The 57,671-nt window shown below is 58.8% G+C and carries 45 protein-coding genes and 1 tRNA gene (2 of these 46 cut by a window edge); 23 read left to right on the forward strand and 23 right to left on the reverse strand.

Annotated features, from left to right (window positions below; translation table 11 throughout):
- A protein-coding gene (locus ETAA8_RS03810; RefSeq protein WP_145085135.1) for a hypothetical protein crosses the window boundary here: on the forward strand, window positions 1-1,575 show its 3' portion. 126 nt of this gene lie to the left of the window's left edge; 1,575 of the gene's 1,701 nt are visible here — the last part of the coding sequence; the start codon falls outside the window, past its left edge; the stop codon is at window positions 1,573-1,575.
- A 48-nt stretch (window positions 1,576-1,623) separates the two neighbouring features.
- Complete coding sequence (locus ETAA8_RS03815; RefSeq protein WP_145085140.1) at window positions 1,624-2,718, forward strand: NHL repeat-containing protein; 1,095 nt, start codon at window positions 1,624-1,626, stop codon at window positions 2,716-2,718.
- 59 nt (window positions 2,719-2,777) lie between these two features.
- Here ETAA8_RS03815 and ETAA8_RS03820 read toward each other — a convergent pair whose 3' ends face one another.
- Entirely contained in the window at window positions 2,778-3,071 is a 294-nt protein-coding gene (locus ETAA8_RS03820) for a hypothetical protein (protein WP_145085143.1), read from the reverse strand.
- Between the two features lie 616 nt (window positions 3,072-3,687).
- On the opposite strand from ETAA8_RS03820, the gene ETAA8_RS03825 reads away from it, so the two are divergent.
- The gene (locus ETAA8_RS03825; protein WP_145085146.1) at window positions 3,688-4,290 is read left to right on the forward strand and encodes an HYExAFE family protein; all 603 of its coding nucleotides are present in this window, start codon (window positions 3,688-3,690) and stop codon (window positions 4,288-4,290) included.
- Between the two features lie 953 nt (window positions 4,291-5,243).
- Window positions 5,244-5,726, forward strand: a complete 483-nt coding sequence (locus ETAA8_RS03830) for an NUDIX domain-containing protein (RefSeq protein ID WP_238397673.1) — start codon at window positions 5,244-5,246, stop codon at window positions 5,724-5,726.
- Window positions 5,727-5,833: 107 nt separating this feature from the next.
- Here ETAA8_RS03830 and ETAA8_RS03835 read toward each other — a convergent pair whose 3' ends face one another.
- A complete protein-coding gene (locus tag ETAA8_RS03835; protein WP_145085151.1) occupies window positions 5,834-6,460 on the reverse strand; it encodes a hypothetical protein in 627 nt (208 codons plus the stop codon).
- Window positions 6,461-6,561: 101 nt separating this feature from the next.
- Between ETAA8_RS03835 and ETAA8_RS03840 the strand changes: the two genes are divergently transcribed.
- The 4 genes from ETAA8_RS03840 (at window position 6,562) to ETAA8_RS03855 (ending at window position 12,635) form a co-directional block, all read left to right on the forward strand.
- Window positions 6,562-7,092 (forward strand): hypothetical protein, encoded by a 531-nt coding sequence (locus tag ETAA8_RS03840; RefSeq protein ID WP_145085154.1) that lies wholly within the window; start codon window positions 6,562-6,564, stop codon window positions 7,090-7,092.
- Window positions 7,093-7,129: 37 nt separating this feature from the next.
- A complete protein-coding gene (locus ETAA8_RS03845; RefSeq protein ID WP_145085157.1) occupies window positions 7,130-8,209 on the forward strand; it encodes a carboxylesterase family protein in 1,080 nt (359 codons plus the stop codon).
- Window positions 8,210-8,259: 50 nt separating this feature from the next.
- Window positions 8,260-8,808 (forward strand): RNA polymerase sigma factor, encoded by a 549-nt coding sequence (locus tag ETAA8_RS03850; protein ID WP_145085160.1) that lies wholly within the window; start codon window positions 8,260-8,262, stop codon window positions 8,806-8,808.
- A gap of 101 nt (window positions 8,809-8,909) precedes the next feature.
- Window positions 8,910-12,635, forward strand: a complete 3,726-nt coding sequence (locus ETAA8_RS03855) for a serine/threonine-protein kinase (RefSeq protein ID WP_145085162.1) — start codon at window positions 8,910-8,912, stop codon at window positions 12,633-12,635.
- Between the two features lie 44 nt (window positions 12,636-12,679).
- On the opposite strand, the gene ETAA8_RS03860 is transcribed toward ETAA8_RS03855, so the two are convergent.
- Together ETAA8_RS03860 and kdsB are read right to left on the reverse strand one after the other, a co-directional pair.
- On the reverse strand, window positions 12,680-13,042 hold the full coding sequence (locus ETAA8_RS03860) for a hypothetical protein (protein ID WP_145085164.1): 363 nt from the start codon (window positions 13,040-13,042) through the stop codon (window positions 12,680-12,682).
- A gap of 85 nt (window positions 13,043-13,127) precedes the next feature.
- Complete coding sequence (gene kdsB / locus ETAA8_RS03865; RefSeq protein WP_145085166.1) at window positions 13,128-13,883, reverse strand: 3-deoxy-manno-octulosonate cytidylyltransferase; 756 nt, start codon at window positions 13,881-13,883, stop codon at window positions 13,128-13,130.
- A gap of 74 nt (window positions 13,884-13,957) precedes the next feature.
- Here kdsB and ETAA8_RS03870 point away from each other — a divergent pair, with 74 nt between their 5' ends.
- Window positions 13,958-14,791, forward strand: a complete 834-nt coding sequence (locus tag ETAA8_RS03870) for a hypothetical protein (protein WP_145085168.1) — start codon at window positions 13,958-13,960, stop codon at window positions 14,789-14,791.
- Between the two features lie 15 nt (window positions 14,792-14,806).
- Here ETAA8_RS03870 and ETAA8_RS35790 read toward each other — a convergent pair whose 3' ends face one another.
- The 4 genes from ETAA8_RS35790 to ETAA8_RS03890 all read right to left on the reverse strand — a co-directional run bounded on the left by ETAA8_RS35790 (window position 14,807) and on the right by ETAA8_RS03890 (window position 22,306).
- A complete protein-coding gene (locus ETAA8_RS35790) occupies window positions 14,807-14,977 on the reverse strand; it encodes an addiction module protein (protein WP_145085170.1) in 171 nt (56 codons plus the stop codon).
- A 34-nt stretch (window positions 14,978-15,011) separates the two neighbouring features.
- On the reverse strand, window positions 15,012-17,852 hold the full coding sequence (locus ETAA8_RS03880) for a hypothetical protein (RefSeq protein ID WP_145085172.1): 2,841 nt from the start codon (window positions 17,850-17,852) through the stop codon (window positions 15,012-15,014).
- Between the two features lie 191 nt (window positions 17,853-18,043).
- Window positions 18,044-20,587, reverse strand: a complete 2,544-nt coding sequence (gene hrpB / locus ETAA8_RS03885) for an ATP-dependent helicase HrpB (RefSeq protein ID WP_145085174.1) — start codon at window positions 20,585-20,587, stop codon at window positions 18,044-18,046.
- Between the two features lie 6 nt (window positions 20,588-20,593).
- Window positions 20,594-22,306, reverse strand: a complete 1,713-nt coding sequence (locus ETAA8_RS03890) for an ATP-binding protein (protein WP_145085176.1) — start codon at window positions 22,304-22,306, stop codon at window positions 20,594-20,596.
- Window positions 22,307-22,463: 157 nt separating this feature from the next.
- Between ETAA8_RS03890 and thiO the strand changes: the two genes are divergently transcribed.
- Window positions 22,464-23,582, forward strand: a complete 1,119-nt coding sequence (gene thiO, locus ETAA8_RS03895) for a glycine oxidase ThiO (RefSeq protein WP_145085178.1) — start codon at window positions 22,464-22,466, stop codon at window positions 23,580-23,582.
- Window positions 23,583-23,676: 94 nt separating this feature from the next.
- On the opposite strand, the gene ETAA8_RS03900 is transcribed toward thiO, so the two are convergent.
- A complete protein-coding gene (locus ETAA8_RS03900; protein WP_145085180.1) occupies window positions 23,677-24,420 on the reverse strand; it encodes a 3-keto-disaccharide hydrolase in 744 nt (247 codons plus the stop codon).
- Window positions 24,421-24,540: 120 nt separating this feature from the next.
- Between ETAA8_RS03900 and ETAA8_RS03905 the strand changes: the two genes are divergently transcribed.
- The 4 genes from ETAA8_RS03905 (at window position 24,541) to ETAA8_RS03920 (ending at window position 27,362) form a co-directional block, all read left to right on the forward strand.
- A complete protein-coding gene (locus ETAA8_RS03905) occupies window positions 24,541-25,281 on the forward strand; it encodes a hypothetical protein (protein ID WP_145085182.1) in 741 nt (246 codons plus the stop codon).
- Between the two features lie 165 nt (window positions 25,282-25,446).
- Complete coding sequence (locus tag ETAA8_RS03910) at window positions 25,447-26,007, forward strand: hypothetical protein (RefSeq protein ID WP_145085184.1); 561 nt, start codon at window positions 25,447-25,449, stop codon at window positions 26,005-26,007.
- Window positions 26,008-26,165: 158 nt separating this feature from the next.
- A complete protein-coding gene (locus tag ETAA8_RS03915) occupies window positions 26,166-26,723 on the forward strand; it encodes a putative signal transducing protein (protein ID WP_202921541.1) in 558 nt (185 codons plus the stop codon).
- Between the two features lie 36 nt (window positions 26,724-26,759).
- Window positions 26,760-27,362 (forward strand): DUF6940 family protein, encoded by a 603-nt coding sequence (locus ETAA8_RS03920; protein WP_145085188.1) that lies wholly within the window; start codon window positions 26,760-26,762, stop codon window positions 27,360-27,362.
- 32 nt (window positions 27,363-27,394) lie between these two features.
- Here ETAA8_RS03920 and ETAA8_RS03925 read toward each other — a convergent pair whose 3' ends face one another.
- From ETAA8_RS03925 to ETAA8_RS03960, 8 genes are all read right to left on the reverse strand, one after another.
- Complete coding sequence (locus ETAA8_RS03925) at window positions 27,395-28,990, reverse strand: sulfite reductase subunit alpha (protein ID WP_145085190.1); 1,596 nt, start codon at window positions 28,988-28,990, stop codon at window positions 27,395-27,397.
- Window positions 28,987-30,816, reverse strand: a complete 1,830-nt coding sequence (locus ETAA8_RS03930; protein WP_145085192.1) for a NirA family protein — start codon at window positions 30,814-30,816, stop codon at window positions 28,987-28,989. The genes ETAA8_RS03925 and ETAA8_RS03930 overlap by 4 nt, the downstream gene beginning before the upstream one ends.
- The gene (locus tag ETAA8_RS03935; protein WP_145085195.1) at window positions 30,813-33,023 is read right to left on the reverse strand and encodes a molybdopterin oxidoreductase family protein; all 2,211 of its coding nucleotides are present in this window, start codon (window positions 33,021-33,023) and stop codon (window positions 30,813-30,815) included. Before ETAA8_RS03935 ends, ETAA8_RS03930 begins: the two co-directional genes overlap by 4 nt.
- Complete coding sequence (locus ETAA8_RS03940) at window positions 33,020-34,687, reverse strand: DmsC/YnfH family molybdoenzyme membrane anchor subunit (protein WP_145085200.1); 1,668 nt, start codon at window positions 34,685-34,687, stop codon at window positions 33,020-33,022. The genes ETAA8_RS03935 and ETAA8_RS03940 overlap by 4 nt, the downstream gene beginning before the upstream one ends.
- Before the next feature lie 2 nt (window positions 34,688-34,689).
- Complete coding sequence (locus ETAA8_RS03945) at window positions 34,690-35,595, reverse strand: ABC transporter ATP-binding protein (protein WP_145085203.1); 906 nt, start codon at window positions 35,593-35,595, stop codon at window positions 34,690-34,692.
- Window positions 35,596-35,716: 121 nt separating this feature from the next.
- Window positions 35,717-36,619, reverse strand: a complete 903-nt coding sequence (locus ETAA8_RS03950) for an ABC transporter ATP-binding protein (RefSeq protein ID WP_145085206.1) — start codon at window positions 36,617-36,619, stop codon at window positions 35,717-35,719.
- A 57-nt stretch (window positions 36,620-36,676) separates the two neighbouring features.
- Complete coding sequence (gene ntrB, locus ETAA8_RS03955; protein ID WP_145085209.1) at window positions 36,677-37,459, reverse strand: nitrate ABC transporter permease; 783 nt, start codon at window positions 37,457-37,459, stop codon at window positions 36,677-36,679.
- 27 nt (window positions 37,460-37,486) lie between these two features.
- On the reverse strand, window positions 37,487-38,818 hold the full coding sequence (locus ETAA8_RS03960; RefSeq protein ID WP_145085212.1) for an ABC transporter substrate-binding protein: 1,332 nt from the start codon (window positions 38,816-38,818) through the stop codon (window positions 37,487-37,489).
- A gap of 540 nt (window positions 38,819-39,358) precedes the next feature.
- Here ETAA8_RS03960 and ETAA8_RS03965 point away from each other — a divergent pair.
- From ETAA8_RS03965 to ETAA8_RS03980, 4 genes are all read left to right on the forward strand, one after another.
- Window positions 39,359-40,945: an alginate export family protein gene (locus tag ETAA8_RS03965; RefSeq protein WP_238397674.1), complete on the forward strand. Its 1,587-nt coding sequence runs from the start codon at window positions 39,359-39,361 to the stop codon at window positions 40,943-40,945.
- Between the two features lie 257 nt (window positions 40,946-41,202).
- Window positions 41,203-42,708, forward strand: a complete 1,506-nt coding sequence (locus tag ETAA8_RS03970; protein ID WP_145085215.1) for a sigma-54-dependent transcriptional regulator — start codon at window positions 41,203-41,205, stop codon at window positions 42,706-42,708.
- Entirely contained in the window at window positions 42,705-44,912 is a 2,208-nt protein-coding gene (locus ETAA8_RS03975; RefSeq protein ID WP_145085217.1) for an ATP-binding protein, read from the forward strand. Before ETAA8_RS03970 ends, ETAA8_RS03975 begins: the two co-directional genes overlap by 4 nt.
- Before the next feature lie 127 nt (window positions 44,913-45,039).
- Window positions 45,040-45,121: transfer RNA gene (locus tag ETAA8_RS03980), tRNA-Leu, on the forward strand.
- 65 nt (window positions 45,122-45,186) lie between these two features.
- Here the strand turns inward: ETAA8_RS03980 and ETAA8_RS03985 are convergent.
- Window positions 45,187-46,275, reverse strand: coding sequence for a sialate O-acetylesterase (locus ETAA8_RS03985; RefSeq protein ID WP_202921542.1), 1,089 nt, complete (start codon window positions 46,273-46,275; stop codon window positions 45,187-45,189).
- A 187-nt stretch (window positions 46,276-46,462) separates the two neighbouring features.
- Here ETAA8_RS03985 and ETAA8_RS03990 point away from each other — a divergent pair, with 187 nt between their 5' ends.
- A complete protein-coding gene (locus tag ETAA8_RS03990) occupies window positions 46,463-47,668 on the forward strand; it encodes a substrate-binding domain-containing protein (RefSeq protein WP_145085220.1) in 1,206 nt (401 codons plus the stop codon).
- Window positions 47,669-47,683: 15 nt separating this feature from the next.
- Here ETAA8_RS03990 and ETAA8_RS03995 read toward each other — a convergent pair whose 3' ends face one another.
- A complete protein-coding gene (locus ETAA8_RS03995) occupies window positions 47,684-48,805 on the reverse strand; it encodes a hypothetical protein (protein WP_145085223.1) in 1,122 nt (373 codons plus the stop codon).
- Window positions 48,806-49,041: 236 nt separating this feature from the next.
- Here ETAA8_RS03995 and ETAA8_RS04000 point away from each other — a divergent pair, with 236 nt between their 5' ends.
- From ETAA8_RS04000 to ETAA8_RS04010, 3 genes are all read left to right on the forward strand, one after another.
- The gene (locus tag ETAA8_RS04000; RefSeq protein ID WP_145085226.1) at window positions 49,042-50,124 is read left to right on the forward strand and encodes a hypothetical protein; all 1,083 of its coding nucleotides are present in this window, start codon (window positions 49,042-49,044) and stop codon (window positions 50,122-50,124) included.
- 128 nt (window positions 50,125-50,252) lie between these two features.
- Window positions 50,253-51,257 carry an alpha/beta hydrolase gene (locus ETAA8_RS04005; RefSeq protein WP_145085229.1) on the forward strand — a complete coding sequence of 335 codons (1,005 nt, stop codon included), beginning with the start codon at window positions 50,253-50,255 and terminating at the stop codon, window positions 51,255-51,257.
- A gap of 85 nt (window positions 51,258-51,342) precedes the next feature.
- On the forward strand, window positions 51,343-51,915 hold the full coding sequence (locus ETAA8_RS04010) for a methylated-DNA--[protein]-cysteine S-methyltransferase (RefSeq protein WP_315851583.1): 573 nt from the start codon (window positions 51,343-51,345) through the stop codon (window positions 51,913-51,915).
- Here ETAA8_RS04010 and ETAA8_RS04015 read toward each other — a convergent pair.
- The 4 genes from ETAA8_RS04015 to ETAA8_RS04030 form a co-directional block, all read right to left on the reverse strand.
- Window positions 51,899-53,437: a hypothetical protein gene (locus ETAA8_RS04015; protein ID WP_145085231.1), complete on the reverse strand. Its 1,539-nt coding sequence runs from the start codon at window positions 53,435-53,437 to the stop codon at window positions 51,899-51,901. The genes ETAA8_RS04010 and ETAA8_RS04015 overlap by 17 nt on opposite strands.
- A gap of 103 nt (window positions 53,438-53,540) precedes the next feature.
- Entirely contained in the window at window positions 53,541-55,379 is a 1,839-nt protein-coding gene (locus tag ETAA8_RS04020; protein ID WP_145085233.1) for a prenyltransferase/squalene oxidase repeat-containing protein, read from the reverse strand.
- Between the two features lie 3 nt (window positions 55,380-55,382).
- Complete coding sequence (locus tag ETAA8_RS04025) at window positions 55,383-55,802, reverse strand: ExbD/TolR family protein (RefSeq protein ID WP_145085236.1); 420 nt, start codon at window positions 55,800-55,802, stop codon at window positions 55,383-55,385.
- Window positions 55,803-55,875: 73 nt separating this feature from the next.
- On the reverse strand, window positions 55,876-56,685 hold the full coding sequence (locus ETAA8_RS04030; RefSeq protein ID WP_145085238.1) for a MotA/TolQ/ExbB proton channel family protein: 810 nt from the start codon (window positions 56,683-56,685) through the stop codon (window positions 55,876-55,878).
- Window positions 56,686-57,524: 839 nt separating this feature from the next.
- Between ETAA8_RS04030 and ETAA8_RS34330 the strand changes: the two genes are divergently transcribed.
- On the forward strand, window positions 57,525-57,671 hold the start of the coding sequence (locus tag ETAA8_RS34330) for a hypothetical protein (protein WP_202921543.1). The gene runs 1,095 nt beyond the window's last position; the window shows 147 of its 1,242 coding nt (coding positions 1-147); its start codon is at window positions 57,525-57,527; the stop codon falls past the right edge of the window.

A 57,671-nucleotide genomic window follows, 5' to 3' on the forward strand; every position in this document is an offset into this window, starting at 1 on the left:
ATCAGCGAGCGGTTGAATCCGATTCTGGTGAAAGAAGCGCGCCAGGCGATGAAGAGCAAGCAGTTCTCCGTCACCTTCACGCTGCTGCTGGTCTTCGGTTGGATCTACACCATTCTGTTCGTGATGGTCAATCTGCCTGGCGTCTTCTATTCTCCCTTCGGCTCCGTAATGCTGGTGGGCTATTACTTGATTCTGGCGGTGCCGCTGTTGATCGTGGTCCCTTATGCCTCGTTTCGTTCGCTGGCTGCGGAACTCGAAGACGGCACGTTCGACCTGCTCTCCATCACGGCGCTCAGTGCTCGGCAGATCGTCACCGGCAAACTCGGCAGCAGTGTGCTGCAGATGCTCGTCTACTACTCGGCCCTCGCCCCCTGCATTGCTTTCACGTATCTGCTCCGCGGCATCGACGTCGTGACGATCGCCCTGATGCTGACCTATACGTTTCTGGCCTCGCTCCTGCTCAGCATTCTGGCCCTTACCTTGTCGACGGTCACGCGGGCGCGACATTGGCAAGTCTTGCTCTCGGTCTTGCTGGTCATCGCACTTTTGAACTTTGCGTTCTTCTGGTGCTGGCTGATGTTTGCCATGCTCGCCACCGCGCAAATGATGCCCTACGACCAGCCCGAATGGTGGATGTTCAATGTCGGCGTCATCACGTTCTATGTGCCGGTGGCGCTCCTATTCGTGCTGATTGCGGCCGGGCAAGTGACGTTTGCCAGCGAGAACCGGAGCACGGGCGTGCGCGTGGTGCTGATGGTGTTGCAAATGCTGATTGTGGGCTGGACCATCTACGGCTTTTTGCTGGTCGGCGAAGAGGAAATCATGATGGTCGGCTCGTCGTGGATTGGGGGCCTATGGGCGGTAGCGGGGGCATTCTTGATTGGCGAGACAGCTGAACTTTCGCCCCGCGCGCGGCGCGAATTGCCCCAGAGTCTGCTCGGACGGATGGCCTTTACCTGGTTCAATCCGGGCTCGGGAACGGGCTATGTATTTGCCGTCCTTAATGCGCTGGGCGGAATGCTCACACTGGCCTTCGTCTGCACGCTGGCCACGATCGCGACAACCGGCAGTTGGAGCGATTTCGACGTCTGGATGAGGTGGTGGATGGCGCAGGCCAGTTACCTCACCATTTATCTGGGGCTGGCCCGGTTGTGCGGTGTGCTCCTCAAGCGTTTTCGCCTGGGAGGGATGCTCCCCACGTTCATTTGTTATTTGCTGCTGCTGGTGATGGGTGTTCTTGGCCCGCTGGCCGGTCAGGCCGTCATTCGCTGGCTCTTTTACGATGGCATTGTCGGCGACTTCGAGTATTCGCTGCTGCAAACCCCCAACTGGATCTGGACGCTGTTCGAAATCGGCTCGCAGCGCAACGCCATCGCCGACGAGGCGGTGAATTATCTGCTGGTGCCACTAGCGAGCTTTATCTTTTTGGTGAACTTAGCCCTCGCCGCCAAGGAAGTGGAACAAACTCGCCTGGCGACGCCGCTGCGCGTTCAACAAGACGAAGCGGAACTGCATCCTGGGCCGTCCAAGCCCACCAAACGTAATCCCTGGGACGAAGCCCCCGCTTCTTCCTGATACACTTCAACCTTCCCCTTACCGACCCGCACCATGCCAGGATTTTTTATGCGCACGACCATTCCAGCGGCCCTCGTTGCGGCGGCACTTACTTTTTTCGGAACATCGCTCGTTACTGCGGCCGAGATCACCACGGTTGCCGGCACCGGCCAACCGACGAACAACGGCAATGCCGGGCTCGGCACCAAAATGAACGTGGGCGATCCGTTTGGCGTGGAGATCGGTCCCGACGGCGCGCTCTACATCACTGAAGTGCGCAATCATCGGGTCCTCAAACTCGACCTCAAGACAGGCCAGCTGACAACGGTCGCGGGGACGGGCAAGAAGGGTTACGCGGGAGATGGCGGACCAGCGACTGCGGCCGAATTGAATGAACCTTATGAAGTGCGGTTCGATCGCGCGGGGAACATGATCTTTGTCGAAATGCAGAATCACGTCATTCGCCGTGTCGATGCCAAGACGGGAATCATTTCGACGGTCGCCGGCACCGGTGTCGCCGGTTTTAGTGGCGACGATGGCCCGGCCCTCAAGGCCCAGTTCAAACAGCCGCATAGCATCGCGCTCGATCCCGCAGACAATATCTATGTCGCCGATATCGGCAATCATCGGATTCGCCGCATCGACGCCACCTTGGGCGTGGTCACTACCATCGCGGGCAATGGCGAACGGAAACCGCCGGTCGATGGCGAGCGGGCCGCAGGGAACCCGATGATCGGCCCTCGCGCCCTGATCATTGCCGATGGCACGCTCTGGATCGCCTTGCGCGAAGGACACAGCCTGTGGCAAATGAAGTTCAGCGACGGCCTGCTGAAGCACGTCGGCGGTACGGGCAAAAAGGGTTTCACTGGCGACGGCGGACCGGCCACCGCGGCCACCTTCGATGGACCCAAGGGGATCGCGCTGGGTGCCGATAAGAAGTTGTACGTGGTCGATACCGAAAACCACGCGATCCGCGCGATCGATACCACTGCGGGCCTGGTGACCACCATTGCTGGCATGGGGCCGAAGCACAAAGGTGGCTCTGGCGATGGCGGACCGGCGACCGAGGCGAAACTCGACCGCCCCCACGGGATTTGCGTCGGTCCCGACGGGGCCGTCTACATTGGCGACACGCTCAATCACCGCGTTCGCCGGGTGAAGTAGTCGCGGAATGGCGGAATTGTCAATTTCGAGTAGTGGGCCAATTCGAGGGAGTACTTAGGTCACGGGTTGGGCGTCCGTTTTGAATATGCATGGAGCGGACGAATCCCATTTTCGTGCAATTGATACTCCCACTCCCACATGGTTGGCCGAATTCTGCGATCTAGCTTCTCCACTGGGAAATACACATACCCTGCCCAAGCATTTCCCAAGCGGTAATGCCTGGGCCAGTGCATTGAGCCATCAATCAACTGTTGGTACTCCCCAGGCGTCACCAGTGCGAAATAGCTCCCGACATACAGCACCGGCATCAGCAGTAAGGCGATGGTGACGATGAGTGGTGCGCGGTTGGTCATGGCTCAATAACGCACAAATCGATTGATGGCGGGAAGAACACCCACAAGAATAGTCCACGCAGTAACGATTATTAAAACCACAATCAACCAAGTAAATGGCTTCTTGGGCTGAAATGGTTGGCTCGGCTGTGGCGATTCGTAAGGGTTCTGGTTCATCGCCCCATTCTACCCGCGCACGAAAAAGCCCCGCTAGATTCATGGGGCCGAAATCGTCGAGTAGAATCAACTCATGTCCACCACCCGCTCAGCCGCACCGAACTTCGCAGCCGTCTTGCTGATGCTGCCAATGCTATACGCAGGGAGCTATCTGGCACTGGTAAGGCCGGTAGACGATGTCCACGGATGCTTCTACCAGTATCCTCGAATTGGCACCGACTATGGCAGGATGATAATTTGGCCACTACAGCGAATCGATATTAAGGTCCGCCCTGTGGAATGTGTATACGAGCGCATGGATGAACGTGAGTGGAATGGCCAGTGGAACAAGCCAGCACTGCCGTGACCTAACTCGTCTCTCAAATTAGCTCACTACCCAATTTTGCGGTGACAGGCTTTTGTCACCCCGATTTGCTAGAAAACTGGGACTTCAGGCTTCTATCGCGGTAGAGGTGTCCCCATGACCAAGCGCGACAATCACTACGAGTTGGCTTTTGAAGCCTATTTGCAGCGGCGACAAATTCCGTATGTAGCCGTCGACGAGACCCGCCGCAGTGCGGCGGGCTTGCCGACCGGCGGCCAGACGGCCAATGGAACTGGAACACGTGGGCACGGCTCGCCCACGCTCAAGAGTCTCGACTTTATCGTCTCGCCGCGCTTGATCGCGGCCGATTCCCCCGGTTCGTGGCTCGTCGATATCAAAGGGCGCCGCTTTCCCACCGGCAGCCGCAAGCAGTATTGGAAGAACTGGTCGACCGCCGACGAACTGCGCAGCCTGGCCCACTGGGAATCGATTTTCGCGGGGCGCTTTCACGGACTGCTCGTGTTTGCCTACAACGTGATTGGCGATCGGGCGCCCCTCCCTGCCGACCAGCTGTTCGAATTCCGGAGTGGGGTCTATGCCTTTCTCGGTATCCGCCTGGATCACTACGCGGGTTGGTCCCGGACTCTCTCGCCCCGCTGGCAAACCGTCAGCATGCCCACGCCGCGCTTTCGCGCGCTGGCCCGTCCCACCGATGAGATCTTCGGCATCTCGCCCACTGGCCAGACGCAGGTTGCTTAAGTTCCCGCTTGGCCACAACAGCGAGACAGGACTTATCGATAAGTGCTTGACAATTATTAATTAACTGACAATAATATAAGCCGCTCTGTTGGCAACCTGGTGGAAGGAGCGCGCCTGCGCGTTGGCAGTGGTTCGCGCGGCGCGGAATCGCTGCTTCGCACTCCGGGGAATTCGCCAGGGGTGAAATCAGCCGGAGACGTTTATCAACAAAGAGGATGATTTTGGAATTGCAAAGTTGAGCGCAATTCGTTGCTGCGAAACAGCTTGCCTGCGATGCACGCAAAAGGGGGGTGTTGATTAACTGATGAACGGTTCTGATAAACCTCGGGTTGCAGCGACAGCACCCCTTCACGCTGGCAAACGATCTGCCCGGGGTCGGGAGGTTTTTCGGGGGAGTTGACCCCGTCTTCAGCCGCTCAACGACGGCCCGAAAATCCTCCTGCACCCAAACGAGCGAATCCCGCCACAACGCTTCAGGTTGGTGTTTTGGGCCGACTCTTAATTGCAAACTGGCTGCCCGACCTCGCCCGAAAACCAACGCCAGTCCCCTGGCGTGAGCGGTTGCAGCGACAGCACACGGGTGACGATGCCTGCGGAACATTCACGATAATCGAAATTATGGAAATTGAATTTGGACATTTCCTCCACTTATGAAGGACTTATGGCGCGTGGAGTGAGTGCAACTGGTGGCCGAACGGGCGTTTGCGCGATCGAGGAAATTTTTCGCCGCGATTTGAATAATGGAAATTTCCTGATCCCGTTCCACTCGCGATTTTGCGTTGCCCAATTCGCCCGATCAGGAAATTTTGAAGTCTATGGGGGGCGGGTTCAATAATTCCGAGCGGTGCCGAGCGGAATTCTTCTCGCCGATTTCATTCCCCGTGATAAGAAGAAGGGAGCGAGTACCTGCCCCGTATTAATCGTCCGATCAAGTTGAACTTGGGAAGTGAACTATGTGGGCAAATAGGATGTTGCTGCGAGAGAAATGGCCGCAATTCGACGACCGCCGAGGGACGTCGAAACTAAGTGCTGGTCTGCTGATGTACCGGCAACTTGACGAACAACTGCTGGTGTTCCTGGTCCATCCCAGTGGCCCTTATCTTCGGAATCAGGATTTGGGAACCTGGTCGGTGCCAAAGGGTGAGATCGAGCCCGGCGAAGTTGTGCTCAATGCCGCTTGCCGCAGATTCACCGAGGAAGTGGGTGTGCCCGCCTTCGGCCCGTTCATTCCCCTGGGACCGGCCTACGAGCGTAGCGGCAACGTCGTCCATAGTTGGGCCTTTGAAGCGGGGAGCGAACCTGCGGGGGGCGAGTGTAATTCTCGCGAAGTGGATCGAGCGGAATGGTTCACTCCTGAAGCGGCGAAACTCAGGATTGATCCTGCTCAAGCCTGGTGGATTGACGAAGTCGTCGCGCGCGTGCGACCCGGCCGCTGACGTCTGGCACCAACCATGGTGAGCGAGCCTGCAGAGGCGATTGCCGTGGACCAGCAGCGGCTTCCGAATTGCTTGAATTGCTCGAGAAGTTGCCAGGTACCAATGGCTCACATTCCTGTGGCCAATTCCACTTTGCCGCGCGCTGGGCGGGCGAAGTAGAGGCCGAAGCCGATCAGCGCTAGGGAGAGAATCGCGGCCAGGGTCGTGTTGATCCACCAGAGCATGCCGGGTGGATTGTTCTTGCTGGGGTCTTCCGGCGGCGCTTCTGTAGTGACGACGAGTTTCCCCTCTTTTAGTTCGACGGTGTACTTGGTGATCGAAGCTGTTTTCCGCTTCTTGTCCCCCACGGTCGATGGCGGATCGAGTTCGGCGCTCAGCACTCCTGCGGTTTCGGCAGTCAGCCATTTGAGCGATGGATCGGCCTTGGCGCGCTTGGCGAACTCGTCGCGCTGCATGGCGAGAAGTTCCACGCTCCCTAGCCGCCGCTCGACGTTGAGCGTGAATGGTTTGTCGTCTTTCACCGGGGTGTACTTGTGCATCGCGCCGCTCGGCGAACCGGCAAACGAAAAGACTCGCAGCTGAAAAACATACTCGGGCAGCTTGTCGACGCCGACGAATTGCACGGTCGGCTTGATGTATTCCAGGTTGCTCGGGAGCGGGATATCCGCGCGTGCGGCGGTCAAGGCAAGTCCGACCAGCGTGATGCCCAGCAGCAAAGTGGCGATGCGAAACATGAAACGATCCTCCTGATGTTTGTGGTCACACGCCCCGGACTTTACCATACAGGGCGACAAAAAGAACCATCACCCGTAAGGCGGTCTGCCCGGCGACTTGTATGTTCGACTCCCTGAAAACTTTTCTCTTTGGCTACGAACCCAAGCCCAGCGACTTGCCGCCGCAAGCGCAGCGTTATGCGGCACCAGCCCCAGCCACTGCGATGGACTTAGCGCGGCGAGGTTGGCGGCCGCATCGGCTGGGGAATTCGCAGCTGGTGATCTTCTTGCCGGCACAGATTCATATTTGGGCGGGACCGAACGGGATGCTCTATGGCGGCGAGGATCCGCCCAACATCACTTTGACTGCAACCTTGCAACAAGGCTTTGCCGCTGATCCTTCGCTGGCGATTGACTTTGTCGAAGACCTGGCCGAACGCCGCGGTTTGCCGTTTCATCACGTGGGCACCTATTGCTGTTTTCATGATCCGGGACCAGCTGATCCCTGGATTGTGGCCGACCGGCAATTCTTGATCGGCCTGCCGGGTTCCGTTGTGACGCTTTCGCTGCGCGGCACGCGCGACGCAGCGGCCACCATCGCGCTGAACGAAGTGCGAGGGGCAATTCCACAGTTAGTGGGTGAGATGACTTGAGAGAGGCGAGAGACGAGAGAATGAAGGGGCGATAGAGATGAAACAACTGCTGATGGTGTTTCTCGGGTGGGTGCTAGGCTTCGCAGTTTGCTGCGCAGTTGCGATTGGCCAAGAATCGGCAAAGCCCGCTGAAGTGCTGCCGCAGTTCGAAACGCGCGTGCATGCCGAGGGTGAGAGCAAGCTCCCTTATCGGTTGCTAGTGCCCAAAGACTACGACAAGGCTCACGCCTGGCCGCTGATTATTTGGCTCCATGGCAGCGGCGAAATCGGCGACAACAACACTGCGCCGATTCGTCCGCTGGGCAGCACTTTTCTGGCCGATAAAAAGCGCTGCCCGGCCTTCGTGATGGTACCGCAATGTCCGCCCGGAGATTCATGGCTGGGCGTGGGGCTGAACAAGCCAGCCGAGATTACCGAAGCCTCGCGCCTGGTGATTGCGACGATTGCCGAACTGCGGCAAGAGTTCAACATCGACGATCGGCGACTCTACATCAGCGGTTTCTCGATGGGAAGTTGCGGCGCATGGGATCTACTCAGCCGTTACCCGAATTTGTTCGCTGCGGCGGTCCACATTGCCGGGCCACCGGGCGATCGGCCGGGGCTCGCGCCGATCATCAAGCACCTGCCGCTGTGGGTCTTTCATGGCGATCGGGATAACACCGCCCCGGTCGAAAGTTCAAGGACTATCGTCGCCGCCCTGAAAGAAGCTGGCAGTAACGTGAAATACACCGAGTATCGTGGTGGCGGACACGAACTCGCTCGGCCGCTGGCCGAGCCCGATCTACTCCCTTGGCTGCTCGCACAGCAGCGAACCGAGCCAGCCGATTTCACACAACAAACGGTTCCAGACTCCGCGTCACTCATCACCAAGACTTTGCCGGACAAAACTCGCGGCACCTGGAAAGGCCCCGCGGAGCGAACGCGTCACGCCGTCCCCAGCCTGGCCATCGATAACGTTCGCTATCGCCTGAAAGCTGCTAGCCACGCCAAGCCAGGCGTAGAAGAGTTTTTGACCAAGATCGGCCAGAAAGAATTCAATGGCAACGTGCAGTTGACTGGCACGATTGAACTTACCAAGCAGGCTTGGATTCTGGTGGAAGAGATTGAGGCCAAGTGAGAACTTCGGTGCTCGAGTGACGAACCAATTCATGCAGGGAGTCTCGCGTTTTGGATACCACCCCCGTCAGCCTGCTGGAACGATTGCGTCAGCCGGGGGACGGACGGGCATGGTCGCGATTTGTTGATTTGTACAGCCCGCTTTTGCTTACTTGGGTGCGCCGGGCAGGGCTTCAGCAGGCTGATGCCGACGATGTCGTCCAAGACGTATTCGTGATCCTCGTCCGGCAATTGCCGCAGTTCATTTACAATCCCAACCAGCGTTTTCGCGGTTGGCTGTACACCGTCACCCTCAACAAAGTCCGCGAGCGAGCGCGGCAGCCCGAAGTGCGGCAAAATTACGAGTCGCTTCCTGCCGAAGGAGTCGCTGCACCGCTGAACGACGCCCTGATCGAAACGGAATTTCGCACGGTAGTCATTCGGCGGGCCTTCGAGTTGATGCGGACGGATTTCTCTCCCCAAACTTGGCAAGGTTGCTGGGGTCATTTCATGGAAGGCAAAACGGCAGCAGAACTTGGGTGGACAGCAGGTGCCTTGCGAGCGGCTAAGTTTCGCGTACTCAGCCGGTTACGGCGGGAATTGGCTGGCATGCTCGATTGACATTTTTCGCCAGCAAGAGATTTTCTCGTAACGCTGTGTGCTTGGCGCGCATAGATTGGTGAGACGGCTGATTCAGCCGCACCACCCGAGGGAACCCTGCCATGGCTGTCGCGAAAAAAACGTGCCCCGATGCCGAAGATTTGCAGCGCGTAGTCACCGGCCAAAGCACACCGGAAGCCGAAGAGCAGCTGGCCGCACATCTGAACGATTGTTCGACCTGCGGTAACACCGTCGAGCAATTGCTGACCAGCGATACGCTCTGCGAGGCACTCCAGCAGCCTACGACATCGCCCGCGCTGGCTGCCGGCGATGCCAGTCGCATTGCCGAACGAATCAAAAGCCTGCAACTCTCTCAAGCCGTCGGCAGCGACCCGACATTGCCGCCGGCTACTGCGTCGTCGTTCCCGGCAATTGCCAGACCGGCCACTAGGGCGGGCGAGATCACGCATCTGGGACCCTATCGAATTGTGAAAGTCCTGGGTCGTGGCGGAATGGGCGTCGTCTATCAGGCAGAAGACGAGCAGTTGTCGCGCTTGGTCGCGATCAAGGCCATGCTCCCCAGCCAAAGCAATGCCACTTCCCGGCAGCGATTCTTGCGCGAAGCCCGGGCGGCAGCTGCCCTCAAGCACGACCACGTCGTGACGATCTATCAGGTGGGCGAAGATCAGGGGCTCCCCTTCATCGCCATGGAGTTCCTCGAAGGAGAATCTCTCGAAGATCGACTCGAACGCGAGACCACGCTTCCCCTTGCCGAAGTGATGAGGATTGGTCGCGAGATCGCGCTGGGCCTGTCAGCCGCCCACCAGCGAAAACTGATTCATCGTGACATCAAGCCGGGCAATATCTGGCTCGAAGCGCCGCGAGGCCGCGTCAAGGTGCTCGACTTCGGCCTGGCCCGTGCCGCCGGTGCCGCCGACGAACAGAATCTCACGCATTCAGGTACCATTGTCGGCACGCCTGCGTATATGGCCCCCGAGCAGGCGCGCGGCGAAGAAGTGGACGGCCGGACGGACCTCTTCAGTTTGGGCTGTATTCTCTATCGGCTAGCCACGGGCAAATCGGCCTTTCAAGGTCGGGATCTGGTTTCAACGCTCTTGAATCTGGCGACCCTCACCCCACCTGCGCCCGAAGCGATTCGCCCGGACCTTCCCGCACGTCTCTCTCAGCTCATCCAACAATTGCTGGCGAAAGATCGGGAGCAGCGCCCACCATCTGCGGATGCAGTCGTACAACTCCTGGAATCAATGATGGCCGAACAAGGGTCGTCTTCTGTTGCCAGTGCTCCGCTGATTTCGATTGTCACCAACAAGCCTAAGCAAAGTGCCAGGGCCAAAACCCAGCCACCGTTACAGTCTGCGCGCTGGTCGGCCAAGTGGCTGATGGTCGCCGCCGGTTTTGCCGCAGCCATGATCATTGCAGCCGCAATGGTGTATCGCATTCAGACCGATCAAGGCTCCTTCGTGGTCGAGATCAACGATCCGGCAGTCGAGATCAAATTGCGCGAGCAAGGACTGGTGCTCGAAGATAAAGCTCACAATCGCGAATTCACCATCAAGACGACCGGCCAACAAGCTCCGCAAAAGTCAGGCAATTATGAATTGAAACCAGGACAAGGCCTGCAATTGCTTGTGGTCGACAATGGCGGACTCGAAGTTCCTACGCAGGAATTCAAATTGACTCGCGGCGACAAGGTCCGCGTCCGTATCAAGCTCGATTTGCCCGTCGCGCAGCAACCACCGACGGTCCCGAAAACGCCGGATACTTCCGCTCCCGCGATCGTGACCAAAGTGCCGCGTAAGAGCAACACGCCCTACTCGGTTGTGGGTGCCAATGGAAGTCGCAAGGCGTTTAAGACATTTAGCGGTGCCATCGAGGACTACAAGGACGAGGATTGGCTCGAAGTAAGTGGCGACGGGCCCTACGAGTTGCCTCCCATTCAATGGCACCGACGAAACCTCAGCATTCGCGCAGCCGCTGGCTCCCGACCTTCGTTTTATCCCAATGCGGCCATCGAACAGCCGACACAATCGAGTTGGATCCACTTGCGGGAAGGGAATTTGCGATTCGAAGGCTGCGACTTCGTCGGCCTGCGAGCCGGTGATTATCACTTGATCGAGACAACCGGCAATTGCCAGATCATCAATTGCCGTCTGTTTAAAACAGATTCAAGCATCAGTCTTATCCTCTCTCTCAACGGCCCCCAGAACCGCGTGGAGAATTCACTGCTGGCCCACGGGTTCTCGCACGGCAGCCTGGCAGTGGGGCCGAAGTGCGAACTCGATTTCATCAACAACATATACATTTGCGCGGCATATGTCTATTTTGGCTGCGTGCCCGGCGGGGGCCAACGCATTCGCTTGGAGCACAATACGTTTCTCGGTGGTGGCAATTTGATCCAAGTCTGGCCGGGAGTTACCGAGCGCGTGCGCGTGGAAGCAACGGGCAATATCTTCGCGGCCAATGAAGGGGGAGTCCTTGCTAACGCCACGGTGAAGGAGGTGGAGCAAGTTAAAGATGTGCTGGATTGGCAAGGAAAAGACAATGTCCTTTGGAACGGAACGCAGCGTTTTTACGTTCAGTGGAATGACAATGCCTCTGTACTCACCTCGCTCGCGGAATGGCAGAAATTGTGGGGCGAGAATGACCAGAACACTCAAGTAGCCACCGGACGCTTCTTTCAGTTCGATACAGCAACGGTTGCCGCGTCCACTGCCGCGAGAATCCAGGCGATCAAAGACCCCATTGATGCTCGTCGCCCTGCGGGCTTTCAAGGCGGCCCTGCTTGGGACTTAATCGGCCCCGGAGAAGCCTTTGTTCGCGCACTCGCGGCGGAGGGTAGGCCAGTTGCCGAGGATGATCTGCGTCCCGAAGCGATCGAGGGCGGGCCGATCACACTCCTTCGTGGTGGCCAGGCGATTGCGGGCTATTCCGACCTGAATGCTGCCACAACCGCTGCCAAGGATGGCGACGTGATTGAATTGCGCACCGATCGCGAAGTGGCAGCCATCTATCGCCGCGATTTACCAGGCAAGGAGCTCACCCTGCGAGCGGGGCCCGGGTTTATTCCGCAGATCAAAGACACAATCATCTTGGCGAAAGACGATCAATGGACAATCGAGGGGCTTCACTTCAAGCACTCGCTCAACGGCCAATATGGTGCCGAATGTGGTCAAATCCGTAAGCTTGCCAACTGTTCTTTTGACCCGCAACCGAATCTGATTGCCCCCAGTGTTTATCTCGCCGGAAGGGGCGAACAGGGTGAAGTCGAGATTACCCGCTGCTTGATGTCCAACAATATTCGCGTGGAATCACTAACGGCCAAGCAACGCTTGCGAATCCGCGACTCGATTGTTCAGCAAGTGAATTTCGTCGGTGTGGAACCCGACGATCATCGCCTGGTGGTCGAACGCACGGTGTTCTGGTTGCCTGGCCACCGAGTTGGAATTCTCGCCAGCAACCTGCAGAAGGCCAGAATCAATGTCGAGATGCACGATTGCTGGCTGGAAGGGGAACCCATTTGCGTTGGCAATCGAGAATTAGGTCCGTGGCAAGGAAACCGGAATGTCTTCACCGCAGGTGCCATAGTTTGGTTCTGGCCGCTCGCGAAGCCGGAAGATATTGCTTTCAATCTCGCTGACTTCCAGCGCGTGACCGGCAGCGATGCAGACTCCCACGCGATCGAGCCACTCCTTTTCGATTCGCAGCAATGGAAGGTGCTACCTGGAGCACTTGGAAAGAGCGCAAATTCAGGCGGCAAGGACGCGGGAGCCGATGTTTCGCGAGTTGCAACCACCACTGCAATTGCCCAGTCACCGGGGGAAAAATAGGGCGCTATCCATCAGCAAACAGAATGGTCTACATCGCAGGGTAACTATTGAAACACGTGCTCTTTGGGCACCTCGCAACTGCAATAGATGCAGCGCACGTTCTTGGTGCTGAGAGTCCGCTGACATTTGGGACAAGCGAGTACCTGATGGGCCAGGCGATTGTCTTTGCTTCCATCGCGCAGATCGACTTCGGTGATCTTGTCGACTAGCTCGTCTTCTGTCAGCCCAACTCGCTCGCGCAGTAGTTCCCATACCGCCTGCGAAACGAGCGTGACGCGGGCCAACTGCTGTTCCATATCGCGCAGCCTCGAAGAGTGCTGCGATACCTGTTGCTTGGCGCTCGCCGCACTACTTTCTGCTTGCGAAACCTGCTGCTGTTGGCGGAGTTCCCAAAAGAAATCGATCATACAGAGCCTGCTCCTTTGACGTGACGAACTTGTTGCCTGATATTCGCTGAACAGTGGCAGATATTGCGAGCTCACTTAGGGGCATTTAGCTGCGATACCGCGTCACAAACTCTCGATAGTCGGCCGGAGTATCGATGCCGATACTCGGTTCGTCGATGGTGCCGACGAGAATGGTCTGTCCCGCATGCAGCACGCGCAGTTGCTCGAGGCTTTCGAGTTGTTCAATCTCGGGGCGAGGCAAGCGGGCGATCTGCAGCAGGAACTCGCGGCGATAAGCGTAGAGGCCAATGTGTTGATAGAAGTGCGCCGGCTCGGCTGTCAACAGATCGTCGTGCCAGGTGCGAGCATGCGGAATGACACTGCGGCTGAAGTAGAGCGCGCGACCTTGCTGGTCGAAGACGACTTTCACGCAGGCTGGGTCGAACAGCTTGTCTTTGCTGCGGATCGGAGTGGCCAGCGTCGACATGACCGCGCAGCGATCTCGCTCAAGTAGTTCGACAACCTGATCGATGGCAGCTGCCGAGATTTCCGGTTCGTCTCCTTGGACGTTCACGATCACATCGATGTCGGTCCATAGACGCGCCACTTCGGCCACTCGGTCGCTGCCGCTGGCATGATTTGGATCGGTGAGCAAGACATGGCCGCCAAAACGGCGAACGACATCGGCGATTTCGTCGCTATCGGCTGCTACGCAAATGTTTTGGATCTTCGTGGCGCGCGAGGCTGCTTCGTAGGTGTGCTGAATCACCGGTTTGCCTGTCTCTGCAAGCAGCAGTTTGCGCGGCAATCTGGTAGAGTGCAAACGAGCGGGAATGACAATGGCTGCTTGCAGTGGGCGCATCGAATTTGTCTCGTTCATCCGTGGTTGTCCCTCCGTTGTTGGTCCAATCGTAACGCGAACAGCGACCGTTTGTCATGGCTCCTCTCGAACCTGAAGAATACATCGAGCAAGCCTATCTGTTTCGGGCTCTCGCGGAGCGACTGCCGGAAAATCATACCGTGCAGGATTTGCTCGGGCAGGTGAAGCAAGAACTGCTGAGCACCACGCGTTTGCCTCTGGCGATCGATTTTCTCCTGGCCGAGATCAAGCATGCGGGGACGATGGCCTCGGCCATGGCTCGCTTGCCGCACTATTTCACACCATTTCAGACTTACGTCATTCGCGAAGCAGAAGCGGAGACGGGTCGCTTCGATATGCGGATTGCCGTCGACATTTTGCAGCACGAGGCCGAATACCGGAGCAAGTCGCCGCGGCCGCAAGGGCTGTTCATGTATCAGCTCGAATGCCTTTGCCGCAATCGCCTGAAGTACGATCCGGGCCTGACAGCAATGGCTCAGGATCCGGTGTTCGATGAGCGCTGGCAAAGTTGGATCAGCATTGTCCGCGCGCAGATGGGGCTCGTCGATTTCGGCGAATTGATCTATGTCCGCAGCGAGTATTACTGGCAAGCGCGGGCCAAGTTCGACGAAACTCCGCCAGCCGATAAGCCGGTGTTGTTCGATGTGAAAGAGGGAAAGATTGCCTGGGCTAATCGCCGTAAAGATCCGGTCTACTTATTCCTCGCCTTTCAACGGCACTTGGGTTATCCCGCGGTACCTCGCCCGAAAAAGATCGATCAAGCGCCCAATCTGCTGCCGCAATTGCAAGCCAAGATTGACCGGCTCGAAACTCGGCTCAAATTGCTCGAGGAAGATACCAAAGGGGGCATCGATATTTCGAAGTTCTACGGCCCGCAACCGGGCGGGTGAGTTGGATTAAGCCACTCAGTTTAAGCGACCTTGTGCAACTCGACGTTTCACGTTTTCCCAAGAGAGCCCGCTGGCCGGATTCTTAGCCAGGTTTGCTTTGCGACGCTCAACCTCTTCGATCTGCCAATCGTGTACCGGCACTTCTGCTGGAGTCGCGGCCAGGTCGTCCCTAATCTGGCAAATCACACACTATGAGATTGTAGCTCGGCGTCTTGAACTGTTAAAACTCCTTCCCCTTAGGCGGCACAGGAACATCCTTCACCGGTGGCAATGGGGGAGGCAACTCCGCAGCGTTGGGATCTTTTGGCTTGGTCTTGAAGGCCTTCTGCCCGCCGAAGAGATCGAAGATCGGCAGCTTGAACTCGGGAGTAGCGGTAGGCTCTTCGGGCTTGCGTGCTAAGTCGACCTCGATGTGCGCGATGAGCCGACCTTGTTCTTTTGTCAGGTGACCATCGAGTCCGCGGAACCAGTCGAGCAGCGGCGCGCGATAGTCCGCAGGAGCCAGGTCATACCGAGCGGGCCAAACCGTCGAACGCCAATAGAGTCCGGCCCCGACTTCTTCCAGCAGTTTGTACTCGCCGCCCAGTGGGCACTTAAGCTGCGCGTTCAGCAAGTCCTCGGCGACCGTTTCACAATCTTCGATGGGCACGTGCAATTGCTGGTTGAGCATATGCAGCAGACGTACATTGCCCGACGAAGCCGACAGGGCCCGATCGTAATACATCTGATTGATCAGCGGCGCGACTTTGGCCGTGCTGAGGTCGCCGATATGCAGCCGAATCTGCGCGGGAACCTCCGCTTCGACGACTCGCAATTCGGGCGTGACTTTAGCAAGCACGTTGGCATCGAACGAAAGAACCGAGAAGCCGCCACCTTCGCGCCGCCACAGGCCCAGCGGCAATTGCGAGAAGCCGTTGGCATCGGGACGCGAGCTGAGCAGCTGGCCGAGCGGCAACGCATCGAGATAGCCGGCTTTTGGCCACGATCCGAGATAACCCGGAGTTGAACGAAGCATTTGCAGCGTGCCGAAGAGTCCGGTGCGACGATTCTCTAAGACCGGAGTCAGATCCTGCATGCCCAAAAACAAGTGATGCGGCGGAATGTTGCCGAGCAGGTTCATCCCTTTGACCATAGCTTGGGCGGAAACAATGTCGTCGGCACTGCGCGTAATCATTTGCGTCGTTGGCGGGCCGAGCATCGACATTAGCTGGCCGTATTTCGCTTCGTTCAGCGGAGTAATGTTGCCGTCGATCGTAACCCGCTCAATCGTCGGTTGCGTTGGGTCGGTCTTGGGCAGGGCAAACCGCTTGATGCCGACCATCAAGGGATCCATCACTTTCCATTCGTTCAGATAGGCAGTCGCCTGGTTACGATAGCGGGCTGCTTCGGCAGCTGTCACCAAATCGATAGGCATGTCGGCAATCGGCAGAAAATGCCCGCGGGCACCACGGTGCGTATCGAGAAACTCTTCGCCGGCAATCACTGGCCCACTTCCATCCGGATGACGACCAAACGACGGCGGCAAGAAGCCAGCTTGGACGAGTGTCTCTACCTGTTCGACTTCCAGCCCTTCGCCCCGCGCAGCCAAGCGCGCGAAGCGGAGCAGGTCTAGATCGGTCGTGGCCTGCATCCGGCGGCGCAGTTCGATCTGATACTGCGGCGTGAGGAGCCCTTCGAAGAATGACTTCGAGAAATAAACAAAGATGGTATCGTCGCGCAGCAGCGGCAGAATGGTGCGGGCGTGGATGAACTCGGGCGATTGCGCGAGCGAGCCAGCACCGCCGCTGACGGCGAGAAACCGCTCGACCATCGTCCGCGAAGTGGTGACCAGGTGATACTTGCCATCGAAAACGTAGTAGCTGCGGAGATGATTGTCGGGCGTGGATGCAAATGAAACGTCGCGGCCGGAAATCTTGATCGTTTCAAGCTTCGAGCCGCGTTCCTTGTCGCGCTCAATCGCGCGGCGACGTTGCTTTTGAATGTCGTCGTCCAAGACTTCGGGCTGCTTGGCCTCGAACAAAATGCCCATGGCTGCACCATCGACCAGGTATAAGTCCTGACCGATCAAGGCGACGTCGTTAATCACCGTTGGCCCCAGCACTTTGGCCAGTGCATTCTGCTCCAGCCCCAACTGATCTTGAATCCGCTTGTTGAGTGGCGCGGCATAGCTGCGCATCGTCACCATGCTGCCGAGATCGCCACCGTAGTCCTTCAGCAAATCGCTGAGCCAGAGATAGTTCCGAAATGTGCCGAAGCGAATGTAGAAGTATTCCGGAGGCACGTGCGCGGCAATTGCCTCGACGGGAACTTCGCCCTCAATGGTCGGCAGCGCGGCCGGGGGCCAGGCCATGCCAGCTGGCAAGGGCTCGGTGGCCCGCGCGGTGTAGTCGCTGCGGCCGAGCATTGAATCGCGCAGGGTGCGAAGTCGCAAGTCTTCGAGGCCGAGTAGCAACTCCAGTGATTCGTTGGTTGACGAAGCATTGGGATTGCGATTCTCGCGCCGTTCTTCCAGCATCTCATCGCGCCAGGTAAGACCTAAACGCTGCGAGAGCATGGCCTGCAGATAGTTTTGAATCAGCGGCGGATGATCGCCGCGGGTGATCTGCTGTTTGGCGAGTGCTTGATAGTCGCGCCACCAGCCATCGCGCAGTCGGTCGTAGACGCGGCGATTCTCGTTGCGCGGCGTGAGGGTGACTTCGCTCTTGGCTGGGCTGTAGAGCGACAGTTCCAGCGGTTCATCGCCACGAAACAGAAAATGAATCGTGACCGATTCGGCGGCACCTTGGGTGGGGTTGCCGAGAATCTGAGTCAACAACCGACCCAGCATGCCCGGCATGGCAGCTGGGTAGAAGATTCGTCCGTTCTTCTCTTCGAGTCGGCAAAGCCGGTCGTCGATGCTGCCGACATCGCCGCCGCTGAAGGTGATTCTGCCGACGCCGAACGGACGTCCAATTGCTGCTTCCCCCTCAATGCGTGCGTGGAGTTCGGCGACACTAAAGACCGTGGCCAGGAACAGCAGGCCGGGCAAACCGACGCGCAACACACCTACAAGCGGCGACATAGCAAACCTCTCTCTGCAAGCGAACGAAGTGCACATCGCCGGCGCGTGATCTCAGTTGCAGAGACTTGGGCCGGCGAAGGCAACGTTCGCATTTTACGCACCACCACCCAGGTAGGCAGGCCTGCGGCGACGATTTCGGCCAGTTTTTCCGTGAAACTCTCGGCATTTCCAAGGAGTATGGAGAGGTTCATTCAACCGGGTGGGCGGCGCTGCGGACGCTTCTGCGGTAGCGCTTCATATGGGTTCTCGGGCCACGAATGCTTGGGATAGCGATTGCGCAAATCTTTGCGCACCAGCGAGTAGGTGTTGGCCCAAAAACTCTTCAGGTCGGCTGTGACCTGGGCCACTCGCATGTTCGGTGCCAGCAGATGCATCAATACTGGCACGCGATTGCCAGCAAGCCGAGGCGTATCCATCAGCCCGAAAATCTCCTGAATCCGAACAGCCAAAATCGGCGGCTGATTTACTTCATACTGAATGGTGATCTGGCTGCCACTCGGAACCCCGATTCGTTCCGGCGCTTCGCGCTCGACTTGTTGCAACTGTTGGTACGTGAAGAGAGCTTTCGCGCTTTGCAGCCAGGGGCCACGGCGGAGATCTGCCAGCGACTTGCAACCCAAGCAAAGTTCTGGCAACAAACTGCGCAGTCGTTCCTCGCTGAGCGTGGGCAGGTCGAGATCGGGCATCCATTGATTCAGGCAACGCACGCGCGTGACGAAGCTGGTGAGGTTTTCGTTGTCAGCCGGATACGCCTGTTCCCAGCGTTCGTTGGCTGCAGCGGCAAGTACGTTAGCCACTTGCTCGGCAGCAGGGTAAGCGGCTTGGCGCGCATCGAGAACCAGATCGTCCCAACGCACTACTTTCTGACTGATGACCCGCTGTTGCGCTTCGTCGTACGAAACGGTCGTTTCTTCGGTGAGCAGATCGCGTGAGAGCCAGTCGCGCTCGACACCAGCCGCCATCCGCACGTTGGCTTCGCCGGTACTCGCTTCCACATCAATGGCCAGAAACAGCTCTTCACCACTGACGGCCGATTGATCGGCCAGCTTCACGCCGCGACCACCGACCATCAGTGCGCGACGGCTACCGGGCTCGCGCAAGCGTGCTAGGCGATCGGGAAAGGCGGCAAGTAGCGCGCGGCCGAGCGCTTCGTCGGGATCGACAGCTGATGAAGTTCGTTTTGCTTCACTTCGCACCAGTCGAAGCAATTGATCTCGAGCGTGGAATACTTGATTGGCAGCCGAGCGATTGATCGTGCCCGCAGGCGAATCGACCTGGCCGTGCTGGTCGAACGCATCGAGCGCAGCGATGCGGTCGGATAAATCATTGGCGCTGCGATGCGACGGAGTGCGGCGATCTCCCGGACGTAAGTTGGCGCGCAGGAACAAATCTCGTTCGCTGAGCAGCGCTGCAGCGGTCGCCACTTCGTGAGCGATGCCCCGCTGCTTTCCTTCGATCAGCAATCGCCCCAGCCGCGGATGAACAGGAAGTGCCGCCAGTGAACGACCAAGTGTCGTAATCTGACCATCCTCCACAGCAGCCAACCGCTCTAGTAGATGGATGGCCCGCTGCAGGGTAATTGCGGAAGGCGCTTCGAACCATGGGAACTGATGCAAGTCGGGCTCAGCCCAATTGAGAATGGTGAGAACCGCCCCCGCCAAATCGACCCGTTTGAGTTCAGGCTCGTCGAACTCGGGACGCAGCCGCTGCATGGCTTCCGGCCAGAGGCGAATGCAAATGCCGGGCGCGGTTCGCCCGGCGCGACCAGCCCGTTGATTGGCCGACGCGCGCGAGATCGGACTCAACTCGAGTTTGTCGAGCCCCGTGGCTTCGTCATAACGGGCAATGCGGGCCAGGCCACTGTCGATAACCGCAGTGACGCCGGGAATGGTAAGCGAAGTTTCGGCGACGTTCGTCGATAGAATCACCTTTCGCACGGCTGAAGGCTGCAGCACCTCATCTTGCTGTGCGCCGGGCAAGTCGCCATAAAGTTCGAGTAAGCGGATTTGTCGTTCGTCGGCCCAATGCTGCAAACGTTTCGAGACCTGACGAATCTCACCAAGTCCTGGCAAGAAGACCAGACAATCACCGGTCAGTTCGTCGGGCAGGCGAGTAACAGCAGCGGTCACTGCCTCGGGCAATGGTTGGCGATCTAACGTCGGCGAATAGCGAATGTCGATCGGAAATAGTCTGCCTTCGCTGCGAATAATCGGGCAGCTGTCGAGATAGGCGGCGATCGGTTCCGCTGAGAGCGTGGCTGACATCACCAGGATGCGCAGATCTTCTCGCACCGATTGTTGCACTTGGCGCGTCATTGCCAGGGAGAGATCACTCGTCAGCGACCGTTCATGAAATTCATCGAACAGAACGACGCTTACGCCTTCTAGGAAAGGATCTTGCCGCAGTCGTTGCAGCAGGATGCCTTCGGTGATGAGTTCAATTCGCGTGCGCGGGCTGGTGCGAGATTCGAAGCGAACCTGAAAGCCAACTTCTTCGCCCAGCCGCCAGCCTTGCTCGGCAGCGATGCGGGCCGCTGTGGCCCGCGCGGCGACGCGCCGCGGCTGTAAGACGAGAATCTTCCCGTCGCCCGCGATGCCACTTTGCAAAATTGCCGGCGGAACGCGCGTTGTCTTACCGGCACCCGGCGGCGCTTGCAGCACCGCGCAGCGGCTGGCGCGCAGCGCCGCCAGGAGGTCAGCCAAACAGTCGTCGATAGGTAAGGGCGAGAGGGACAACGATACTTATCCGCGCAGCGTCTCGCTGGTAACGGGCTGACTGGCGAGCTTCGCCGGCAAGGTAAGGACGAATTTGCTGCCAGTGCCCGGAATGCTACTGACAATAATTTCGCCGCCATGTTCGCGCAGAATCTTCTGACTGACCGGCAGGCCGAGTCCCGTACCGCGGGCCCCTTTGCGAGACTCGAACACCGAGAAGATTTTTTGAATGTCTTCGGGAGCAATTCCTTCGCCGTTGTCTTCGACGACGATGTCGGTCGTTTTTTCCGTCTGGTTGTAATCGATCCGCAAAGTCACGCGCGCGGCCTCCCGCTTTTCACAAGCGTCGATCGCGTTGGTGACGATATTCAAGATTGCGCGGTGCATCAGGTCGGCATCGAACAGCAGCATGGGAACATCGGCGCTCGGGCTGAACTGCAACAGCACGCCAGCTTCTTGAGCCCGCGTCTGCATCAGTTCCACCACGTCGGCTATGGTTTCGTTCATGTCGGCCCGCTGCAGATCGGGCTCGCGTTCCTTGCTGAACGTGAGCATGTCCATCACCAGATTCGAAATCCGTTCCTGATTTTTTTCGACAATGCGCCAACCGCGGCGGACGACATCGTTCTCGCCGACTTTCAGCCCTTCTTCAATCAAGTAGCTGCCGCCGCGAATGCCTTGCAGAATGTTTTTGATGTGATGCGACAGCGTGGCAATCGTCTGCCCCACCGCTGCCAGGCGTTCGGCCTGCACCATTGCCGAGTAGTACGAAGTGTCTTCCACCGCGAGTGCCGCCTGGTGACCAATGGCGACCATCAATTTCAAGTGCTCTTCGGTGAAGCGATTGGGAGACTTCTGCGTGAGCAGTTTGGCGGGTGGCGTGTAGGTATCGATGTAAATGACACCGACGGTGCCGTATCGCCCTTGCAGTGGCACGCAGATGGCCTCGCGCACGCCGGCCTGCACAATGCTCGCCGCATGATCCCAGCGTTCGTCCTCGCGAGCGTCGCTGGTTAGCACTCCCTCTTTATTTTGCACCACGTAATCGAGAATCGTGCGGCTGACGGTCAGACGCTCGTCGCTCTTTTCTCCCTGCCGATTCCGGCTCGAGGTCGGTGTCAATTCGCCGGTCTCTTGATCGACGATCATGATGCAGCCGCGATCAGCTTCGACCCATTCGAAGATTAGTTCCAAAATGCGCTGCAGGAGTTGATCGATATCGAGTGTGTGACTGACGGCTAGAGCCGTGCGATACATGATTTGCAGATTACTGCGAGCCCGCGCGAGCCAAGGGCTATCGGACGAACTGGGAGGCGCGAGGAGCATGCTACCTTGCTCGCGGCTCATCGATTTGACGATCCGCGACTCCGCAGCCATTCGCTTGGTGCCGATGATATCGACAGGATTCGACAAATGCTCGAAGGCGGCCGAGGCAGTTTCGGTAAACAGCAGCAGCGTGCGACCGATCAACAGCCTGTCGCCGGTGCGCAAGTAATGCTCGCCGATCCGCTGGTCGTTCACATAGGTGCCGTTGGAACTCTGCAGGTCGACGACGCAGTAGCCCCCCGGCTCACCTTCGGATGTGAGGGAGTCGCGGACCTCGGCATGTCGGCGCGAGACTTCGTTATCCGCGAGTTGAATGCGGTTCGATTCATCGCGTCCGAGTGTTTGTGGGTAGCCGGGACGCAGCTCGTATCGTTTGCCGCGGTCGCGACCTTGCATGACAAAAAGCGTGGCCATCGCCGCATTGTAAGGTTTTGGGCAAGGGGAGTGTCAACGCAGGGTGAATCGAGTCTTCACCAGCCGACAATGAGGGGCTTTTGCAAGTTGCAGGGTGCGATTTCGGCCGATACTTCCCCGCCCCAAGAACTGGGAAGAACCGTATGATGGAGGTGAGATGAAAACAGATTGCCTGATTGTCGGCGGCGGGGTGATTGGCTTGTCGTTAGCCTGGCAATTGGCGCTGCGCGGTCGTAAGGTGCGAATCATCGACCGTCAGGCCCCCGCGCGAGAAGCCAGTTGGGCCGGAGCGGGCATTCTCCCCCCAGCGAGTCGAACTGCGCTGGCACATCCGCTCGATCAATTGCGCGGCTGGAGTTACGAATTGCATGCGGAGTGGGCCATTACGCTCCGGCAGCAAACAGGCATTGATACCGGTTACCGCCAGTGTGGCGGGCTCTATGTGGCGCGGGCTGCGGGAGAAGCAGCAGCCTTGTCTGCCTGGGCCGCCACCCAGCGCGAAGAAGAAGTGACCGTGACGCAATTGTCGCTCGACGAGTTGGCTCGGTTGGAGCCTGAACTGGCGAAGTCGAATCCGCCAGCTCTGCCCATTCGCACCGCCTGGTTGCTCCCCGCTGAATGTCAGTTACGCAATCCTCACTATCTGCAGGCGCTGCTCAAGGTTTGCGAGCAACAGGGCGTAGAGATCGTTGCCGATTGCGAAGTGCAGGATTTCGTGATTGAGAATAGTCGCTTGCAAGCGATAGTTACTTCGCAAGGATCGATCTCTGCCGAACAAGTCTGCGTGACTTCAGGAGCCTGGACGGGGCAACTATTGCAAAAATTGGGGCTGAAGATCGGCGTAGTGCCGATCCGCGGTCAGATGGTTTTGTTTCGCTGCGCACATTCACCGCTGCGGACCATTGTCAACGAAGGGCCTCGCTATCTAGTGCCGCGCAACGACGGCCGTTTGCTAGTCGGTTCGACCGAAGAAGAAGCGGGCTTCGACAAACGAACGACGCCCGAGGCCATTGCCGAATTGATTTCACTCGCGCGCACCTGGCTACCATCGCTGGCAAATGCCGAAGTCGAACAAACTTGGGCTGGGCTCCGGCCCGCATCGTTCGATGGGTTTCCCTACCTGGGTGCAATTCCAGGTGTCGCCAATGCCTTCGTCGCGGCGGGGCACTATCGCAGTGGTCTGTATCTTTCACCAGGGACCGCTATCGTCATGGCACAGTTGATGTGCAAAGAAGCTTGCAGCATCAACCTGTCGCCATTTTCCGTGGGGCGATAAGCCTGGGTCGGGGCAATTCTCAGGGCAGCGATTGCCTGCTAAAGACAACACGAAGCTGCCCGAAAAACTTCCCGACCTTGCTCATGCGCGGTGCTTAGTTTTGCTTGAGCCGGACGTTCTTGAACTCGACCGTCATCGGCGGACCGGCATGAATCTGCAATGCGAGGATGCCGCGGGCGGCCGAGTTCTTGGGATCGTTGTCGACGATGTCGACGGTTTGCACGCCATTCAGGAAGTGCTGGATGTGGTTCCCCTTGGCGATGATTACGTAGTCGTTCCAATCCGACTTCTTATAGGTCTTGCCGATGGCATCTTTCTCGCCAAGTTTGCCGACGACTTTGGGCTTGCCATCTTCACCGACCTCAACTTTGTCTCCAACGTTACACAAATAGCCGCGCCCCTTTTCGTGATAGAGGAAGCCGACCTTCCCCGGGGTGTCTTCGACTTCAGCCTGATAGCCCGAGACAACCCACTGATTTACTTCGCCTTGCTTCGGAGGCAGCACTTTCGCCCGGTATTGCACGCCCGAGTTGCCGCCGGCAATTCGGAACGACAGCCGCAATTCAAAATCCCCCAGTTCACCGTCCTTCCACACGAGGAAGGTATTTCCCTTGGTCTGATTCTCGGAGGTCGTCTGCCCGCGGACGACGCCATCTTTGAACGACCAAAGACGCATGTCTCCTTCCCAGCCTGTCAGATCTTTGCCGTTGAACAACTGCTTCATCTCGGCCGGTTCAGCGGGAGCTGCGGGCGAAGGGCCATCAGCTGCCAGGAGTTGAGAGGCGAGCAGCAGCGCACTGCAGGCTGCCAAAACGAACGGACGAAGTAAACAACGCATGAGGCAAACTCCGGAAGTTGAGAGGAATCTTTCGTTAGGTACGACTTTCGTCTACGGTTAACGTAACCTCGCGGAGAGTGGGAGGCGAGAGGCGAAGGATGCGAGAATCCGAGGATTGCAATGCAGCTAAAGTCGAAGACGCCCGCGCGAGCCATCACTTCACCCGCAATCAAGTTTGTGGCGAAGGTTGAGCCGGTGAAAGAAGTCACCTTACACGGCAGTGGCGACCTGGCCTTCTGGCAAGATCGCCTCGCTGCGGAGTCGTTACAGCCGTTGCCACGTGAGGGTCGCGCTCAGTTGTTCATCAGTGCGACCGAAGCGAGGTTTATGGGCCTCACCTTTCGTGAGTGCATCATTGGCATTCAGGTGGTGCGCGCAAGTCACGCGAACAGTGGCGACGGTGCAATGTTTTTGCTCCATGCCTGGAACTCGCTCCGAGCCTTTGCTTGGATCGAGCGAAACCTCTTCAACACACCTTATTATCCCGGACAGATTGTCGTCGATCCAACCGCACCGGCCAGACTGCAACTGAGCGAGAGCGGAGTGGAAGTTATTGCGGCGAACATTGGCACCACACGTCAACCGACGGAAATTGCCGAGGAGGCGTGGCAAGGACCGATCTATCTGCCGACGAGCAACGGTGGTGCGCAGAAGCTGTTTATCGCCCGCCTGTCTGGACAAACAGAACACTTTCCGTTTCATGCCGCTGAAGATCAATTCTTGCTTCAGCCTGCGGCGACCTGTCCGGTCATCAGGCAACTCAGCGAGTCTCATTTCACTCCAAACGCCTGGCACATTCGTCAGGCAGCGGCCCATGCCAAGTCGAAGACGTACCGCGTGAGTGACTTTTTGCGAGCTTGAGTGCCGGTGGCATTGGCCGGCTTGTCACGAATTACGGTCAAACTGCTCTGGGCGCGGTTGGGCACTTCTGCGATGGTCCGACCCTCGTCTCTCGCCAGCAGTGGCGGTTGTACGTCAGTTCATGTCGGTAACTATGCAGTCAAGTTGTTGCCTGGAGGCACGCTCATGTTTTTTGCAATGTCAACCGCTCGCCGATCCCGGTTCGCACTCTCGCTAGCCAGTTTTGCACTGGCGCTGATTGCAGTGCCCGCTTATGGTCAGGCCCCAACCAGCGGTTGGAAGATGCCGAATCTCAATCCCTTTCAAAGCAAAACTAGTGGCCCGGCGACCGGCCGCGTCAGCGATACCAGCAAGCCGCTCGTCCCACCCGTCCTCAATCCGTTCAAGCTGATTCCGGGCAGCGGTGGCAAGACTTCTTCTAGTTCGTATGCGAAGCCGCAAGGCCCGACGACCTGGCAGAAGGTGACCGGACCTCCGAAGCGGCTGGCTCGGCAGACTGCTGATTTTCTTAACCCGTTCGACGATGCCACTCCCGCTCCGCGCGATGAGCGGGTCACCGGCAGCAACACACTGTTCAACAGCCAGGCCAATCAACGAGCATCAAAGCCGGGCACCAAAGAAGGGACCAGTCGCTCGTGGTTGCCAGGCTGGGGCGGCGGCAGAGCGGCCGAGTCGAAGCCAAAGACAGTGAATGAGTTCCTCGCCCAGCCGCAAATCGAACCTTAAGGATTTCGGCTTCATTTCTTTGTGCGGGAATTCTTAATACCCCGTACGTTACAAGCCTGTGCGACTCGCACTAGAATCGGAGCGGCAACCTCTTCAAGGTGTTCCGCTCCGAAAGTCTGCGCGTCATGCTTGGCCGGCTTGTCACTCTCGAAACCTATATGAATGCCATGCAAGCCCATCTGGCCAAAAACCAGCTGGAGGAAGCAGGCATTCGTTGCGTGCTGGCCGATGAAGTGATGGTCTCCATGTACTGGCATCTCTCGAATGCCATGGGCGGAATCAAATTGCAGGTCGCCGAAGAAGACCTGGAGCGCGCGGCAGGTGTGCTAGATGCCCTCGAACAAAAACGTCGCGATGGTGATGCCGACGATGATCAGTCGGCAGCTTCTGAACGACAGGCACAAGCCGCCGACGACGAACCACTGGCTGAGTCCAAGGTGGGCGACCCAGACGACGAAGAGGAACCGCGCCTGAACGAGCGCGAGCAAAATGTCGAGCGAGCTTACCGCGCGACGCTCGTGGGCTTCATGCTCTTGCCCGTCCAGTTTTATGCGACCTGGCTCTTGCTGAGCGTGTGGCAAGCCGACGATCCCATTCGTCCTGCACTGCGCCGCAAACTACGGTGGGCGATTGCCCTGAACATACCTCTGGTGCTGCTGGCGACGGTCGTCGTGCTGGTGGTTATGCGGTTTCATCTCGATGAGATGGTTGGTTGACCGGTCGTCACGGTGCCTGGCGAATGAGGCCAATGGATGAATACCGATTGGGTAGTACAAATCAGCAAGTTGGGTGGCAACCACGTTTTGAAATATGCGGTCCTGTACCGAGCGATTCCAGCAACCTACCTGCAAGTGATGCAGGCGTGGCAGCAGGACGAAGATTTTCGCAGCACCTTCAATCGGTGGCTGGCGGACGTGCCATACGATTCCTTTCGCTGGGAAACACCGCCGCTCATTAGCAGTAACATCGAGCGCGATTTCGAGTTCGTCGTGGTTGATAGCCCAGGACTGGCTCCGCGAGCGGATCGGCAGGCATTTTCCGAGTACTTCAATCTCGCCCAGGAAAGCGAGGCTGTCGTTACCTTTCCTAACTTGGGCCGAAATGCAGTTCTCATTGTGCCGTGTCCCCTGGGGCCAGATCGTGCCTACGCTCATCTTGGCGCTTTCGTCCGCACTGCTTCACCCGAGCAATGTAGCCAGCTTTGGCAGGATGTCGGCCTAGCATTGGAGACTCGAATCGGTCAGAAGCCAGTCTGGCTAAGCACGGCAGGAGCAGGCGTATCTTGGCTCCACGTGCGACTCGATGATCAGCCCAAGTACTACAGCCACGGTCCTTATCGAGTTCCACCGACATAGGTTCGTGTGGGCTGTCGACAGTGGTAACCTGCTTAATAAACATCCTTGTGATATCGCTTGTCCTTGGCCATCTGAGCGACGTACTGCTTGGCCTCGGCTGCGGTCTTGCCCCCTTGAGTCATCACGATGGCTTGCAGGACTTGATCGACGTCGGCGGCCATTTTTTTGGCATCGCCACAGACGAAGAAATGAGCTCCTTGTTGCAGCCACTGCCACAGGTCGGCCGCGTTGTCGAGCATCTTGTGTTGCACGTACAGCTTCTCGGCCTGGTCGCGCGAAAAAGCCAGATCAAGGCGGGAGAGGACGCCTTGATCCAGCCAAAGCGACAGTTCGTCGCGATAGAGGAAGTCGTAATCGAAATGCTGATTACCAAAGAAGAGCCAGGCTGGTCCCTTGAGGCCAAGCGCCTGGCGCTCTTGCAAAAATGCGCGGAACGGCGCGATGCCGGTTCCCGGCCCGACCATGATGACGGGTGTGGTGGGATCGCTGGGCAAGCGGAACTTCGGTGAGGGCTGCACGAACACGCGCACGTCATCGCCGGGGAGCGAGCGGACGCCGAGAAAGTGAGAAGCCACGCCATGTTTCCAGCGCCCTTGGCTTTCGTACTTCACCACACCAACCGTCAACGTGACCTGCTTGGGGTTTGCCAGTTGCGATGACGAAATGGAATAGAGTCGTGGTTGCAAGCGGGTGAGTGCCGCGAGGAAGTCGTCGAGCGAAGGGCGGGCCGAAGGAAACTTGGCGAGCAGTTCGGCAAGGTCGTAGCCGAGCAATTCGCTGCCACCTTCGGCAACGGCTGCGGCGAGCGTTTCTCGTTCACCTGGAACCTGAGCATGCTTGGCTAGTAGTTCCAACAGATCGGGGCGCGATCGCGCGAGTGTTACTTCATTCGCCAAGACGTCGGCGATTCGCCTGGTTTCGCCCGAAATGTTCTTTACCGGTTCGTCGCCGCTGGCTCCGAGTTGCTGTAGCACCTCTTTCACCAATTCGGGGCAATTTACAGGCAATATGCCGAGGCTATCGCCGGCCTGGTAAGCAATGCCCGAATCGAGCAGGTCGATGACAACGTGCCGGGTATCTTTGGGAGCATCGATTTGAGTCAACCGCTCGTTGCTTATGAGCTTGGCGGCGAAAGGACTCGTGCGCGAGTACTTTTGTGGAGCGGGCGCGGCATGACCGTTCGTTCCCTTGGCATGCCCATTTGTAGCGGGAGCGGGCTTGCTGTTGTTGATCGACAGCAACTGCTTGAGCGCTTTGGCGGTGTCGTTGCCACCGGGCGAGCAGCGGGTGAGATCTTTTTCTTCGCCACGGGCAATCGCTTCGGAATACGTCTGGCATAGATAGCCGCAAGCGCCGCAGTCGAGCTGAGCCATGGCTGCCATGAGCTGACGCTCGATCGGCTTGCCTTCCGCCAAGGTCAACCGCTCGGCGATGGGTAGCGTCGAATCGTGCCACGGAAAGTCTTCTTCGGCGGCGATGGCCGGTGGACTGGTCGCGGGCATCGATCCGCCCGCGATTGGCGATTGCGATTGACCACTCAAGATCGCGGCGAAAAAACCATTCAGCCAGGCACGCTGCTGCGGATTGAACGGAGCTGATTCGGGAATGACTGGGACGTTTGTAATCATGCGTTCGCTCCGACAAGCTGAGGTTCGAGTGAAGTCGCTTGGAGAGTCAAGGTTTGAAGCGATTCAATGCTTTGAGCGCGCGACCACTCACGAAAGGTCTCTTCGTCGCCGGCCCGATTGCCGAGGAACGTGAGGAGAAGTCGTTCGAGCAGCGGGGGAATCTCTGCCGCGGGAATGCTCGTGGCGATTTGCCGACCAATTTCGCGGTTGTTGCCGTAGCCGCCGCCGACAAACACGTGATATCCCTCGACCATCTCCTCGCCGCGACTCACTTTGGTCGCGAGCAAGCCGATGTCGCCGATGTAATGCTGGGCACACGAGTGATGGCAGCCGGTGAGATGAATATTGACGGGCTGATCGAGTTCGAGCCGCTGTTCCAAGTATTCGGCCACTTGCTTGGCATGCAGTTTGGTATTTGAAGCCGCAAAGCGGCAGCCCGCGTTGCCCGTGCAGGCGACGAGTCCCGCGCGAACGTTGGTGACCGAAGTGGTGAGCCCCAATTGCCTAATGGCTTCTTCCACCGCGGGTAGATTGGCAGTGGGAATATCGGAGATCAGTAGATTCTGCCAAACCGTCAAGCGAATGGTCCCGCTGCCATAGCGCTGGGCGATAGCTGCCAGCCCGCGCAGCTGATCGACTTGAATGCGACCGACGGGAAACACGACGCCGACATAGTTCAGCCCCGCTTGTCGCTGCGGATGCGCGCCGAAGTGAGCCAGTGGATTGGGTACGACGCGCGGCTCGCAATCGCTGACAGGCATCTTCACCAGCGGCTGCAACAGTAGTCTTTCCACTTCGGCGAGAAAGCCGGCATGTCCAAATCGTTCGAGGACGTACTTCAGGCGGGCCTTTTTGCGATCGGTACGATCCCCCTCGCGCAGGAAGACTTTGAGGATGGCTGCCGCGACCGGAATGCACTGCTCGGCCTTGAGGAGCACACCGGCATCGCGAGCAAAGTCGCCGTGCCCGGTGATGCCGCCGAGTTCCAAGCGAAAATAAACGCCTGCCGGTTGGCTCCGTCCGTCCGGCACGCGTACGGCAAAAAAGCCGATATCGTTGGTGTCGGCGAGGGCACTGATGGTGCCCCCCCCGTCGAACGCAATGTTGAACTTCCGCGGCAGCCCGTACATTTCGGGATGCTGCAAAATGTAATGGTGCATCTCGCGGCACAGCGGCCGCACGTCGTACAGTTCGAGAGGATCGATGCCAGCCGTTGGCGTGGCCGTGATGTTGCGGATGTTATCGGCCCCCGAACCGCGCGAGACGATCCCCAGGTCGATCAGCCCATTGATGATCTCCAGCGCGTGCTCGGCCTTGATCTCGCGAATCTGCAAGTTCGAGCGCGTGGTCGCATCGACGTAGCCGCCGCCGAACTGTTCGGCCAAATCGGCAACACCGCGCAATTGATGCGAGTTCGTCATGCCGCCGGCAAATCGCAGGCGGCACATGAACGAGTCTTGCGCGGGGGCCACAAAGAAGAGCCCGTGATACTTATAGAGGAAGATATCGGTTCCCTTGGGGAACTTACCGGCCGATGCATTGGCAGCGATCTCGTCCCACATTTGAAACGGATCTTTCGTTCGCTTGGCCTGCTCTTCGGGCGTAAGCTTCTTGCCTGCTGCCAGCGCCTGATCTTGAGCAGCCGAATGCGCACTGCGGGCATCGGCGGGGCAGTTATCGGCGGGCGCACTGCCGCTGGAGATGCCCAGCGTCGCAGCGAACGTGGGGAGGCCATTCGAACTGCGGATCGCTTCGCAGCCGGCATAAAAACCTTGCAAATACTGCTGCTGTTCCGGGCTGAAACCCGCCTGGCTGGAGTCACTCATGGCTGGTTCTCCTGGTTCAAGCGACGGACTTGCACCGCGCAATCTTTGTACGAAGGCTGCCGCGAATGGGGATCAAAGTGCGGCAGCGTGAGGACGTTGGTTTCGCCATAGTGCATAGGCATGAACACCTGCCCGCGACCGACGGTCGGCGTAATCATCGCTTTCACGGTGACTCGTCCCCGGCGACTGCTCACTTCGACCTTTTCCAAGGGCTGAATGCCGCGCTCGCGGGCATCGCGCGGATGAATCTCGAGGTACGCGCCGGCGGGATAGAGTTTTCTGAGGACCGCCGACTTCGCAGTGCGCGTTTGGGTGTGCCACTGCGAGACCGTGCCGCGCCCCGTGAGCAGAATGAGCGGATAATGATCGGTGGCCGGCTCGGGCATCGGCAATGGTGCATCGAACAGGAACTTCGCGCGGCCATCGGCATGAAAGAACTTGCCATCGGCGAATAAGCGGCGCTCGACTGCTGGTGGCTCGCTCCCTGCTGGAAGTGGCCATTGAATGCCCCCCGCTTGTTCGAGCATTGCGTAATCTTCAATGCCAGTGATATCGCAGGGCATACCTTGCGATAGCCGCTTCATTAGTTGAAAGACCTTGGCGGGATGGTCGTACGGTGCCAGCAATGCTTCGCAGCCCCAGTAATGTGAGATCAGGCGAAAAATATGCGAATCGGCCAGCGCCACGCCCGGAGCGCGGGCTACTTTCTTGAGCAAACCAAAACGCCGCTCGGAGTTGATGAAGGTTCCTTCCTTCTCGCCCCAGCCGGCAGCGGGTAATAAGAGATCCGCCTCCTGAGCTGTCTCGGTCGTGTGATACATGTCCTGCACAACGAGAAAATCAAGTTTGGCGAGCGTCTCGCGCGTTTCGTCGCGCTGCATCCAGGAGTGAACGGTGTTGGTGGCGATGATCCACAGCCCGCGGATTTCACCACGACGAACCGCTTCGAGAATCTGGTCGTAGGTGTAACCACTTGAGTGCGGAATGCGGGTCTCGTCGATGCCCAGAATTTGAGCAACCTGCTGACGATGCTCGGGCTTTGTAAAGTCGCGTCCACCGAGCAAGGCCGAAGTATTGCTGAACAGACGCGAGCCCATCGCGTTGCATTGACCGGTGATGGAGTTGGCTCCGGTCCCCGGTCGTCCGAAATTCCCGGTCATCAAGGCGAGATTAATCAAGCTCTGGGCAGTGCGCACGCCCTGATAGCTCTGATTGACTCCCATTGTCCACCAGAACGAAACGCGTTCGCTGGTGGCGATCCATTCAACGAGTTGTTCGACTTCAGCGGCTTTTAGTCCGGTCGCGGCCACGATTCGTGCCAGTGGCCAGGCCGAAACAAACTCGGCAAAGTCCGCGAAGCCATTGGTATGCTCGTCGATGTATTCCTGCTTCACAGCGCCTCGCTCAATCAGCAAGTTCGCGAGTCCATAGAGCAAATCGAGATCCGATTTGGGCTGCAGCGGCAGATGCAAATCGGCCGCTTGCGCGGTCTCGGTATGGCGCGGATCGATGACGACGATCTTGGCCTCGCGCTGATTCCGCAGGACTCTTTCCCACAAAATGGGGTGGCCGACGCAGGGATTGGCACCGACGAAAATCAGCAGGTCCGATTCTTCGAAGTCGGCATACGAGTACGGCGGCGCATCAAAACCAAGCGACTGTTTGTAAGCGACTGCGGCGGTTGCCATGCATTGCCGCGTGTTGCTGTCCCCGTGTCGCCAGCCCATGCCAAACCGCGTGAGCATGCCGAGGAGGACCATCTCTTCTGTCGGAATCTGGCCGGTGCTAAGAAAGGCCACCGAGTCGAGACCATGCTCGCGGATGATGTTCTGAAAGCGGCTGCAGAAAGTTTTTAGCGCGTCGTCCCACGAGACAGGTTTCAATTCGCCTGCTTCATTTCGCCAGAGCGGTTCGCTCGCGCGATCGGGCGAGTGCAACACGCTCAGCGCTTCCCAACCTTTGGGGCAAGCCATGCCAAGGTTTACGGGATAATCAGCGGCGGGGCTGAGGTTGATCGCAACACCATCGCGCAGGTGAACTTGCAGACCGCAGCCCGTCGAGCAGTATCCGCAGACTGTGCGAGTCGTTTGATCGGGGACGAGTTTCTCAGGCACCTGGCCGAGGCCAAACTCACCCGGCGAAAGTACCAGGTCGCGAGTAAGGGGCCCATCCCATTGCCGCAGCAGTTCAGTTGCTTTGCGAATCATGTGGTCACGCCTCCCGGCATCTTGGCAGGGACAACGGCCATGAAGAACAAGGTCCGTTCGAGCAGTTCGCCGGCAATCGTCAGCAAAATCACGGGAGCGACAGCACCGATTTGAATCGCGGCTGCAGAACCGTGTGAAGTGGCTGCAGCAGCGAACATTGTTACCACGGCTAACGAGCCCAGCAGAAAGCGCAGCGATTGCAGACGTTCGAGCGGGCCACGCAGGAGCGTCGCGCTACCTTGTAGAGGTGAATAGGAACCTGAGACTCGGCCATAACGATCGATCGAATGCCAGGCACTGAACGCTTCGAACAGCAGCTTCGCGCCCAGTGCGGCAAACGCGACAAACCACAATTCCCTGCGTACGATGGCGAGCGCCACACTCGTGCCGATCAAGCTTGTGAGCAGAAACTTGCCACCGGTGCGCCACAACCGCCAACTGGGGCGCTGAGTGACAGCGTAGATCATGGCCGAGGAGCAGACTCCTGCGATTCCCGCTGCCAGTGCCAACCAAGCGACAATCGATATGATTTGCGCGAGTAGTTCGCTGGCCGCAACAAACTTCCAGTCCACTGCGATTGCTAACCCGACCGCAGCGCTGAGCACTCCGCTGTAGAGTCCAAACACCAAGATCTCGCGGCTGAGCCAACTGGTTCGCAGTCCCAACCAAGCGCGCCACGCGCCCAAGGGGCGGCCCAAATGAAACACAGCTGCTTGGGCGCCAAGGCCGCCGATCAACAGCGAGGTCAGTAACAAAGGAAGTGAATAGGAGGCACCACTCACCAAGGTCAGCACTCGTTCGGCGAGCAGAATGCCGACAGACACCTGCGTGAGAACGAGCATCACCACGAGCGGCCAGTGAGCGTGGGCAGGTTTGACGAAGGCGGCATCGGCAGCTTGCCAGGTCGCCAGGTTCATCTTGGTCGAGATGAACCGCGTTGTTGGAATCGTTTGACGCGGGTCCGGTGCAGCCGCCAGAAAGTCTTGCTTCGCCGCAGCGGCGGTGGCATCTGCCATTTTCACGGTGGCAATGCGAATGGCCTGATTCGGGCAAGCGGCGACGCACGCAGGCGCTTCATCGACGGCCAGTCGTTGACGACACATATCGCACTTGCGAACGATTCCCTTCGAGTGGCTGTACTTCGGCACGTCATAAGGACACATCAGCACACAGTACTGACAGCCGATGCATTGATCGTCGAGGTGCCGTACGATGCCCGTCACCGGGTCCTTGTCGTACGCTTTCACCGGGCAGCCGGCGAGGCAAGCGGGCTCGACGCAATGATGGCAAGCCGACGTGATGTATTGCAGCGCTGGTCGTTCGTCGGTGCTGACGAGCAGACCGACATCCCGCCACGTTTCGTGTTCATCGAGGCCGTTCAAACTGTGGCAGGCTGTCACGCAGGCCTTGCAACCGGAGCAGGCATCGAGATCGACTTCGAAAGCGTATTGTTCGCCGGGGGCAGGTGCCGTGAGGGGAATGAGACTGCGATAGGCCACGTGCGCAGTGCTGGTCGAGCACGATTGCTGATCGTCGTGCCACTGCGCAAACCGCGCCGCTGCGGGGAGCGATTGCTGCTCGGCCAGCAGTTGCTCGATGAGCGACAGTTGCGGCGCATGAGTTGGCGCCGTGTTGAGCATCGGTAGTGACGATAGAGCAGGCATGCTTAAGCGCGGCGAACTAGCCGGGCGTTCTCCGTGAGGGGAGCTTGAGTTTCTTGATCGGCTGCATCGATCCGCAGGACATTCGCCGGAGTGGCTTCTTCAGCTTTCGTCTCCACTTCGGTGGCCGGCGGATGATGTCCTTGGTTTTCGAGAAAGCCGATCAATCGTTCACGGAGAGGGTAATAGTCGGGATGATTCAGCACTTCGGTTCGATTGCGCGGCCGAGCAAACGGCACCGTGACGATCTCGCCAATGGTGGCAGCAGGGCCGCTGGTCATCATCACAATACGATCAGCCATCAGCAGGGCTTCGTCGACGTCGTGCGTCACCATCAGGCTCGTTTTGCGATCGCGGGCCAGCAAATCGGCCAGCACTTCTTGCAGTTCCATCCGTGTGAGCGAATCGAGCATGCCAAACGGTTCGTCGAGTAGCAGCATCTTGGGCGAAATGGCGAACGCCCGGGCAATGCCCACGCGTTGCTGCATCCCTTGTGATAGTTCCGCCGCTTTCCGTTCGAGCGAATCGCCCAGCCCGACGAGTTGCAAATGATAAGCAGCGATCTCGCGTCGCTGGGCTCGCGAGACATGCGGATAGACGCGGTCAACGCCGATCTGCACGTTCTCCAGGGCCGTTAGCCACGGCAGCAAGCAGGGGGATTGAAAGACCACGCCGCGATCGGGGCCGGGGCCGTCGATTTCGCGATTGGCCACCACGATCGCTCCGGTCGAGCATTCGCTCAGCCCGGCGACCATGCTCAGCACGGTGCTCTTGCCACAGCCCGAGTGACCGATGAGCGCGATGAATTCTCCCTGGTCGATGTTCAGGGAGATATCGCGCACGATCACTGCCGGCCCGTTATGGGACGGGTAGGACTTGCCTACTCGAAACAGCTCTACATATCCAGCCATGTTGCTGACTACTTTCTGGTCTTGCCTGGTGTTCTGGTGACGGCTGTTGGCTGGGGCCGCGCGATCTGCCCTGCAGCCCCAGCCAAACAGCGCGACTCTCGGCGGAGAGTCTTCGGTTGATTCAGGAGGCACGCCCCGTCAGTGCATTCCACGACCAGGCTGGCCAGAGGCGACGGCGCGGAGGTAGTTCGATGGGCTGAGGCACTTCCATGGCCGCGGCCGTTTGTGCGGGAATTGCCGTCGGCTTCGCTTTGACGCTGCGGAGGTAATCGTTGATCTCCGCTCGCAGGATCTGAAACCGCCGGTCGTGATTCAGGGCCTGACGATCGCGTGGGCGAGGAATATCGACTTTGAAGGCTGGTCCCAGTGTGGCCCGCGGTGCCGATGTGAGCGGAATGATGCGGTCTGCAAGCAGGAGCGCTTCGTCAACGTGATTGGTAATGAGCACCACCGTTTTGCGCTCTTGTTCCCAGATTCGCTCGATCTCGTCCTGCAAGGTGCCGCGGGTCAAAGCGTCGAGTGCTGCCAACGGCTCATCCAAGAGCAGCATCTCTGGGCTCATCGCGAGTGCGCGGGCGACTGCGACGCGTTGTTTCATGCCGCCAGAGAGTTGCTGCGGCTTCTTCTGCTGGGCGGCGGCCAGATTGACCATTTGCAGATAACGCGACACATGTTCGCGCTTCTGCTCGGAAGTCCAAGTTGGGTGCGATTGTTCCACGCCCAGCAACACGTTGTCGAACACCGAGAGCCAAGGGAGGAGCGAATAGTTTTGAAACACCACGCCGCGGTCGTGCCCTGGCCCCGTCACGCGCTTGCCAGCGATCAGCACTTCGCCCCGCTCGGGCTCTTGCAGACCGGCAATGAGCGAGATGAGCGTCGTCTTGCCCGAGCCCGAGTAGCCCAGAATGGCAACAAACTCGCCCCGCTCGACTTGCAGATTAATGTTCGCCAGCACTTCGTTCCGGCGATTGGCTGGCCCGTACGATTTGCTGACGTTTTTCAGATTCAGGTAAGGCTGGTTCATAGAGTTTCAAGCGAGTGAAGATGGCGGTGAAGGTTGAGGGGGGCGAACGGGACAGAACTAGATCGTCGACCACTTCAGCCGTTGCTCGATCATGGCCATCAGGCGATCCATCACGAAGCCAACGCAGCCGATCGTCAGAATGCAGAGGATGATGTGCTCATAAATCAGGCTGTTGTATTCCTGCCACAAGAAGCCACCGACGCCCGGCACACCGGTCAGCATTTCAGCGGCGACAATCGCCAGCCAGGCGATACCCAGGCTGAGGCGAAAGCCGGTGAACATGTACGGCAACGTGGCCGGCAGCAGGACTTTCCAGAGCATGGTCCACTTCGATAGTCGCAGCACTTTGCCGACGTTCAGGTAATCCTGCGGAATAGCACGCACGCCGACGGCGGTATTCATCACCGTGGGCCACATGGCGCACATGCCAATCGTGAAGATGGCGGCCGGTTCGGAGCGACCAAAGAGCACCAGCCCCAGCGGCAGCCAGGCGAGGGGAGAAACTGGCTTCAAGATTTGTACGATCGGGTCGACAGCACGAGTAAACACCTTGGAACTGCCGAGCAGGAAGCCCAGCGGCGTGCCAATCAGGATGGCCAGGGCATAACCCTTGGCCACCAGAATCAGCGAGTACCAGGTGAAGCGCAAAATCCCTTGATCGAGTTCGCCGCGCTTGGCAAATGGTGAGAGCAGATAGGGTTTGCTCATTTCCCACGTTTTTGTGGGAGAGGGTAGGTTCGGTGTAACCGTCAAGCTGCAGATCGACCAAATCACGACGCACAGGGCAATCGCTGCCAGTGGCAAGATGAGATAGTCGAAGGGAAATCGTTTGTCGGACATGGCGGCATCCTTCGGGTGAACGGAGACTTAACCCTTGAGGTTGTGAATGGCGAACGACTTGGCGTAGCTTTCCGGATCGGCCGGATCGAACTTCACGCCATCGAAGAGGGTTTCTGCTTCGCTACTGGCACCGCCATGCTCGTAGCCAATTTCTTTCATCGCCTCTTCGTACAGATCGCTGCGCAGGACTCGTTTGACCGTTCCTTCGTAATCGGGCTGGCCTTCGACCATGCCCCAGCGACGGAATTGCGACAGCCACCAGAGGCCATATTTGGCTTGCGGATAGTTGCAGTTTCGGTCGTGAAAGGTCACGTAGGGCAGGTCGTTGTTCGAGCGCCCATCGCCAAAATCGCACTTCCCTTGCAACCGGCCGAGAATCACTTCCGGCGCACAATTGATGTACGTGGGCGCTGAGACAATCTTGGCCTGTTCGGGACGATTCCCCAGGTCATCGAGCCAGACGCTCGCTTCGTGCAACGCCTTGAGCACGGCTTTGACCGTCTTGGGATTCTTCTCTGCGAACTCTTCGGTGAAGGCACAAACCTTTTCGGGATGATCTTTCCAAATCTGCTGCGTCGTGATCGAGGTGAAGCCGATGCCGTCGGTAATGGCCCGGGCATTCCAAGGTTCGCCAACGCAGAAACCATCGAGCTTGCCGATCTTCATGTTCGCCACCATCTGTGGCGGCGGCACCGTGGCCAAAGAGACATCCTTGTCGGGATGAATTCCACCAGCGGCCAGGTAATAACGCATCCACATGGCATGGGTGCCGGGAGGAAATGTCATCGCGAATGTCATCGGCGAGCCAGATGCCTTGGCAGCATCGACGAGTGGCTTCAGCGCTTTGGGATCGTCCTGCACTTTTCCCTTCAGATCGGCGTTCAACGTGATGGCCTGTCCGTTGCGATTGACGATCCAGGGGGCGATGACTGGTCGCTTCGGCGCGCCGAGAAGTCCCAGCGTGGAGGCCAGCGGCATTCCAAAGAGGAGATGCGTCGCTTGAATGTCGCCGTTGGAGAGTGCGTCGCGAATGGCGGCCCAGCTGGCACCTTTGCTGATGGTGGATTGAAGGCCGTACTTGGCAAACAGTCCTTTCTCGTGGGCAATGACAAACGGCGAGCAGTCGGTGAGGGCAATGATGCCGATCTTCAGCTTGGTGGTTTCGGGTGCGTCGCCGGGGATCGAACCGGCGGGGACCGTGCCGGGCTCGATGCTGGAGTTCGCGGTTGTTGCTGATTCGCAACCGGCGAGCAGCGTCGCCGCACCCACCGATGCCGCGGAGGCGAGAAAGGTACGACGGGCAAGCTTGTTGCTGTCAGCGGAGGTTGTCTTCGTTTGTTGGCGATTGGCGACTGGCATTTTGAGGGTTTCGTTCCAGCAAGTGTTTCGAGTTCGACATGCAACCGCTGAAGTGACTCTTCCGCGTTCGCCTGGTTCCGCCTGCCTCTGTATTCGCGAGGGGTGTGCCAAAGTGCGCGGCACTGCGGGGAGAAATCGCCGCGCTCGGGTCGAATAGACTGGCCGGGCAACGAGTTCCGACGATTGGGAATGCCAGCGCCAACTTACGCGCGCCGCTAGCGGAGAACCCAGTGCTGCAAAATCGCGCAGCACGTTTGCCTAGCGGACTGGCCAAGGTAGCGAACGCCAGGTGGTGCTGCAGAAACCACGTGCGGATTCAGCTGAGCCACCACGCAACGTCAACGCGAAAAAGTTGATGGGAACTTGTACGGAATGCGTCAAGTTACCTAAACAGTGCAGCATTGATGGAATTTGCGCAAGCGACACCCGATTCAACGCAGTAGGCCGGCTTCCGCATATTCGCTCCAGCAATTGCAGACCGACCACTCTCTCGGCGGAGAGCGTTCAAATCACACCCAGTAACTCCTCCGCGAGTTCCCCATGAACGCTCGTAGCCTGCCGCTATGGCTTGCGTGTTGCTTTGCCTCGTCCCTGCTGAGCATGCCGCGGCTATCCTCCGCAGAACTGCCTCTCGCAGCCTTCGATGATTCGGGGGAAACCGACCTGCATCAGCCGAGTGGTGAGTTCCCGATCTCGGCCACAGCGGACGCGGCTAACTTGGATGCCCTGGCACCGCCCTGCAACTGTCCCGAATGTCAAAAAAAGGGAGCTGCCGACGCGAAGAAGAAGCAAGCGGAGTTGAAAAAGGCCATTGCCAGCGCGTATGCCCCACTCTTCCATAACAACAAATTCGCGTACATCAACAGTCCGCTCTATACCGACTGGTATCCGGGCGATCGCTTCAAACAGATCCCGTTGGGCTGCGACTCGATGCTCGATATCGGCGGCCAGTATCGAGCCCGCTATATGCACGAGCACAACTTTCGCGGCTTCGGGCTGAATGGGCTCGATGACGACTTTCTGCTGCACCGCACACGGATATTTGCCAATGCCAAACTGGGCGATCGTTGGCGGGCCTATGTGGAATACATCGATGCCGAGAGTAACAACGAGAACCTCGTGCCCCGCGCCATCGAAGTGAATCGCTCGGACCTGCTCAACTTGTTTGTCGACTACAAGATCTATGAAAACTGCTGCGATGGCTCGCTCACCGGGCGCATTGGTCGCCAAGAACTTCTCTACGGCAGCGAGCGGTTGATCTCGCCTCTCGACTGGGCCAACACGCGGCGGACGTTTGAAGGCGCGAAGTTGATGTGGGCCGACGCCGACTGGAACATCGACCTGTTCTATACCAACCCCGTGTTCGTGCATCCGGTTCGCTTCGATTCACCGCTCGACGACCAAGAGTTCTTCGGCGGTTGGGCCACTTACAAGGCGATCAAGGACCAGACGATTGACCTGTATGCGCTGCAGTTCAACAATTCGCTAGGGCTCAACAATTTTCAATACACGAGCCTCGGTGGCCGTTGGTTGGGAACCAATTGCGATTGGCTGTGGGAGTTGGAAGGGGGCGTGCAGTTCGGCGAAAACACCGACGGCAGCGCGCATGGTGCCGGCTTCTTCACCACGGGTCTCGGCCGCAAGTGGCCCAAGCATTGCTGGAAGCCACAAATCTGGGCCTATTACGATTGGGCCGAGGGTGGCGAAGTACGCGGCGCTGGGCAAGGGTTCAATCACCTCTTTCCGCTCGCTCACAAATATCTAGGTTTCATGGATCTCTTCGGCCGCAGCAATATTCACACGCCGAACGTGCAGCTCACCTGGCAGCCGCACGAGAAGGTGAAGATGCTGGTCTGGTATTACTACTTCATGCTGCAGAACGGCACCGACACACCGTACAACGTGAACATGACGCCGTTCAATCCAGGCAATGCGCCGGCCAGTCGCGACCTGGGTCACGAAATCGACATCACGGCGACCTACGCCATCAATGCCCGCATGGATCTGCTCATCGGTTACTCGCACTTCTTCGCCGGGCAGTATTACGCGAACACGACTCCCCCACCAGGCATTAACTTTCCGAGTGGTGCCGACTTCTTCTACCTGCAGTTCCAGTGGAATTTCTAGGCAGGGCTTATCACGTGGCGGAACACTGGCATGCGAAAGAGATCCTGTCCAGGTTGCATCATCTATTTGCAGCCAGCGCCTGCTGGTGCCCAAATGATGCGCACCGTAGGCTGTCACAACCCGCAAGATTTGACAATTAGCGGGTAAAACAACACATTCCGCCTTTCTCCAAGCAAGCGGTATGCCAATTGCTTCCCAGAGCGCGCCTCGCGTGAATTCATTGGCGGAATGAAGAAACTCGACGAAATGATGGCTGCATGAAAAACCCGAACGGCAACCGATTGCCCCGGCTGTTAGTCGTGGACGACGATCCGCTCGTGATTCGTCTGGCCCAAAGTCTGTTCAGTGACGAACAATACTCGTTCTTGGCTGCCCGCACTGGCGAGCAGGCGCTACAGCTTCTCGCGCAGCGCCCGAGCGTGCTGATTCTCGATAACATCCTGCCCGATATGGATGGTTTGGCCGTCCTGGCCGAAATCCGCAAAGTCGATCCCCACTTGCCGGTGATTTTCATCACTGCCCGCGGCACCAGCCAGACCGCCATCGAGGCGATGAAACGCGGCGCGTTCGATTATCTTCACAAGCCCCTCGATCTATCGGTGCTTGAACATCAGGTGCAGTTGGCGCTCGAAGCGCGGCGGCTGATGCACGAGCCGGTGGTGATCGCTGCGGAGCGCGATGCGACGAGCGAACCAACCGATGCCTTGGTCGGGCACGGCACGTTAATGTCGGAAGTGTTCAAAGCCATCGGCCGCGCTGCCTCGCGCGATGTGCCGGTGCTGTTGCAAGGCGAACCGGGAACCGGCAAGGCGCTGGTGGCACGCGCGATCTATCAGAACAGCGGCCGCAACACGCGTCCTTTTCGAGTGCTCAAGTGTACCGATCTCGATGGTCCGGCCCTCGAGCAAGAACTGTTCGGGCTCGATGCGACGGGTGCTGGCGAACAAGTGGGGCGACTAGAGCAATGCGACGGCGGCACCTTGCTGCTCGAAGAAATTGCGGAACTGACGCCCCCCGTACAAAGCAAATTGTTCCGGTTGATTACCACGGGCTCGTTTGAGCGTGGCAATGGCGGGCAAATGATTTCGACCAACGTGCGGCTGTTGTGCACAACTTCGCAAGACCTGGAGCCGCTGGTTGCCCAACGGCACTTTCGTCCCGATCTGTACTATGCCCTGCGCGCACTCTCGATCACGCTGCCGCCGCTCAGGCAACGGCGCGAAGACTTGCCTGCCCTGGTCGATCACTTCGTGCAGCGGTTCATGCACCTCAGCCCGCAATACAATCAGAAGCAGGTTCGCGTTTCGTCGGAAGCCATCGATCTGCTGATCGAACATTCGTGGCCGGGAAATCTCGACGAACTGCAAAGCGTGCTGCAGCAAACGCTGATCGAGAACACCGGCACCGTGCTCGCTTCCGGTTCGCTGCTCCGTTCGCTACACAAAGGAACGAGCAGCGAGGGGGCTAACCCCGATCAGCTGCAGCCGGCCGAAAGTTATTGGCAGAAGTTTGTCGCTGCCGGCCTCGCGCGCGGCTCGACGCAACTCTACAGCGAAGCGATCGCCGACATGGAGCGGCACGTTGTCGCGCTCGTGCTCACAAGCACTGTGGGGAATCAAGCCCGCGCGGCGCGCATTCTTGGCATCACGCGCGGAAACTTGCGAAAGAAGCTGCGGGCACTGGGCCTGTTGCCACCTTCGCAGGCCGATGAAGCATTGCCCGACGATGGCACGGCGACCGATGCCGACGAGCTGTTGCCATGAGCGCCGCGCCGCCGCTCGATCGCGGCACAGCGCGACTCACCTGGCTTTATATCGTGGCTTTATCGGCCGTGGCTCTCCTCTCGATCAGCGGTCAGTTCCTCGTCCAGCGCGCGTTGCGGCAGCAAACCAGCGATTCCACCATCGTCAACATCGCCGGCCGGCAGCGAATGCTCAGCCAAAAGTTGACAAAAGAAGCGCTCGCTTCGAAACAGGCCTCGACACCAACCGAGCGCGCACGTTGGCACCAGGCCATGCGAGGGACGCTTCAGCTTTGGCAACAATCGCACCAAGGACTTCAACAGGGCGATCCAGAACTCCATTTGCCAGCAGGTAGCAACAGCCCGGTGATCGCCGCGCAGTTTGCGCGGCTGCAACCCATTTTCGACGACATGGTTACTGCTGCCGAGTCACTGCTCAAGACCTCAGAGCCTGCTCAGCAGACGCAGCCGCTCAACCGGTTACTTCAGCGCGAGCCGGAGTTTCTCGCGGCAATGGATGCCGTCGTATTTCAATTCGATCGCGAAGCTCGCGCGCGGGTGACGAGACTGCAGCGCATTGAATGGTTCTTACTCGGCTCGACGATTCTCGTGCTAGCTTGCGAAGGCTGGCTGGTCTTTCGGCCAGCTGTCGAGCAAATTCGCCGCGCCGGGCGCGAATTGTTTGAATCGCGGCGGCAACTGCAAATTGCGAAGGAGGCAGCTGAATCGGCCAACGAACAGAAGACTCGCTTTCTCGCCAACATCAGCCACGAACTGCGCAATCCGCTGCATGCGATTCTGGGGAATGCCGAACTGGCTCTCAGCATGGTGCAATCGCGCGATCAGCAGCAGTTCATCGAAACGATTGTCGACTCCGGCAACTCCTTGCGTGCGCTGGTCGACGAACTACTCGATCTGGCTTGCCTGCAGGAAGGCAAGCTCCGCGTCCACCCCGCTCCGTTCGATCTGCGCGCCCTGGCCGAGCGTTGCCTGGCGATGTTGCGACCCACTGCTGACCGCCAGCAATTGCAACTCACGGCCGAGCTACCCGCGAGTCCGCTCGTTGTGTTGGGCGACTCGTTGCGAGTGCAGCAGATCATGTTGAATCTGCTCGGCAACGCGCTGAAGTTCACACGGCAGGGTTCGGTGCGACTATGCATCACTCAGTCAGACGATCGCAGCGCGGTGCGAATTGAAGTGAGCGATACCGGTCCGGGCATTCCCCCCGAATTGCAACAGACCATTTTCGATGCCTTTACGCAGGGAGATACTCGTTCGGACCGCGAACACGCCGGCGTGGGTCTGGGTCTGGCTATTTGCCAAGGGCTGATTGAATTGATGAATGGCCGAATTCGCTGCGAGAGTGAACTCGGGGTCGGCTCGCGATTCATCGTCGATCTGCCACTCGCAGCGGTCACCCTATCGGCACCCGTGGCGAAAGTGGAGGCAATCAAGGAAACGAGCAGCGTAGCTCGTCGCATTCTGGTCGCTGAAGACGACCCGGTGAATCGCAAGCTCATTGCCGATTTTCTCCGCACACTCGGCCACGACACGCGGATTGCTGCCGATGGTCACGAAGCCCTCGCGCTGCACCAGGCCGCACCCTTCGACCTGGGTCTACTCGATTGGAACATGCCGCAGCTCGACGGACTCGAACTGGCCCGCCGCATTCGTCAGCGCGAACGGGGCGAGCACTTACCACGCGTGCCACTCATCGCCATCTCGGCAGCTGGCATCGTGGCCGACAACCAGCAAGCCCAAGAGGCGGGCATCGACCTGGTCCTCAGCAAGCCCGTGGGTCTCGATCAACTGCGGGCCGTGCTCGAGTCGTTCCTCCATATTCCGAGCCTTGATTCCACCGACGTGCCGGCAACATCAGCGCCAGCGCTCGACGACCGCTGGTCGCAACCGCTGGCCCGCATGCAGGGGAAACGCGAACTGTTTCGTGACGTGGCCCGAACGTTTCTCGATCAACTTCCCGCGCAAATTCGCAAGCTGACCGACGAGGCCGACCGCCACGACTTTCGCGAACTGGCTCGCACAGCTCACTTGCTCTGCGGCCAACTCGCCACCTTCGACGCCACCGACCTGATCGCGGCCGCCGAACAACTCGAAGCAGCCGCCGATGCTCACGACGCTTCCCGCTGCCGCGACCTTGCCACGCAAATTGCCGGCGGTACCGCCGAACTGCAGCACTCCCTGCAACAAGCCATTGCTCAGCTTTAGAATTCCCCGAGCAAAATCCTCACCTCAAAAATCCCACCACCCAGCCCCGGTGGCCAGCCCCTGTGGAAGGGATTCGACTCTCCAGCTAAACTGGAACCTTGACCTCGGCAATCCGTCCGAGGCCTATGGCCGCTTGGTGGAATTGGCAGACACGCAAGACTTAGGATCTTGTGCCGAAAGGTGTCCGGGTTCAAATCCCGGAGCGGCCACTTTTAGATTTGTCTTTGGCCCGGGTAAGTCGTACCGCGGGCATAGCGCCGCCTGTGTCCGGCAGCTATTTCAGTAACTCGGCCATTGCGCGGCCGAGTCGTTCGCCGGTCTCGTAATAGGTCTCGGCATTGTGGTTGTAGTGATAGCCTTGATTGTTGGGTGACACGTCGGCTTCGCGCCACAGGTCGCGCGTATCCACCGCTTTGACGTTCCCTTTGAACTCGGGGTAGCGACCCTTGTCGCCATCGACCGCAAGCTGCGCTTCCGCAATCTGCAAGCCGAAGCTTTCGCGCCCGGGATTGCCGCAGCCGGTGGCCAATACGAACTTTGCTTGCGGCGCATTGAAATCCTTGCGCAGCGACTTGATGAGATTTACCAGGTTTAGTTCGTAGCGACCTGCCAAGGCGGCGTTTTGATCTTTGTGTCCCTGCCACCAAACGAAGCCCGCGACCTCGTAGCCCTGACCTTTGTAGCCAGGATAGTACTTATCCAGGTTTTTTAGGACGGCTTTCGCATGAGCCGTGTCGGCATCGTATTGACGACCGGCGTACCACTGAACCGGCTTGGGTTCGGCTCCTTTGACCCAGAAGTTGGCGACATCCTTGTAGCCCGCATAAATCTTCCCTTCCGATTCAAACTGCTCGCTGCCGGGCGGAAGCAGATCCCACCCCAGACTGCGATTGCCAATGCACGCCTTGAGCAGCAGCACCGGTTCTTCATGCACCACGCCCATGACATGCCCGAAGCCCAACTCGGGACCGAACGATTTATTCGGCGTCAGCCATTCGTTCCGAACATCGCCGAACTTTTCCATGTTCTTATAATCGACACCGCGCTGATCCATGACATGGACGTAGCGCACATCGGGCCGCGTGGTCCATTGGCCAGCTTCATCGACCAGGTGCTGATACTTTCCCTTTTCCTTGACCATGAATTCGAGCGAGCCCTTCGTCTCCTTGGGTCCGACGCGGCCGAAGCCGAGCATGTTGGACTGCCCCAGCATGATGTAGACCTTTACCGGCTTGCTCTGGTCAGCTGGCTTGCCATCGGGGTCGGGCAGATTCTGGGGCACATCGGCGGCAATGGCCGCGAGCCCGCAGGAGGCCCATAGCAGGGCGAATTGAATTACGGACTGAGCAGATGATCTGGTCATCGAGGGTAGTTCCGAATGCAGTCAGGCTCGGCAGCGATTTTTTTCTGGCCAGAACCGGCCTGTTGCCTGACGTGGTGAAGTAGATGTTGCTTGGCAGGCCGATTTTGCGGCGGCGAATCCTCGGAGTATACTTGAGCAGAAGCATGTATTGACGACAAAATAGCTCCCTTTGACGACAGGCGATCTCATGCCCCAGCCTCGCCGCGTGGCTCTGATGTTGGATCTGCAGTGGCCGCTGAAGCGGCACGCTCACATCTTTGCGGGAACCCAGCGCTATGCCGACGAACAAGGCTGGGAGTCGCTCATCGACGAGTACGCCGACGAACACCTGGCGGAGGAGTCGCTGAAGTCGGCTCCCTACGACGGTGTGATTGGCCGGGTGAATGCCAAACTCGCGGCCTGCGGTCAGCGACTGGGTCTTCCGCTCGTCAACGTCTGGTTCAGTTCGCCCGTCAGAGAGCAACTGCCGGGCGTCTTTCCCGATATGGCCGCTGCGGGACGACTGCAGGCGGAGCATCTACTCTCGCGAGGGCTCCGCCGGTTTGCTGTCCTCACTCGCGAAGACCAATTGCAGAAGTTGGCGGCGGCGACCTTTCGCGCGGTGGTAAACGAGGCCGGCTTCGAGTGCAGCGTGGAGAAACTACCGCTCGTTCCCACACGCAGCTATGCCACGTGGCAAAAAGCCGAGCAGCGGATCGAAGCCTGGATGGACAACTGGCAATTGCCGATCGGCGTTTCGATCTGCACCGAAGAAGCGGGTCGTCTGGTGGTCCAGTTGTGCCGCCGCCGCGGCTGGCGCGTGCCGGGAGATGTCGCGATCATTGCCGGCACAAACGAGGAAATACTCTGCGAGCACCCGCGACCATCGCTGAGCAGCATCGAAATGGGCTACGAGCGAATCGGCTACGAGGCGGCCCGATTGCTGGATCAATTGATGGATCAATTGATGGAACAGAAGCAGCGGCGATCGCAAAGGCCGAAGACCAATCCACCCCCAAAGATCATCCTGCCGCCGCAGGGACTGATCGTGCGCGAATCGACCGACTTTTATGCAGTCGACGACGAGATCGTGGCCCGGGCGCTGTACTTCATCTCCGCGAACTGCCACCGTCCAATCAACTGCGATGACGTGGCCAGGGAACTGAACATCGAGACCCGTACACTGCAACGTCGCTTCCGCCAGGTCGTGGATTGGCCGATCGCGGACGAAATTCGCCGCGTGCGCATCGAGCGCGCTAAGCGTGAACTGACGCAGACCAAACGCAGCCTCGCCGAAATCGCCCGCGCTGTCGGTTTCGGCGAACGCATGCGACTTTACGAAGTCTTCTGCCGCGAACTCGGCATCACTCCCAGCGAGTATCGCAAGCAGCGACGATTGGAACCTCGGTCGTAGCGACTCGCCTCCATCTCAGTCTGCCATTCGAGTCGGAGCAGCCACCGGTGTCTGCATGGTGTTGAGGTCGTCGGCTGCCCGCGTCTCGTAGCCGTGGGTGGTGAGCCAGCGGTTCCGCAAGTCGTGCCACTTCGCGCGGGCGGCATCGCCTTCCACGAGCGTGATACCGTCGGGCACTTTTCCGCCGAACTTTCCGGTCTCGCCGAGCCACAGCAGGTGATTCGTGCCTCGGAACTCGGTCGTCTTCGGAAAATTCAGCTGCTTCCAGCCGGCGCGCGGCTCTTGGCTGGCTGCAAATGTACAGTCGGTGAGCACGATCCGGTGGTTGGGGGATTTGTATCCGTGCAGTTTGAACAAGGTGCCGGGGCCTGGTTCGCCGCCGCTAGTAACGTCGAGTCGTATGAGGCTGCGCGTGACGAAGACATCGGGACTTTCAGCGGGCCCGATGGTTGGTACCTCGAGTGTCCGCACGCCATTGATCGTTTCGTTCTGCTCCGAATAGAACGTGAACACGCCGTCGAACAGACAGTCCTCAATCTTGCCGGGAAGAAACTCGTCGTTCTCAATGCAATCGTCGCGGATGCCGGTGACATAGCAGTTGCGCATCACAAAGCTGCCGGTGTTCAGATAAGCGCGCGGGCGGAACTCGGGAGTCTCGCGCGGCCGCCAGCCATCTTGCACGTTGTGGATGCGGGCTCCATCGATGATTTGCTGTCCGGTGGCGACCGTGTAGAAGGCCGAGCCGCTGAAAGCGTGCGTTACGCTCCAACTCCAGTCGAGCGGAATTCGCCCATCGACAACGCCGCCGAGAATTGTGAGGTTTGTTGGCGGCTTCGGTTGCTCGCCAGCAGAAAACGCCGTCGGCAGTGGATGCTCGCTGCGCGGATCCCACTGCATGTCGCGCAGATTGAAGATGGTGTTCTCGGCGACGTCGTACGCGGTGTACCGCGAGCCGAAGCGACCGCTGAGCTTGACGATTGGTCCTGACTCGGCGGTAGCCGGGGTGACGATTGCCTGAAACTTCGGCGGCGGATCGGCCGAGACGCGCTGCAGGCCTGTGGCTAGTCCGCTAGCGATCATCGCAATCCACACAACGGTACGAAACGATAGTGTAGGAGCGCTCCGTCGAATTTGCATCAGTCTGCCTCCCCTAACATTGCTTTCATTCGCCACGCTGACGGATTGTAAATTGTCTCTACGCGCCGCGTCGAAGAAAAAACGGACACAAACTGCGCGTGCCGCCGGTTTTTGCCTGGTAATGGGCCGAAATGGCGGGCGAGAGTCACTATTTCTGGTGTAATGAATTTGGTTGCCGAGCGTTGTAACTCTATAACAGGTTGAAGTTCGAGCGATTCAGCGTCAGGAGTCTCTCTATGCGGGTACATCTGGGTCGAGTGGCGGTTTCATTATTCGCCTTCGTCTTGCTCGGCGCTGGAATTTCATCGGCGCAGCCACCAGGAAATCGATTCGGCCCGCCACCCGAGCCGAAGCCGTTATCGCCGGAGCAAAAGGAGCAAATCGAAGCCTGGCGAAAGCAATTCCCTTACGTCTCGCTCGCCGATCGTTTGCAGTACGAGAACTCCCACCGCGCAGACTCCGCGCCGAAGCCGGAGCCAACCAGTAAGGAACCGTCGGCGAAGGACAAGCCAGCGGAACTGAGCCTGCGCGCGAAGTCGTTGGCGATGCTCCATTCGGATCAGCTCGAACGGTTCATCGCGAACCAAGGGCTGGGCTTCCGGCGGATGATCGCTCCCGCGCCGGAACATCTCACGGTTAAGCCGTACCAGCCGATTCCGTTCGAAAACGTGCCACCCTTGGCGGCGGAGGAAGCTGCCCTCACGCCCACGCCATTCCTGCACGAAGATCGGAACTTAACTGGCGACGTGGACCTGGCCATGCTCAAGTTGATGCCAACGCGGAACGAAGTCGCCAGGTTCCATCAAGGTAGCGAGTACTGGTTTCTCCCGGTCTGGGGTTTTGGCCATGTGAAAAGTCGTGACCAGGTGGCGGGTTTTATTCCGCACTCGTTCATCGAGCCGCCGCGAATGTCGGTCGATACGTGGCGGCTACCCAAGTTTGCTGGGCCAGATGCAGTTCCGCCCCAAGATCCGAATCGCTGGAAGATCGCTCGTCTGGAACTGGTCAGTCTGCTCAAGCAGGAAGAGCCGCGCGTCTACGAATCGAAAAATTTGCCGCGAATGGAAGATCTGAAAGATGCGCCGACTCGACCTCTCACAAAAGTCGAGAGCGCGAGCCTGGCCAAGCTGCGCGCAGGCGAAGCGCTGCCGACTTCCAGCACGACGAACCGGATCGAATTCCTCGGTCCGATTCGCGCGAGTAAGCAATGTTTGCAATGCCACGAAGTGCCGGAGGGTACGCTGCTGGGTGCTTTCTCCTACGAACTTCGCCGCCACCCGTCGCTGCCCGATAAACCGGCGACTGAAACGCCCGAATAGTCGACTCATTCGACATGGGCAATTAAGTGCGCGTGGAAACTGTTCTCTCGGGGCCGTTTCGTTGATAGCATATCGGCTTCACCAAATCACTGAGCTGATATTTGCAACGCAACGACTCGGAGTAACCCATGCGTACGATTGGTCTGTTTGCCGCGTTCGTGGCATTCCTCTTCTATCCCGCGATCGTGCCTGATGCCTCGGCACAAAAGGGAGCCCCGCAGCGCGCGAAGCCACCCCAGGGCTTTGTCGCCGAGTACGACGTGAAGTACGTACCCAACGGCGATGAGGCGCAAGCGCTGGATATCTATTATCCGGAAACCGCGACCGACAAACCGCAGCCGTTATTGATTTGGATTCATGGCGGCGGTTGGAGTGGCGGAAGTAAGGCAGGAATCCCTTATTTGAGTCAGTTGCCGCGCGGCTACGTCGTGGCGAGCATCGAGTATCGCTTCAGCCAGAAGGCGCCGTTCCCCGCGCAGATTCAAGATTGCCAGGCCGCGATCCGTTTTCTGCGTGCCAATGCCAAGAAGTACAGCATCGATCCCGAGCGGATCGGCGTGGGTGGTGCATCGGCGGGTGGCCATCTCGCCGCGCTCGTGGGGACCAGTGGCGGTAAGAAGGCCTTTCCGATGATCGGCGGCAACGAAGATCAATCGGATCGCGTGCAGGCGGTTTGCGATATCTTCGGCCCCACGAATTTTTGGACTGTCGTCACGCAGGCCGAAGAAGACAAGAATGTGAAGAACATCTTCAAGTGGAACAGCGGCGATCCCTACTCCCGCTTGATCGCCGCCAAGTTGGGCGAAGACAAAGCCAAGTGCGACGCCGTCAGCCCGGTGCATTACGTTAGCAAGGACAACCCGCCGTTCCTCATTCTGCACGGCGATCACGACACGCTCGTCCCTTACGCCCAGAGCGTGGAGTTAAAAGAACTGCTCGACAAATCGGGAGTCGAAGCCACGCTGCAGAAACTTCCCGGCGCTGGTCACGGCGGTGCATCATTCGCACTGCCGGCCCTCGCCAAACTTACCGTCTCGTTCTTCGACAAGCATCTCAAGGGCATCGACGCCAAGATCGAAGCCTTGCCCGAGAGCGAAGTCACTGTGAAGGCTGCCTCGCCGGCGAAGAAGTGACAGAAACTCTGAGCGCAATCGATTGATCGTCTGGCCCCGCAATCCGGCGGGGCCTTTTTTTGCGTGCAAAGAGTAGAATGAGAAGATGCCTTTTGATAAAAGTCCTTGCTACCAACCAATGAACGCGACGACTCACTTCAGTTACATCGATTCCCCGCTGGGCCAGTTGTTCGCGCAAGGGAGCGAACAATTCGTGACCGGGCTGTATTTGCCCGATCACAAAGGGTGGCAAGGAGCAGACATTGACTGTCAACAATCCGACGCTCCCTTCGCTGCGCTGCGCGAGCAACTGGCCGAATACTTTGCCGGCGAGCGACAGCAGTTCGATGTGGCACTCCAACTGCTGGGGACGCCGTTTCAACAACGCGTCTGGCAAGAGCTAGTGCGAATTCCCTTTGGCGAAACGATCACGTATGGCGAACTTGCCCGGCGCGTCGGCCAACCCACTGCAGCCCGCGCCGTGGGGCACGCCAACGGGCGCAATCCGATTTCGATCCTCGTGCCGTGCCATCGTGTGATTGGCACCAGTGGCAAACTAACCGGCTATGCCGGCGGGGTCGAACGAAAGGAATGGCTGCTGGCGTGGGAACATTCTATTGTGAGAAGTGAAAGTTCTCCGCTTCCAAGATCGCAGCAGTTCGTTACCGCCCATCCATAGCAAACAAGCTCGCGTTCTTCAGCGAGAAGACGAGCCGGACAGATTCACCTTGCAACTTGGCGAGAGGCTGTTTCCAGGCGAGCGGTGCCGCGAGTGAGTCGGTCGTGATTGGTTTGCAGTCGGCAAACAGATAGCCGGGAATCGGTTGGCCGTCGGCCGTGATGATTTGGGCGCGAACTTCGCCGCGCGGAGCAGTGACATTCAGCGTGAGTGCTTCTGCTTCGATAGTCAGGACCGGCGTGGTGATGCTGCCGGATTGTTCGCCTGCCTGGCGCGCGACGAAGCGGTCTTGCTTCATCTTGACGAGCCCCAGCTGCCGATCGACCGAGCGGCGATATTTGTGCCCCCAGCGATAGCCGGCGTAGTAGAGATATAGTTCGTCGCCGACGGGAACCGAACTGCCGACCCAGGCCATCGCGTGGTCCCAAGTGCCGACGCGCGGATCGGGAGCAAGAAACTTGTCGGTGTACCGGTCGCGCTGCCACGACTCGCCCCCATCGCGCGACCAGGCCAAGACGGTGTAACCCATGCCTGAACCGCGTGTCACGCCGATCTCGCCGCGGCGTGCTTCTTTGCTGGCTCCATTGCTCGAGACGGCCGCTGCCGGCACTCCCTCGGGCGAGAGATCGTCGCGCAGTTCGCGGAGAAAACCAATCAGCAGGTCGCCACGGGCGAGAAAGCCCGCGCCGGCGTACCACTGCGTGATGCCGGAATCTTTTTCGTCAGGCGAGAGAATCGTCTTGGGCGGGCTCCAGGTTTTAAAGTCGTTGCTGAACGACGCGATGACGCGACGAATGTTCGCGTTGACTTTATTCCCCTCGGCAGTGGTCCACGAGTGAAAGCCATTCAGCTTGCCCATCAGAAAGTACCGCTGGCGGATGGGGTCGTAGCCAGCAGACCAGATGTCTTCGCCATTTTGCACGGTCAGCACGGGCTTGCCGCCGTTGTGCATGGTCCACTGCTGGCCATCGGGCGAAAAGGCAACGCGCGGGCCGATGTACTTGCCAGAATCGAAGTACATCATCTTGTACCGTTCGGCAGGAATTGGATGCTGCGGACCATCGTCGATCACACTCGCATTAAAGCGACCGGCTCCATCCACCTTCAGCGCCGCCAGCCGATCATAGGGGCCGGGCCAATGAATGCCATCGAGCGAGGTCATCAGTCCCGTCACGCCGAGCCAGGCACCATCCTTGGGGTCTTTCACTGTATCGGCGTTGTACCAGACACGAAACCGCTGTTCGGCGGGGAGGGTTGCATCGTGCAGCACCGTGAGAAACGGCTGCCAGTTTTGATGCACTTCGGACGACGTGACGACAGGCTCCTCGAGGAATCGCTCCGGCGAGATTACCTTTCGCTCTACACCTTCACTGCGGGCGATCCAATGCTCGTCCAAGAATAGGTGAGGGCCTTTGGTCAGCGCCAGTGGTGGGCTGCTCTTGGCAGGCGGTGCAGCCGCGGCCAGCGCGGGCAAAGAGACGCCGAGAAGCAACGTGGCGAAGCAGCAAATAACCGTTTTCATCGTGCGGGCTCTTATTCCCTCATTCACCGGGCCAAGCCACCAGGGTTGGGCGTGAATATGGACATGAAGAGGTGGCGCGTCAACGATCAAGCGTTACAGATTGTTAGCGCGGCCTGGCGGGAGAAAACGGCGAACCCGGAACTTCGGTGAGCCGATCGGCACCAACAGGGTCCGCATAGACGGGCAAGTAGCGGTACGAAGCTTCGAGGCAGAGACACGCGAGAGACGTGCTATATACACGACCACCGTAACCGCCCCAAACCTGATCGGGATCCCAACTGCCGAGAAACTGACCATCGCCCCGCTGCCGCGGCAGCAGTTCGGCTTGCAGCGCGTTGTTCCAACGCACCCAGTCGGCATCCTGTTTTTGAAACAGCGCCAGCGTGCCGTAATACCAGTAATACAAATTGATCCGGTCGCCGCGTGGCAATTCCTGGCTGATGAAAGCAGCTGCCTCCTCGATCGTTTCGGGGCTATTGTCGGCATCGAGAAAAAAGCGACAAGCGAGCGCTTCGGCAGTCATGGGTCGTGTGGCCACTTCGCCCGGGCGATAACTGGCTAGCCCTTTGTACCGCCCCGCCGAAACGGTGCGCAGAAAGCGAATCATCCGCACGCGCGTTTGATCGGGAATGGGGAGCCCGCCCATTTCGGCCGACTTAAGCGCCATCAACTGCCAACCAAACTGACTCAAATCTCCCGCATCGTGCGGTTGATAGCGCCAGCCACCATTCACGTGCTGCGCTTCAAGCGTGTAGTTAATCGCAGCTTGAACGGGAGCATGCAGACGGCGATCGCCGGTCAGGGCATAGGCTTCTGTAAGTGCGAGTGTGGCGATGCCGTGGCAATACATGGCGGCGAAGAGTTCTGCCTGGCCAGAGAGGCTTCCATTCTCGGCCTGACTGGCGAGCAGGAATTCAAGCCCATGCTGAATATGCTCGCGATGCTCTCCTTCGAGATGCGTTTGACCGGCAGCTAAAAACGCGAGCAGCGCCAGGCCCGTAATTCCGGTATCTGCTTTCTGTCCAGCGCCTTGACGATCTTGCCCCAGCGCGCGGGTCTCGCGACCAGCGCCGTGAGCCGCGGCCAACCAACGGCCATCGTCGTGTTGATTGGCAACGAGCCACACCAGCGCTGCTCGCACCGCGCGTTCGCTGTCGGGCGTGGCCCCATACCGCTTGGCGACTTCAAAACGATCGGCCCGCATTCGCAGTTGCAACTGGGGAGCCACGGTCTCGCCGTCCGCAGCGCGGCGCGGCGCTGCGGCCGGCTGCGCGATCGGCACATACTGCCGGGCTGGCTGCAACGGATCTTCGAGCATGCGCGGCATCTCGGGCATTGGTTCCGCGGGTGGCGCTTCGCGCAGTTGATTCTGCGCGAAGCCATTATCGGGCTGGCGCAGGGCATTGTCGGGTGGCGGTGCCGCTTCATCAGCGGCGAGATTCATTGGCAATTCAGGTGTCGGTGGCGGCGGAGTATCCTGGGCCACTTGCTGCGCCGGCTGAGGCGACTGCTCCGCTGGTGGCGATTCGCTGGGCTCCGGTTTTGTCTCTTCCGCCGGTTGTGCTTCGGCCGGTGGCGCGGGCATCAGCGGCGGCGCACCGTTTTCTGGGGGCTTGTCGGCTGGCTCTTCAGTGGGATCGGTCCATGGCGTCAAGTTTTCATCGCCGGTATCTTCGACCAGCCGGACGTGAACGGTGCCAGCCAGCGACTCGCCGGGAGGCAGCATCGAGAGAACGCGCGTGCCCCACATGAACAAGACGAGGAGCAAGTGCGCGAAGATCGACAACGCGACGCACTTCACCAGCGGGCGAGCTTGCCCCCAGCGCGTCCACATGATGGCCAGCAACAGCAACGTCCAGACCGACAGCCCCGCGAACAGCACCCATTGCAGGGTGTAGTCCGGCCCAATGGCGCCGAGCATTGCTGGTTGCACGTAGGGCACGAACTATCGCTCCTTGACTCCACCGCGGACAGAAATTCCCACATCGGCCACGCCGGCCTGGCGACAAGCAGTGAGGACTGCCGCCACATTTTGCAGAGGACCATCGGCATCGCCGCGCACCACCACGTTCAAGTCGGTCTTGGTTTGGCGCGCGGTCTTCAGTTCCTGCGTCAAGCTTTGCAAGGTCACCGGCTGGTTGTTGAAGGTGATGTTGCCATCGCGGTGCACGTTCACCACGTAGCGCGTGGGCGCGGTCGGCAGCTGCGCGGCGTTCGCGACCTGCGGCACGCTGACGTCCACCTTCTTGTCCATCTCCGTGAAGCGCGAGCCCACCATGAAAAAAATGATGAGCTGAAAAATGATATCGACCATCGGCGTGAGGTTGATCTGCGGCATCTCGTCTTGATGCATCTTCAGTGGCATCGTTCGAACTCCTAAAGTCAGCTGCCGTGAATCAAACCCGCCGTGAATCGTCTCGTTGCCCGGGCCTGCGACACTAGGCTGCTTTTGACCGCTTCGTCGGATTGCGGGCCTGCGCCAGGCGTTCGAGCCCATCGGCCGAAACCATTTCGACCAGCTTCTGACCGTGCGAATCGATCTCCGTCACCAGTTGATCGACGCGGCTGACAAAGTGGAGATAGGCGAGCAGCGCGGGAATGGCGATCAGCATGCCGGCCGCGGTGGTGATGAGAGCTTCGGCAATGCCGGAGGCCATCATTTCGCGCTGTCCCGATTCTTGCGAAGCAGAAATGGCGTTGAACGACGAGATCATCCCCATCACCGTGCCCAGCAGCCCGAGCAGCGGAGCGACCTGCGAGATGCCGTTGAATAGCCGCAGGTATTTGCGCAGTTGATTCGCAACGCGCTCACCAGAGTCGAGGACGGCTTGTTCGACTTCGACTGCCGTGCGACCCCACTTCTTAAAGCCGCCAGCCAGCACCAGCGCGACCGGGCTGCCGTTTTTTTCGCACAGGGCGATTGCCTGTTCGCGGTCGAGTTGCCCCTCGCGCAGCTGTTCGAAAATACGTGTGACAAACGGCTTGGGAACGACCTGACCGCGGCGCAAACTGACGAACCGCTCGCAGACGAAAATCACCAGCAAAAAAGAGCAGACCGCGATGGGATACATCACCGGTCCGCCGTCATGAAAAGTCGTCAGCAGGCTCTTGGTCGCTTCCTGAGGCGGTGCTGGCGGCGCGACTGCCGCCACCGGTGCAATGCCGGGTTGTTGGCCGAGCGCAGCTTCGCCAGCAACGAGCGCAAGCAACAAGAGTCCGCCGCCAAGGGGCGCGAGCGACAACTTCATAGCATCTCCTCCGAGATCGGCAGCAAAACAGCATCCCTGGACTGCCCGCAGAGGCCTTCGTCGGTGCTGCGAATCGTCGGCTCTGCGCAAGCGCAGTTCAACAATCGCAGGGCACCCTGTGGCGACACAATCGGCTTGCTGGCGGGCAGTCCCTTGCCTTCCAGTGCTCGACATGCTCAGGCCGCGAGGAACCGGAGCGCGCAGGCGCTATTCCTCGCGACCGACGGTCGCACATCCTTCTTCATCGGCGCGGCTTCCCAGGCCACATCACCGCTTTCCCCGCTGCTATCACCGTTCGGTCTAACTGGCATAGCTTGCCAAGCGTTGCTAGCGAGCGGGCGGAGTGGGAGCGCGGGAGAGTGGGTGACAAGGTGAGTGGGTGACAAGGTGAGTGGGTGACAAGGTGAGTGGGTGACAAGGTGAGCGTGCGAGTTCTGCCTTCTCACGCCACCGCCCCTGCGGCGGTGGGTCATTGGCTTTTGCACTAGAGATGCTGGGAACTATCTAAAAATGTTCTTGCGATGTGAGCAGCATGTCTTTAATGTTGTTAGTAGTTGCGCGGGATGTGCTGCGCAGTTAGTGATAACACCAAGCCGGGGTCGGGAGGTTTTTCGGGCTCGAGAAATGTTGCTTTGGCCGAGAGAGGTTGGCCCGAAAATCCTCCGGAACCCGATGGGGTGGGATCATCGCGCGAGGAGAGCGATCTCGCGGAATTGAGTGAGTGGGTCAGGACAATATTTCGGGGCGGCGCTGGGCGGCTAAAGGTAACGTCTGCGCGCCCGAAAATTGCCCCGACCCGGTTTGGGTTTGTTTGGTTTTTCATTTCGAAAGGAGCCGTTATGTCTCGCAGACCACGCATCAGTGCCCAGGATATTGAGATCTTCAAGTTGGTTCGCGTCGAAGGGCGCAAGCAGAAGGACGTGGCGATCAGGTTTCAGCTGACGCCGAGCGCGATCTGCAAAATCGTGCAGAAGATGGAGCAGTGG

Origin of the sequence: Anatilimnocola aggregata (assembly GCF_007747655.1) — a bacterium.
Classification (GTDB): Bacteria; Planctomycetota; Planctomycetia; order Pirellulales; family Pirellulaceae; genus Anatilimnocola; species Anatilimnocola aggregata.

What these genes read in the sequence shown, in the direction of transcription:
- ETAA8_RS03815 (WP_145085140.1), top strand. Translation starts at nt 1,624, where the DNA reads ATGCGCACGACCATTCCAGCGGCCCTCGTTGCGGCGGCACTTACTTTT.
- ETAA8_RS03820 (WP_145085143.1), bottom strand. Translation starts at nt 3,071, where the DNA reads ATGACCAACCGCGCACCACTCATCGTCACCATCGCCTTACTGCTGATG.
- ETAA8_RS03825 (WP_145085146.1), top strand. Translation starts at nt 3,688, where the DNA reads ATGACCAAGCGCGACAATCACTACGAGTTGGCTTTTGAAGCCTATTTG.
- ETAA8_RS03830 (WP_238397673.1), top strand. Translation starts at nt 5,244, where the DNA reads ATGTGGGCAAATAGGATGTTGCTGCGAGAGAAATGGCCGCAATTCGAC.
- ETAA8_RS03835 (WP_145085151.1), bottom strand. Translation starts at nt 6,460, where the DNA reads ATGTTTCGCATCGCCACTTTGCTGCTGGGCATCACGCTGGTCGGACTT.
- ETAA8_RS03840 (WP_145085154.1), top strand. Translation starts at nt 6,562, where the DNA reads ATGTTCGACTCCCTGAAAACTTTTCTCTTTGGCTACGAACCCAAGCCC.
- ETAA8_RS03845 (WP_145085157.1), top strand. Translation starts at nt 7,130, where the DNA reads ATGAAACAACTGCTGATGGTGTTTCTCGGGTGGGTGCTAGGCTTCGCA.
- ETAA8_RS03855 (WP_145085162.1), top strand. Translation starts at nt 8,910, where the DNA reads ATGGCTGTCGCGAAAAAAACGTGCCCCGATGCCGAAGATTTGCAGCGC.
- ETAA8_RS03860 (WP_145085164.1), bottom strand. Translation starts at nt 13,042, where the DNA reads ATGATCGATTTCTTTTGGGAACTCCGCCAACAGCAGCAGGTTTCGCAA.
- kdsB (WP_145085166.1), bottom strand. Translation starts at nt 13,883, where the DNA reads ATGCGCCCACTGCAAGCAGCCATTGTCATTCCCGCTCGTTTGCACTCT.
- ETAA8_RS03870 (WP_145085168.1), top strand. Translation starts at nt 13,958, where the DNA reads ATGGCTCCTCTCGAACCTGAAGAATACATCGAGCAAGCCTATCTGTTT.
- ETAA8_RS03880 (WP_145085172.1), bottom strand. Translation starts at nt 17,852, where the DNA reads ATGTCGCCGCTTGTAGGTGTGTTGCGCGTCGGTTTGCCCGGCCTGCTG.
- ETAA8_RS03890 (WP_145085176.1), bottom strand. Translation starts at nt 22,306, where the DNA reads ATGGCCACGCTTTTTGTCATGCAAGGTCGCGACCGCGGCAAACGATAC.
- thiO (WP_145085178.1), top strand. Translation starts at nt 22,464, where the DNA reads ATGAAAACAGATTGCCTGATTGTCGGCGGCGGGGTGATTGGCTTGTCG.
- ETAA8_RS03900 (WP_145085180.1), bottom strand. Translation starts at nt 24,420, where the DNA reads ATGCGTTGTTTACTTCGTCCGTTCGTTTTGGCAGCCTGCAGTGCGCTG.
- ETAA8_RS03905 (WP_145085182.1), top strand. Translation starts at nt 24,541, where the DNA reads ATGCAGCTAAAGTCGAAGACGCCCGCGCGAGCCATCACTTCACCCGCA.
- ETAA8_RS03910 (WP_145085184.1), top strand. Translation starts at nt 25,447, where the DNA reads ATGTTTTTTGCAATGTCAACCGCTCGCCGATCCCGGTTCGCACTCTCG.
- ETAA8_RS03915 (WP_202921541.1), top strand. Translation starts at nt 26,166, where the DNA reads ATGAATGCCATGCAAGCCCATCTGGCCAAAAACCAGCTGGAGGAAGCA.
- ETAA8_RS03920 (WP_145085188.1), top strand. Translation starts at nt 26,760, where the DNA reads ATGAATACCGATTGGGTAGTACAAATCAGCAAGTTGGGTGGCAACCAC.
- ETAA8_RS03925 (WP_145085190.1), bottom strand. Translation starts at nt 28,990, where the DNA reads ATGATTACAAACGTCCCAGTCATTCCCGAATCAGCTCCGTTCAATCCG.
- ETAA8_RS03930 (WP_145085192.1), bottom strand. Translation starts at nt 30,816, where the DNA reads ATGAGTGACTCCAGCCAGGCGGGTTTCAGCCCGGAACAGCAGCAGTAT.
- ETAA8_RS03935 (WP_145085195.1), bottom strand. Translation starts at nt 33,023, where the DNA reads ATGATTCGCAAAGCAACTGAACTGCTGCGGCAATGGGATGGGCCCCTT.
- ETAA8_RS03940 (WP_145085200.1), bottom strand. Translation starts at nt 34,687, where the DNA reads ATGCCTGCTCTATCGTCACTACCGATGCTCAACACGGCGCCAACTCAT.
- ETAA8_RS03945 (WP_145085203.1), bottom strand. Translation starts at nt 35,595, where the DNA reads ATGGCTGGATATGTAGAGCTGTTTCGAGTAGGCAAGTCCTACCCGTCC.
- ETAA8_RS03950 (WP_145085206.1), bottom strand. Translation starts at nt 36,619, where the DNA reads ATGAACCAGCCTTACCTGAATCTGAAAAACGTCAGCAAATCGTACGGG.
- ntrB (WP_145085209.1), bottom strand. Translation starts at nt 37,459, where the DNA reads ATGTCCGACAAACGATTTCCCTTCGACTATCTCATCTTGCCACTGGCA.
- ETAA8_RS03960 (WP_145085212.1), bottom strand. Translation starts at nt 38,818, where the DNA reads ATGCCAGTCGCCAATCGCCAACAAACGAAGACAACCTCCGCTGACAGC.
- ETAA8_RS03965 (WP_238397674.1), top strand. Translation starts at nt 39,359, where the DNA reads ATGAACGCTCGTAGCCTGCCGCTATGGCTTGCGTGTTGCTTTGCCTCG.
- ETAA8_RS03970 (WP_145085215.1), top strand. Translation starts at nt 41,203, where the DNA reads ATGAAAAACCCGAACGGCAACCGATTGCCCCGGCTGTTAGTCGTGGAC.
- ETAA8_RS03975 (WP_145085217.1), top strand. Translation starts at nt 42,705, where the DNA reads ATGAGCGCCGCGCCGCCGCTCGATCGCGGCACAGCGCGACTCACCTGG.
- ETAA8_RS03985 (WP_202921542.1), bottom strand. Translation starts at nt 46,275, where the DNA reads ATGACCAGATCATCTGCTCAGTCCGTAATTCAATTCGCCCTGCTATGG.
- ETAA8_RS03990 (WP_145085220.1), top strand. Translation starts at nt 46,463, where the DNA reads ATGCCCCAGCCTCGCCGCGTGGCTCTGATGTTGGATCTGCAGTGGCCG.
- ETAA8_RS03995 (WP_145085223.1), bottom strand. Translation starts at nt 48,805, where the DNA reads ATGCAAATTCGACGGAGCGCTCCTACACTATCGTTTCGTACCGTTGTG.
- ETAA8_RS04000 (WP_145085226.1), top strand. Translation starts at nt 49,042, where the DNA reads ATGCGGGTACATCTGGGTCGAGTGGCGGTTTCATTATTCGCCTTCGTC.
- ETAA8_RS04005 (WP_145085229.1), top strand. Translation starts at nt 50,253, where the DNA reads ATGCGTACGATTGGTCTGTTTGCCGCGTTCGTGGCATTCCTCTTCTAT.
- ETAA8_RS04010 (WP_315851583.1), top strand. Translation starts at nt 51,343, where the DNA reads ATGCCTTTTGATAAAAGTCCTTGCTACCAACCAATGAACGCGACGACT.
- ETAA8_RS04015 (WP_145085231.1), bottom strand. Translation starts at nt 53,437, where the DNA reads ATGAAAACGGTTATTTGCTGCTTCGCCACGTTGCTTCTCGGCGTCTCT.
- ETAA8_RS04025 (WP_145085236.1), bottom strand. Translation starts at nt 55,802, where the DNA reads ATGCCACTGAAGATGCATCAAGACGAGATGCCGCAGATCAACCTCACG.
- ETAA8_RS04030 (WP_145085238.1), bottom strand. Translation starts at nt 56,685, where the DNA reads ATGAAGTTGTCGCTCGCGCCCCTTGGCGGCGGACTCTTGTTGCTTGCG.